General features: G+C 44.0%; 46 protein-coding genes and 1 pseudogene (1 of these 47 running past the window's edge). 23 read left to right on the top strand and 24 right to left on the bottom strand.

The window, feature by feature from the left end; all coding sequences use genetic code 11:
• Positions 1 to 793: 793 nt before the first annotated feature.
• Positions 794 to 2,305, top strand: coding sequence for a hydroxysqualene dehydroxylase (locus AACT52_RS30110; RefSeq protein ID WP_073634480.1), 1,512 nt, complete (start codon positions 794 to 796; stop codon positions 2,303 to 2,305).
• 296 nt (positions 2,306 to 2,601) lie between these two features.
• Here the strand turns inward: AACT52_RS30110 and AACT52_RS30115 are convergent, their stop codons facing one another.
• From AACT52_RS30115 to AACT52_RS30135, 5 genes are all read right to left on the bottom strand, one after another.
• Positions 2,602 to 2,862: a hypothetical protein gene (locus tag AACT52_RS30115; RefSeq protein WP_143172918.1), complete on the bottom strand. Its 261-nt coding sequence runs from the start codon at positions 2,860 to 2,862 to the stop codon at positions 2,602 to 2,604.
• Positions 2,863 to 2,871: 9 nt separating this feature from the next.
• Positions 2,872 to 3,933 (bottom strand): ribosome small subunit-dependent GTPase A, encoded by a 1,062-nt coding sequence (rsgA, locus tag AACT52_RS30120; RefSeq protein WP_073634481.1) that lies wholly within the window; start codon positions 3,931 to 3,933, stop codon positions 2,872 to 2,874.
• A 467-nt stretch (positions 3,934 to 4,400) separates the two neighbouring features.
• Positions 4,401 to 4,805 carry a DUF4112 domain-containing protein gene (locus tag AACT52_RS30125; protein WP_073634482.1) on the bottom strand — a complete coding sequence of 135 codons (405 nt, stop codon included), beginning with the start codon at positions 4,803 to 4,805 and terminating at the stop codon, positions 4,401 to 4,403.
• A gap of 488 nt (positions 4,806 to 5,293) precedes the next feature.
• A complete protein-coding gene (locus AACT52_RS30130) occupies positions 5,294 to 5,728 on the bottom strand; it encodes a hypothetical protein (RefSeq protein ID WP_073634519.1) in 435 nt (144 codons plus the stop codon).
• 42 nt (positions 5,729 to 5,770) lie between these two features.
• Positions 5,771 to 6,283 (bottom strand): hypothetical protein, encoded by a 513-nt coding sequence (locus tag AACT52_RS30135; protein ID WP_073634484.1) that lies wholly within the window; start codon positions 6,281 to 6,283, stop codon positions 5,771 to 5,773.
• Between the two features lie 264 nt (positions 6,284 to 6,547).
• Between AACT52_RS30135 and AACT52_RS30140 the strand changes: the two genes are divergently transcribed.
• Complete coding sequence (locus AACT52_RS30140) at positions 6,548 to 7,636, top strand: A/G-specific adenine glycosylase (RefSeq protein ID WP_233154116.1); 1,089 nt, start codon at positions 6,548 to 6,550, stop codon at positions 7,634 to 7,636.
• Between the two features lie 149 nt (positions 7,637 to 7,785).
• Here the strand turns inward: AACT52_RS30140 and AACT52_RS30145 are convergent, their stop codons facing one another.
• The gene (locus AACT52_RS30145; protein ID WP_445263934.1) at positions 7,786 to 8,043 is read right to left on the bottom strand and encodes a hypothetical protein; all 258 of its coding nucleotides are present in this window, start codon (positions 8,041 to 8,043) and stop codon (positions 7,786 to 7,788) included.
• Positions 8,044 to 8,501: 458 nt separating this feature from the next.
• Between AACT52_RS30145 and AACT52_RS30150 the strand changes: the two genes are divergently transcribed.
• Positions 8,502 to 9,812 (top strand): glycosyltransferase, encoded by a 1,311-nt coding sequence (locus AACT52_RS30150; RefSeq protein ID WP_073634485.1) that lies wholly within the window; start codon positions 8,502 to 8,504, stop codon positions 9,810 to 9,812.
• Between the two features lie 4 nt (positions 9,813 to 9,816).
• On the opposite strand, the gene AACT52_RS30155 is transcribed toward AACT52_RS30150, so the two are convergent.
• Positions 9,817 to 10,731: a CheR family methyltransferase gene (locus AACT52_RS30155; RefSeq protein WP_073634486.1), complete on the bottom strand. Its 915-nt coding sequence runs from the start codon at positions 10,729 to 10,731 to the stop codon at positions 9,817 to 9,819.
• Between the two features lie 725 nt (positions 10,732 to 11,456).
• Between AACT52_RS30155 and sipA the strand changes: the two genes are divergently transcribed.
• The 3 genes from sipA to AACT52_RS30170 all read left to right on the top strand — a co-directional run bounded on the left by sipA (position 11,457) and on the right by AACT52_RS30170 (position 13,144).
• Complete coding sequence (gene sipA / locus AACT52_RS30160) at positions 11,457 to 11,684, top strand: regulatory protein SipA (protein WP_073634487.1); 228 nt, start codon at positions 11,457 to 11,459, stop codon at positions 11,682 to 11,684.
• A gap of 70 nt (positions 11,685 to 11,754) precedes the next feature.
• Positions 11,755 to 12,312 (top strand): peroxiredoxin, encoded by a 558-nt coding sequence (locus AACT52_RS30165; protein ID WP_073634488.1) that lies wholly within the window; start codon positions 11,755 to 11,757, stop codon positions 12,310 to 12,312.
• Between the two features lie 373 nt (positions 12,313 to 12,685).
• Positions 12,686 to 13,144 carry a hypothetical protein gene (locus tag AACT52_RS30170; protein ID WP_073634489.1) on the top strand — a complete coding sequence of 153 codons (459 nt, stop codon included), beginning with the start codon at positions 12,686 to 12,688 and terminating at the stop codon, positions 13,142 to 13,144.
• Positions 13,145 to 13,168: 24 nt separating this feature from the next.
• Here the strand turns inward: AACT52_RS30170 and AACT52_RS30175 are convergent, their stop codons facing one another.
• Together AACT52_RS30175 and AACT52_RS30180 are read right to left on the bottom strand one after the other, a co-directional pair.
• Entirely contained in the window at positions 13,169 to 13,546 is a 378-nt protein-coding gene (locus tag AACT52_RS30175) for a response regulator (RefSeq protein ID WP_073634490.1), read from the bottom strand.
• On the bottom strand, positions 13,518 to 17,414 hold the full coding sequence (locus AACT52_RS30180; RefSeq protein WP_073634491.1) for a response regulator: 3,897 nt from the start codon (positions 17,412 to 17,414) through the stop codon (positions 13,518 to 13,520). Before AACT52_RS30180 ends, AACT52_RS30175 begins: the two co-directional genes overlap by 29 nt.
• Positions 17,415 to 18,307: 893 nt before the next feature.
• On the opposite strand from AACT52_RS30180, the gene ppsA reads away from it, so the two are divergent.
• Together ppsA and AACT52_RS30190 are read left to right on the top strand one after the other, a co-directional pair.
• Positions 18,308 to 20,821: a phosphoenolpyruvate synthase gene (gene ppsA / locus AACT52_RS30185; protein WP_073634493.1), complete on the top strand. Its 2,514-nt coding sequence runs from the start codon at positions 18,308 to 18,310 to the stop codon at positions 20,819 to 20,821.
• A gap of 116 nt (positions 20,822 to 20,937) precedes the next feature.
• The gene (locus AACT52_RS30190) at positions 20,938 to 21,465 is read left to right on the top strand and encodes a universal stress protein (protein ID WP_073634494.1); all 528 of its coding nucleotides are present in this window, start codon (positions 20,938 to 20,940) and stop codon (positions 21,463 to 21,465) included.
• A gap of 297 nt (positions 21,466 to 21,762) precedes the next feature.
• Here the strand turns inward: AACT52_RS30190 and AACT52_RS30195 are convergent, their stop codons facing one another.
• Entirely contained in the window at positions 21,763 to 23,580 is a 1,818-nt protein-coding gene (locus AACT52_RS30195) for a choice-of-anchor Q domain-containing protein (protein ID WP_083630626.1), read from the bottom strand.
• Between the two features lie 674 nt (positions 23,581 to 24,254).
• On the opposite strand from AACT52_RS30195, the gene AACT52_RS30200 reads away from it, so the two are divergent.
• Both AACT52_RS30200 and AACT52_RS30205 read left to right on the top strand, forming a co-directional pair.
• Positions 24,255 to 24,968, top strand: coding sequence for a response regulator transcription factor (locus tag AACT52_RS30200; RefSeq protein WP_073634495.1), 714 nt, complete (start codon positions 24,255 to 24,257; stop codon positions 24,966 to 24,968).
• Positions 24,965 to 26,080, top strand: a complete 1,116-nt coding sequence (locus AACT52_RS30205; protein ID WP_073634496.1) for a sensor histidine kinase — start codon at positions 24,965 to 24,967, stop codon at positions 26,078 to 26,080. The genes AACT52_RS30200 and AACT52_RS30205 overlap by 4 nt, the downstream gene beginning before the upstream one ends.
• A 1,806-nt stretch (positions 26,081 to 27,886) precedes the next feature.
• On the opposite strand, the gene AACT52_RS30210 is transcribed toward AACT52_RS30205, so the two are convergent.
• Positions 27,887 to 29,140, bottom strand: a complete 1,254-nt coding sequence (locus AACT52_RS30210) for an HhoA/HhoB/HtrA family serine endopeptidase (protein ID WP_073634498.1) — start codon at positions 29,138 to 29,140, stop codon at positions 27,887 to 27,889.
• 289 nt (positions 29,141 to 29,429) lie between these two features.
• Here AACT52_RS30210 and AACT52_RS30215 point away from each other — a divergent pair, with 289 nt between their 5' ends.
• A complete protein-coding gene (locus AACT52_RS30215; protein WP_233154117.1) occupies positions 29,430 to 29,606 on the top strand; it encodes a hypothetical protein in 177 nt (58 codons plus the stop codon).
• A gap of 117 nt (positions 29,607 to 29,723) precedes the next feature.
• Positions 29,724 to 31,844, top strand: coding sequence for a caspase, EACC1-associated type (locus tag AACT52_RS30220; RefSeq protein ID WP_073634499.1), 2,121 nt, complete (start codon positions 29,724 to 29,726; stop codon positions 31,842 to 31,844).
• A 163-nt stretch (positions 31,845 to 32,007) separates the two neighbouring features.
• On the opposite strand, the pseudogene AACT52_RS30225 reads toward AACT52_RS30220, so the two are convergent.
• Together AACT52_RS30225 and AACT52_RS30230 are read right to left on the bottom strand one after the other, a co-directional pair.
• A pseudogene (locus AACT52_RS30225) lies at positions 32,008 to 32,595 on the bottom strand (Uma2 family endonuclease).
• 410 nt (positions 32,596 to 33,005) lie between these two features.
• A complete protein-coding gene (locus tag AACT52_RS30230) occupies positions 33,006 to 33,845 on the bottom strand; it encodes a prephenate/arogenate dehydrogenase (protein ID WP_073634500.1) in 840 nt (279 codons plus the stop codon).
• A gap of 696 nt (positions 33,846 to 34,541) precedes the next feature.
• Here AACT52_RS30230 and AACT52_RS30235 point away from each other — a divergent pair.
• The gene (locus AACT52_RS30235) at positions 34,542 to 35,135 is read left to right on the top strand and encodes a DUF1517 domain-containing protein (protein WP_073634501.1); all 594 of its coding nucleotides are present in this window, start codon (positions 34,542 to 34,544) and stop codon (positions 35,133 to 35,135) included.
• 69 nt (positions 35,136 to 35,204) lie between these two features.
• Complete coding sequence (locus AACT52_RS30240) at positions 35,205 to 36,110, top strand: hypothetical protein (protein ID WP_073634502.1); 906 nt, start codon at positions 35,205 to 35,207, stop codon at positions 36,108 to 36,110.
• 85 nt (positions 36,111 to 36,195) lie between these two features.
• On the opposite strand, the gene aroF is transcribed toward AACT52_RS30240, so the two are convergent.
• From aroF to AACT52_RS30260, 4 genes are all read right to left on the bottom strand, one after another.
• Positions 36,196 to 37,254 (bottom strand): 3-deoxy-7-phosphoheptulonate synthase, encoded by a 1,059-nt coding sequence (aroF, locus tag AACT52_RS30245; RefSeq protein ID WP_073634503.1) that lies wholly within the window; start codon positions 37,252 to 37,254, stop codon positions 36,196 to 36,198.
• Positions 37,255 to 37,955: 701 nt separating this feature from the next.
• Entirely contained in the window at positions 37,956 to 38,423 is a 468-nt protein-coding gene (locus AACT52_RS30250) for a PAM68 family protein (protein ID WP_073634504.1), read from the bottom strand.
• Positions 38,424 to 38,435: 12 nt separating this feature from the next.
• Positions 38,436 to 38,705 (bottom strand): 30S ribosomal protein S15, encoded by a 270-nt coding sequence (gene rpsO / locus AACT52_RS30255; RefSeq protein ID WP_073634505.1) that lies wholly within the window; start codon positions 38,703 to 38,705, stop codon positions 38,436 to 38,438.
• Positions 38,706 to 38,895: 190 nt separating this feature from the next.
• Positions 38,896 to 39,084, bottom strand: coding sequence for a hypothetical protein (locus tag AACT52_RS30260; protein ID WP_143172920.1), 189 nt, complete (start codon positions 39,082 to 39,084; stop codon positions 38,896 to 38,898).
• Between the two features lie 297 nt (positions 39,085 to 39,381).
• On the opposite strand from AACT52_RS30260, the gene AACT52_RS30265 reads away from it, so the two are divergent.
• The 5 genes from AACT52_RS30265 to AACT52_RS30285 all read left to right on the top strand — a co-directional run bounded on the left by AACT52_RS30265 (position 39,382) and on the right by AACT52_RS30285 (position 46,762).
• Positions 39,382 to 41,886: a response regulator gene (locus tag AACT52_RS30265; protein ID WP_073634521.1), complete on the top strand. Its 2,505-nt coding sequence runs from the start codon at positions 39,382 to 39,384 to the stop codon at positions 41,884 to 41,886.
• A gap of 199 nt (positions 41,887 to 42,085) precedes the next feature.
• Complete coding sequence (locus AACT52_RS30270) at positions 42,086 to 45,385, top strand: response regulator (RefSeq protein WP_073634506.1); 3,300 nt, start codon at positions 42,086 to 42,088, stop codon at positions 45,383 to 45,385.
• Positions 45,375 to 45,752, top strand: coding sequence for a response regulator (locus AACT52_RS30275; protein WP_073634507.1), 378 nt, complete (start codon positions 45,375 to 45,377; stop codon positions 45,750 to 45,752). Before AACT52_RS30270 ends, AACT52_RS30275 begins: the two co-directional genes overlap by 11 nt.
• Positions 45,753 to 45,952: 200 nt before the next feature.
• A complete protein-coding gene (locus AACT52_RS30280; RefSeq protein ID WP_073634508.1) occupies positions 45,953 to 46,402 on the top strand; it encodes a hypothetical protein in 450 nt (149 codons plus the stop codon).
• Positions 46,403 to 46,474: 72 nt separating this feature from the next.
• On the top strand, positions 46,475 to 46,762 hold the full coding sequence (locus AACT52_RS30285; RefSeq protein ID WP_073634509.1) for a Mo-dependent nitrogenase C-terminal domain-containing protein: 288 nt from the start codon (positions 46,475 to 46,477) through the stop codon (positions 46,760 to 46,762).
• Between the two features lie 393 nt (positions 46,763 to 47,155).
• Here AACT52_RS30285 and AACT52_RS30290 read toward each other — a convergent pair whose 3' ends face one another.
• From AACT52_RS30290 to AACT52_RS30315, 6 genes are all read right to left on the bottom strand, one after another.
• A complete protein-coding gene (locus tag AACT52_RS30290; protein WP_073634510.1) occupies positions 47,156 to 48,850 on the bottom strand; it encodes an alpha-amylase family glycosyl hydrolase in 1,695 nt (564 codons plus the stop codon).
• Between the two features lie 418 nt (positions 48,851 to 49,268).
• Positions 49,269 to 50,111: a cyanophycinase gene (locus AACT52_RS30295; RefSeq protein WP_073634511.1), complete on the bottom strand. Its 843-nt coding sequence runs from the start codon at positions 50,109 to 50,111 to the stop codon at positions 49,269 to 49,271.
• Positions 50,112 to 50,473: 362 nt separating this feature from the next.
• Entirely contained in the window at positions 50,474 to 50,692 is a 219-nt protein-coding gene (locus AACT52_RS30300) for a hypothetical protein (RefSeq protein ID WP_233154118.1), read from the bottom strand.
• Positions 50,693 to 51,121: 429 nt separating this feature from the next.
• Positions 51,122 to 51,328 (bottom strand): hypothetical protein, encoded by a 207-nt coding sequence (locus AACT52_RS30305; protein WP_073634512.1) that lies wholly within the window; start codon positions 51,326 to 51,328, stop codon positions 51,122 to 51,124.
• A gap of 12 nt (positions 51,329 to 51,340) precedes the next feature.
• Complete coding sequence (gene def, locus AACT52_RS30310) at positions 51,341 to 51,904, bottom strand: peptide deformylase (RefSeq protein ID WP_073634523.1); 564 nt, start codon at positions 51,902 to 51,904, stop codon at positions 51,341 to 51,343.
• A 227-nt stretch (positions 51,905 to 52,131) separates the two neighbouring features.
• Entirely contained in the window at positions 52,132 to 53,088 is a 957-nt protein-coding gene (locus AACT52_RS30315; RefSeq protein WP_073634513.1) for a polyphosphate kinase 2 family protein, read from the bottom strand.
• A 53-nt stretch (positions 53,089 to 53,141) separates the two neighbouring features.
• Here AACT52_RS30315 and AACT52_RS30320 point away from each other — a divergent pair, with 53 nt between their 5' ends.
• From AACT52_RS30320 to AACT52_RS30335, 4 genes are all read left to right on the top strand, one after another.
• The gene (locus AACT52_RS30320) at positions 53,142 to 53,318 is read left to right on the top strand and encodes a hypothetical protein (protein WP_158054820.1); all 177 of its coding nucleotides are present in this window, start codon (positions 53,142 to 53,144) and stop codon (positions 53,316 to 53,318) included.
• A 54-nt stretch (positions 53,319 to 53,372) separates the two neighbouring features.
• Complete coding sequence (locus AACT52_RS30325; RefSeq protein WP_073634514.1) at positions 53,373 to 54,218, top strand: DUF3598 family protein; 846 nt, start codon at positions 53,373 to 53,375, stop codon at positions 54,216 to 54,218.
• Positions 54,219 to 54,376: 158 nt separating this feature from the next.
• Positions 54,377 to 55,417 carry a sigma-70 family RNA polymerase sigma factor gene (locus AACT52_RS30330; protein ID WP_073634515.1) on the top strand — a complete coding sequence of 347 codons (1,041 nt, stop codon included), beginning with the start codon at positions 54,377 to 54,379 and terminating at the stop codon, positions 55,415 to 55,417.
• 329 nt (positions 55,418 to 55,746) lie between these two features.
• Positions 55,747 to 56,592, top strand: coding sequence for an ankyrin repeat domain-containing protein (locus tag AACT52_RS30335; protein ID WP_073634516.1), 846 nt, complete (start codon positions 55,747 to 55,749; stop codon positions 56,590 to 56,592).
• A 758-nt stretch (positions 56,593 to 57,350) separates the two neighbouring features.
• Here the strand turns inward: AACT52_RS30335 and AACT52_RS30340 are convergent.
• Positions 57,351 to 57,671: the 3' end of a pentapeptide repeat-containing protein gene (locus AACT52_RS30340; protein ID WP_073634517.1), read on the bottom strand. The gene runs 1,047 nt beyond the window's last position; 321 of the gene's 1,368 nt are visible here — the last part of the coding sequence; the start codon falls outside the window, past its right edge — the gene reads right to left on this strand; its stop codon occupies positions 57,351 to 57,353.

Raw genomic sequence — 57,671 nt, forward strand, 5'->3', positions numbered from 1 at the left:
AGGTGGTGAATCTTCCGCTTTCAAGCCCCACGCCGCGATAGCTGGGGTTAGTGACACATAGTTAAATATGTTGTCGGTTCTACTCTGAAGTCCATGTTAACCGCAAGTAGTCTTAGTAAGCTCACCGGAATGCACCCCACCCCCCAACCCCCTCCCCCTTCGGGTATGCGCAAAGCGCACGCCAAAGGCGAACGCCAGTTGCCTGCGGAGGGAAACCCTCCTGCAGCACTGGTCTCACCGCAAGCGAGGAGGGGGCAGAAAATAAGGGTTTTAAAGCGGGCGCGCATTCCGGTGAATAAACTCACCTACCTTTGCACATCAACGCTAGATATAAGGGAATACGGTTCAGTTAAGGATAATTGTAGGTTGGGTAGAGCGATCGCTCTACCCAACAAAGCCGTGATAATGTTGGGTTTCGTTCCTCAAACGCCAGTCGCCTGCTGTCGGGAAAGCCGTCATTCGCGCTGGCTCCCCAATCTACGCATGCCTTGCTGTTTTTAGCTCTAACTGAACCGTATTGAGATATAAGGGTGTGGCTGAATTATTCTCCCCTACAGCCTTACCTGAGATCTTGCACCATTCTCAACAAGAGCCAGAGGCTCTAATATCTCGTTACCAGGTTGAACCTGGTAACGAGGGTTTGGAGGCTGAGCCTCCTCAGGCGTTGCAAAAGCATGCAAGATCTCAGTTACCCTCCTAGTAAAATTTTCATCTCTGGGTGCCTTTATGGTTAAATAGTATCTTTACACCAAATGTTTTAAATTTGATGGTGGAATAAACATTGGAGGCTGGTATGTCAGAAGTGTCACAAGGCAAGCGAGTGGTGGTTGTTGGTGCTGGTTGGGCTGGTTTAGGTGCAACCTACCACTTGGCAAAACAAGGGTACGACGTGACACTTCTAGAAGCTGGTTCCTATCCTGGTGGACTGGTGGCTGGTTGGAAAACAGCCGCAGGACGTTCAGTAGAAGCGGGTATTCATGGCTTCTGGTATCCTTACACCAATATCTTTTCGCTGATCAATGAACTGGGAATTAATCCGTTTACAACTTGGACTCGTTCATCGCAATATTCTCCCGCGGGGTTAGAAGTTGAATCACCGATTTTTCAGAACTTACCGCAACTCCCGACGCCTCTAGGAACTTTTCTGTATACGCAGTTTAAGCGTTTGCCATTAATTGATCGCCTCAGCGCCCTGCCTTTACTTTACGCCGTTATTGATTTTGATAATTCCGATGAAGCTTGGCGACGTTATGATTTTGTCACCGCCCGTGAATTGTTCAAAGATTTTGGCGTTTCTGCACGACTTTACCGCGAATCTTTTGAACCAATGCTGTTGGTGGGCTTGTTTGCCCCTGGGGAACAGTGTTCGGCTGCGGCAGCTTTAGGAATGCTTTACTATTTTATTCTGGCGCATCAACCTGATTTTGATGTGGTTTGGTGTCGCGGAACTGTAGGAGAAAAAATCTTTCGCCCTTGGGTGGAACATATTGAAAAAGCTGGGGCAAAGGTGCTAGCAAACCGCCGAGTCACTGACTTAATTGTTGATAGCGATAATCGGGCAACAGGGGTTGTTTGTGGTGATGAAGTGTTTGATGCTGATGCAGTAATTTTTGCTGTTGGTATCACTGGCATGAAAAAGATTTTATCAAGTAGCCCTAGCTTGCAAAGCCGTCAGGAATTTCGCAATCTGAGCAATTTGGGAGCGATTGATGTTTTAGCAACTCGGCTATGGTTTGACCGGAAGATTCATATTCCCCTTCCTTCTAATGCTTGCTTTGGGTTTGATACAACCACAGGCTGGACATTTTTTGATTTGAATACATTACATGATGAATACCGTAACGAAGCTGGGACAGTTGTTGAAGCTGATTTTTATCACGCTAATCAGTTTCTTTCCTTAGAAAATGAGGAAATTGTTCCGATAGTTCAGCGTTATTTAGCAACTTGCGTACCCGAATTTCGGCAAGCTAAGGTCATTGACAGCAGTGTCATTCGTCTACCCCAAGCTGTGTCTCACTTTGCTCCTGGTAGCTATCGTTCTATGTTACCAGCAAAAACAAGTTTTAAGAATGTATTTATGAGTGGTGATTGGATTGTAAACCGTCACGGTTCATGGTCACAAGAAAAGGCTTATGTTACTGGTTTGGAAGCAGCGAATTTAGTGATTTCTTCTTTTGGAGAGGGTACGCCAGTCAATATTCTACCTGTGCAAGCAGATGAGGCACACATTCAATTGGGAAGAGTTGTTAACAAAACTGCGCGTCAAATTGGCAAATCTATCTTGCCTCAATTTTGGTTACCATAGCATTTCACGTTCAAAACGTGTTAGCTTTCTTTGTAATGTATTAACCTTTTTTCAAAGAATTTTTGTCTCTTATAAATGGTGCTCATTAACTTTGTCCAACTCTAGCAATACCTTCTGTTCTGAATTTTGAAATCCTCAGAATTTCTTCATTTTTTGCAGCTAATTTAGTAGGTGTGTTTCCATTAGGGACGGCTAAAGTTGTTGCTGACGCTTAATAAGGCGTCAGCACTTTTCCATTGTGGACGGCTAAAGTTGTTGCTGACGCTAGATTAGGCGTCAGCAATATTTCTTGTTCACTATGCAACCAAACCTGTTGATAGAAATGATGGTGGCGATCGCATGAGCAGCACTGCGATCCGTGCGATTGGCAATGCCTGTGCCCCTCTGCGGCGATCGCATGAGCGGCACTGCGATCCGTGCGATTGGCAATGCCTGTGCCCGTCTGCGGCGATCGCCCAAAGAACACTGCCCTTTAAGCGATCGTCAGTCCAAAAAAGTGCAAGCGTGTAGCCTCTACGCAGACAAAACACTAAAAAGTTGAGACGGGTTTCTTGCAACGTTGTGTTTTAACGCTTGTTGTGATTTCGCATTGCTTTATGGATCTTCTTCCATCGTTCTTTCTCAGCTAGATTCGCACTCTGGTCTTGTTTGCGAGCAAGGTAGTTGAGTTCTTTTTGCAGTTTTTGGTAGCTCAAAAACCTTGAGTAGTCGAGTCTTCCCTCTTCCAACGCCTGCTGCACTGCACAATCCGGTTCATTGCTGTGCTGACAATTTCGGAAGCGACACTGCTGTGTCAGGATTTCGATGTCTGCAAACGTTTCCTGCAAACCTTCATCACCTGCCCAAATTTGGATCTCTCGCATTCCTGGAGTATCTATAATTAAGCCGCCAGTCGGAAGTAAAATTAACTCTCGATGAGTCGTCGTGTGTCTGCCTCGGTTATCGCCCTGTCGCACTGGTTGAACGGCTTGAACGGTTGCTCCCTTGATTTGGTTGGTGATGGTGGATTTACCAACGCCAGACGACCCCAACAAAGCAACCGTTTGCTTTGGTTGGAGGTAGGGCTTTAAGCCATCCAATCCTTGATGAGTGGTGGCACTTAAGACTACGATTGGTACACCAAGGGCAACTGCTTCCACTTCAGTTAAACGCTGTTCAACGCTGTCACACAAGTCTGCCTTGTTTAAGACGATAACTGGATTAGCACCGCTCTCCCAAGCTAGAATGAGATAGCGTTCAATTCTTCTGGCATTAAAGTCTCTATCCAGTCCTGAGACTAAGAAGACTGTATCAACGTTGGTTGCAACAATTTGTTCTTCTGTTTTAGCGCCTGCTGTCTGGCGGGAAAATTTAGTTTTCCTAGGCAAAATTTTGTGGATAGTTGCTCGTTCTTCAGAATCTCTAACACGGATGACAACCCAATCTCCTACTGCAGGAAAATCTTTAGTTTCAGCAGCCTGATACCGTAGTTTGCCTGTAACTTCTGCTGATAGTTCTCCCTGTTCGCTGTAAAGGATATATGTATTTCTGTGTTCAATGGCTACCCTACCGACAGTAAATCCTTGTTTACGATAGGGTTCAAAGCTGTGAGCAAAAAAGTCGCTCCAGCCTAAGCAATCTAAATTCACTTCTGTTTCCTCAATGTGTGCTACTTGTTTTGCACAAGGCTCACAGAGGAATTCTGGGTTTCATTCCTGTAAGACGGAGGACTGAAAGAGAATCTCTGCGCCTTGTGTCCGTTGAGTTGGGATACTCAAGGTGACCCGGACAGCTAGAAACTCAGTCATAATTCTTCCTCCTTTCGTGATTGATAGAGTGTGATAGAGTGATCAACACTTTCACGTTAGCCAATTCCGGAAAAATAGGTGCTGGCTGTTGAATGGTGGGTTTGGGTATGGCGGCGATGCTTCGCAAGAGCGGCTCGTTGGGCTCACGCACTTAACGGTATCGCGGAAGTCCCCACCCCGGCTTTGGCTTACCCCAAAACCGCCCCTCCCCGATTCATGGGGAGGGGTTAGGGGTGGGGTGCTACGGACGTTGGTAATGATGATTATTTAAACGGACTTAATATTACAGCCTCAAATTGGCTGCATCTTTAACGAACGCTAACCTCAGTGTTGTAAACTTCAGACGCAACTTCTTCGAGTTCTGGTTCAACTGCCATGAGATGTTTCTCTAAAATAGCCAAATTGCGGATGTTGGACTTATAGAAAGCATCAAATAAATCACCCACTAAAGGCACTGTGCCAACGACTGATTCTAAAGCAACGTTGAAAATCATTTCGGTTAAGTCTTGACGTGGTATGCCAAAGCGAGTTGCTAAGAAGATGATATAAGCCGAAAACGCTGTACTGATTAAATCACCAGCGCCTGGAATTAAACCAATAATTGGATCTAGTCCAATGCGAAACCCTGTCCCTGGAACACGTAAAGATGTATCCATGAGACGGCTGAGTTGACGAATCCGGTTGAGAGTAGCTAGGCGTTTAATAGTGTTCATAATTTATGATATTTGCACTCGTGTTTCATATTCGTCTTGTACCGTTAGAAAGAATATAACGGTTCTCAATTGAAAAGAACACAGTTCTTGTCTTGATTCTTGTGGAATGCGCCGGACAGCCCGGTCCTATATCCGGGCGGACACCAATCCATACGTGTTAACTTAAGGTGAAAGCGCCCTTTTTGGGACAATGCTTTGAGAGATTCCCTTGTTCCCAGTCAGAAACTGGGAATATAATTGGCAGGCTCTCTGTGCCTGCCGATTGAGCGGCAGAGCCGCCCCAATCGCATTTCCAGGTTCCACCTGGAAACGAGATTTTAGAAGGGTTTTGGCTTAAGTTGACACCAATGGTACCAATCCCACCCCACAAAATTTGTATTCCACTCAAGCAAGAACCGCTATAAATATGGAAAAAATCTCGTGATAAGCGCGTTTATTCTTTCTGGCAGCAAGCATGAGGGTTTCTTTGAAATAAGCAGAGGTTCAATTTATTTGTGTCGTATATGCAACCCATCCATCCCTTGTTTAATCCAACGCAAGCACTCGTATTCTGAATGGAATAACTTTGGGGCTGCAATATTGTTTAATGAATCCGGCGGATAATGGTCGTAAAAATATTTATCAGCCTCTAGGAAGATGATAATCAGATTATCGCGGTAAGTATAGCGAGACTTGAAATGATCTCCATGACTAATAAACTCTAAATGTTGGTCAATATGTTCTTTGGCAATATCAATAATATTATCTATAGTACTGCCATAGATTCCCCCTGGATTTTCTACTTTGTGAAATTTGCTTTTATGACCGATTTGTGATAATAATTTGTACGAATAAATTTCGTAATTATCAGCCTTACCGAAAACAAATGGAATGATGAGATATCCTTTGTATGAAACCGAGTGTTCATAAAGAAGACGGCTCATCACTTGAAAAGATGCCATGAAAAGTCAGGTAAATAACTGGATTTAATGTTTAATGTTCAAATTCAGGATGTAATTTCCCACTTGGAGTTCTCCCACCCACAATTCATATTCTACCCGCAAATGCTCTGGTAAAGGATGCCCGCTGAGTGTTAAGCTCCGAGTAAAATTACGCAAGCGAATAGGTTTGGTCTGTTGTTGTGAATCAGTTGGCAACCAGTAGCAAGTTGTACCAGAAACGCCCTGTTCCCACAAGTGACGGTAACTCAATTGAGCATTACCTTGCATAGTCATGATGACTCGGTAAGGAGAAATCTCTAACCATAATACTCGCGGACTGCTGGGAACATCAGCATGACCTTGCTCTTGGGAAGATATATTCTCTGGAGTGAAAAAGTTCCCTACTTCACAATTTTTTAAAGACGGTGTCGTCAATACTAAAAGGAAGCGATCGCGGTCTTTTTGATACAATACCACGGGGGTTTCGACAACAGACCAAACTGGTAGGTCTGTGGAAACAAGTGATAGATCAACCGACTTGCAATGATGAGTGATCATGGTAGAAGCGATAAGGGCTAGAAAGCAAAAAAAATTTACTTACCTCTGAAGGAAAACTAAGTGTGATTTATACAAGAATCGGTACTAATGCCTAAAGGGATCAATACCAAAACCTTAACCTGATAGCGATGGAAAACTATATAACGTAGATGACACCTACTTAAGTTATAGGTACTAAGGCTAAGAACTTATGCAGCCATCCCTAATGAGGATTTGTATTGAAGTATCTGTTATTTTGTCTGTTTAGGGAATCGTGTATAAAAAATGACTATAAATAAATGTGCAGAGAAACTCCTTGCATGGTACGACCATAATCACAGACCACTGCCTTGGCGTCAGAAAGTAAACATTTATCACACCTGGGTGTGTGAGGTGATGAGTCAACAAACGACTCTGGCTGTGGTTGTGCCTAAATTCTCAGAATTTGTCAAGCACCTTCCCACTGTGTACGACCTTGCAGCTTGTGATGAGGAAAAACTTCGCCAACTCTGGTCAGGTTTGGGCTATTACGCTCGTGCCCGTAACTTAAAGAATGGTGCTAAGTTCATTGTTGAACAGCTTAATGGTTCTTTTCCTCAATTATACCATGAGTGGCTGAAAATTCCCGGCTGCGGTCCTTACACAGCGTCTGTCATTGCAAGTATTTGCTTCAACGAAAAAGTCGCCTGCGTCGATGGCAATGTTGTGCGGGTTGTCAGTCGTTTGCTAGCCTTATCTGATGATGTCTGGAGTTCTTCCGGACAATCAGCTATTCAAACTCATGTTGCTCAAATGATTCCGGACGTTCGTCCTGGGGATTTCAACCAGGCTATGATGGAGTTGGGGGCTACTGTCTGTCGTAAATCAAAACCTCTATGCCTTTTGTGTCCATTACAGGAACAGTGCCAAGCTTTTGCACACAATTGCATTGAAATTTGTCCTCCCAAAAAACCACGGCACGATGCGGTGGATGTCGAGTTATTTGCTTTGCTGTTTTGGAGAAAGACAGCAGATACACTTGCTGTCGCCAACAGAACAAAAGGATTTCTGTCCAACACTTTCGGCTTCCCATTAATTCCGGCAATTGAAGCATCCCAAGTCAAAAAAGTTCTTCAATCTCTGCAACATCTTCAATTTGAACTACCAAGCAAATTTTCACATCGTATTACCCATCATCGTATTTCTGGAAAGGTTCTCGTCGCGCAAGAGGTTGAAAACCTAAGCATCACAACAGAGAGTGTTGCTTGGCAGAAACTTGGTTTGCCACAAGATTTTTACTGGGTTTCAAGAAGTGTTATTGCTTCAAAACTCTCCACTGCATTGGACAGCAAGGTTTTTAAGCTTTTTCAGAACTATCAGGACAAAGCAAGCTGAGATTGTTTAATAAGCATAAGAACGCAGAACACAGTTGTCAGAACTCAGAATTTCATGAGAATAAGACAACCAGAATTCCGTATGAGTTTTGTACAACTGGGTACGAAGGCGCGTGGGTTTAACAGTTACCAGTTACCAGTTATCAGTTATCAGTTATCAGTTTCATCGTTGGGGGAAACACCACACCAATTGGACCGAAAGCGTTGGTGGTGAGCCACTGCGGTCTTGGGGTTTCCCCAAGTAGAGCAAGTGGCGTTCGTCGAAGACGTGCCGAAGGCATACCCGGAGGGCGGGTTTAAATCCCCCACCAGCCCGCAGGCGTCACTGCGTAGGTAGCTGTTCACTGTTTTAAGTCCCCGAGAGGCAACCTGTGCTTTAACCAATTCAAAACTGCTGTAAGACTGCAAGCTGTTGTATTTTAAAATACTAAATATCTTAATACAAAAATATTCCTCAAGCGTAGGGTAAGCAAGCCTTTAGGATGAGACTATAATTTTTAAAATTTAAAATTATATAAATAAAGCAATAAATTAAATTGAATGATTGAATAATATTTGCTCAAGCTTATGTAAGAGCCATGCTCGTCATTAAAGAACGATATGCTACTGCAAGATTTACTATTTTTTTTCAAGTCACAGTTGATTTCTAGAAAGCCACAAAGCCTTATGTTTTTTAAATCCCCCCTGTGGATGTCCTAACGTAGGTAAAGAACTTTAGTGTGAACATTGCCAACATCTTGAGGCTTCTCTATCTCTTTTCCTACGTCCTCAACCCTAGAAAATTCGTATTTAATAACTCGTAATTTGTGATTCTCAACTGGATGAAGAATGACTAATTACTAATGACTAATTACTAATGACTAGTTATGACTCACTTTGGTGTCATTTGCCCGCCTTTTTCTGGTCACTTAAATCCCATGGCAGCTTTGGGAAGAGAGTTGCGATCGCCCTCGGGCGGGCGCTCCGCGCCATCGCGTGGACATCGCGTTACCTTCCTGCAAATCCCTGATCTAGAACAGAATGTCCTCTCAGAAGGGCTAAACTTTTACCCGATAGGGCAATCTACCTATCGACCAGGCGAACTTGCTGAAATTTTAGCGCAGTTAGGTCAATTAAGCGGTATAGAAGCGCTACGTTATTCAGTTAAGTTTTGCCAACGTATCACCGCTATGATCTGCCAATATGCACCCGCTGCTATTGAAGCGGCAGGAATTGAAGCATTGCTGGTAGATCAAATGGAACCAGCCGGTGAAGCGGTAGCCGAACTCCTCAATATGCCATTCATCTGTGTATGCAATGCGCAAGCTATCCACCGCAGCGCAGACGTTCCTCCCTTCTTCACTCCTTGGAGTTACCAGAATACCTGGTGGGCGCGTCTTCGCAATCAGGCTACCTATTACATATTAGACCGCAGTAGTCAACCAATTCTGCAAGTCCTCAATGAGTATCGCCAAAAGTGGAAGTTGCCAGTCAACCGCAGGTTGTATGCCTCCCGTTCTCGACTTGCCCAAATCAGCCAACAGTCTGCTGCGTTTGATTTCCCCTGCGCCAATCTGCCAAAGCACTTCCATTACACTGGACCATTACGCAATACATCACCGCGCCAGGTTGCCTTTCCCTTTGAACAATTAACTGGGCAACCCTTAATCTACGCTTCCCTTGGAAGTATGCAAAACACCAAGCTGGAAATTTTTGAGTGCATCGCCGCCGCTTGCCAAGGACTAGACGTGCAATTAGTCATTCCTCTTGGGAGTAAGATTAATCCAGAAGCAGTTCAAAGACTGCCTGGTTCTCCACTGGTGGTCGAGTATGCTCCTCAGGTGGAAGTGATTGCCAAAGCTAGCTTAACTATTACCCACGGGGGTCTCAACACTGTACTTGATTCTCTCAGTCATGGAGTCCCTCTAATTGCTATCCCCATCACTTATGAACAGCCAGGAAACGCAGCACGAATCAAATGGACGGGTACTGGGGAAGTTATTCCTTTATCTAGCCTAAGCATCCCAAGGCTGCGAGCAACGATTGAGCAGGTACTCACAGAAGATTTTTACTTAAATAATGCATTGAGGGTCAAGCGATCGCTTCACTCAGCAGGCGGAGTGAAACGAGCCGCGGACATTGTTGAGCAGTCCATCAAGCAGGAGTTAGCCGTCTCAAATCTTGCAGTTGCCCGATAAGGTGTCAAGCCAAAAAAGGCGACAGCTGTCCAGGCATTAGCCTGGACAGCTTATCCGAACCATATTGGGGTCGCTGAAATGCCTTAACTAATAGGTGTGGGTTGCGATGACCCCCAGGCACCTTGACAAAGATCCGATGATGCAGATTTATGCTACTGAATAGGTCTGGGTTAGCTACCATTTCACTCTTGCCCAGAAAGAGAAAACCCTTATCCTTAAGGCTAAAGTGAAAGCGGAGCAAGACTTTAGTTTGCGCTTCTAAGTTGAAATAAATCAGCGTGTTCCGACACAGCAGTAGGTCAATCCGAGGTAGGGGAGGATCTTCAATCATATTGTGACGGCGGAAGAAGATGGAGCTGCGTAAGTCACGACGAAAAACGTAGCGGTCATCAGCTCGTTCAAAATACTTGTTTAGTAAAGAGCCAGGAACATTACTGACCTGATCACTAAGGTAACTGCCTTGGCGAGCTTGATTCAACGCCTCTTGGTCTATATCTGTGCCGTAGATTTGTACCCGTTGGCGAAACTGTTCTAAGCCAAGGAGTTCAGCCAGCATCATCGCCAAAGTATAGGTTTCTTGTCCAGAGGAACATCCAGCACTCCACGTTCGGATCGGTTCCTCTGATCGCTTGCTGGCAATTATTTGCGGAATAATCTGATTGCTGAGATAATGCCAATCACCTATATCCCTGAAAAAGTAGGTGAAATTATTTTCAATGATGTTAAAAAGGTTAATAAATTCTTCGCAATCAACTTCTAAATAGTCGTTATACTTGCTAAAGTCGGTGATGGAAAGCTGTTGCATACGGTTACTAATTCGACGCATTAAGCTCTCACGCTTATAGTTAGTGAAATCAAAATGGTGTTTTTGCCTTAGGTAATTTAGTAATGTCTCAAAATTTAAGTCCTGTGAACACATCTGACTCCCTCCTTGAGTTATGCGTTACTGTTTACTGACTGGCTAATTCTTGGCTTGATCGCGACTAGATTCATATAACGAGAAGCTCAGCCTACTGGACACGAACAACGCTTATAGATTTTACAAATGTAACAAATTTACTTTTCCTGTTTTCATCGTTGCTTGAGCAACTCGAAAAACTTACAGGTGATCTTTCTCAGGGTAGTTGACCTTGCTGCCTATTTTATGAATCAGCTTGAGTGCGTATTCCTGGGCGATCGCACCACTATTATCAGTTTTAATAAAGACTATATAATTTACGTTTTCGGTTTGAATTAGCCCCTATTCATCTATCAAATTTATCGGTTTAACTGAACAAAAACAAGGGCAAATAAGCAAAATAATTTAATAGTTAATATTTAAAATTGCTTAAACTTTTTCTAAGAAAACATGTTATTTAGGTAATAATATTTAGAAATAACAGTATATTGTGTTGTGTGTAACAGATTTTTTTGGAACTTATGAATGAGTGGCAAAGTTTTTCCATTACCGGGATGCTCCTCTGGAGCCGCCCAAAGGGCACCGCACGACAATTCTTTTTGGCATCAAAGATAAATATGTTGAAGACGATTATGTATCCGCACTCAAACTGGTGTATAACCGCAACATAAAGATGAAGACCTGCATTGCGAACGTAGGAACCCGAGTTCCCTATTCCCCAATCTAAAATCTAAAATTCCACCGTTATGTCCAAAGAATTTGCTATTGGTAGTAAAGTCCGCGTCGTAGCGCTACCACCCTACGTGAAAACTGCTGAACCCATGCCTATGCTGCGCCCCCCTGATGTGATTTACCTTGGAGAAGAAGGTATAGTTCTTGACCGCCGTCCCGGTGGGTATTGGGGTATTCGCTTTTCAAAGGGAGCCTTTCTCCTTGACAGCCAATATATCGAAAGCGTAGAAACGGCTTCCTGAATCTCAAGAATCTGAGAATGGCAACGAGAAATTGTAAACTTATTTTAAGTAGTGTTTCTGTCTATACATAATGATTTCCCGTCGCACTTTTTTGAGCATGTTATTTGCCTGCTGTTTGGCTGTCATCAGTTGGCTAAACTTTGCCCCAACAGCTAATGCGCTTGGTGGCAAACTTCCTGCAATCAATCAACCCGCGCCAGATTTTACTTTGCCAACAAATACTGGTGACGGTAAACTTTCCCTCTCCAACTTACGCGGTAAGTGGGTCGTCCTCTACTTTTATCCCAAAGACTTTACCTCTGGTTGTACCATCGAAGCCCGTCGCTTTCAGCAGGACTTGCCCAAATACTTAGAAAAAAAAGCTCAAATTGTTGGCGTCAGCGTTGACGATGTGGATTCCCACGCGGAATTTTGCGATTCCGAGGGGCTAAAATTCCCCTTGTTAGCTGATACCACTGGGGCAGTGAGCAAGGCTTACGGTTCTTGGATGAGCTTTATATCTATGCGCCATACTTTTATCATTGACCCACAAGGTATGTTGCGTGAGACTTTTGTCAAAGTCAATCCAGCGATTCATAGTAAAGAAGTTCTAGCGCGACTCGACGAGTTGCAAAAAGCAGCGACTTGATAGCGTTTATCTGTCAGCTATTATCTGTCAGCTATCAACCACTCAGATTTGTGAAACTCCATCCGCTTGTGGGTGGAGTTCCAAGCTCAATTCAACATTAGTTAAACAAGAGTACACAAGTCCCTAGAACCCCACCCTAACCCTCCCCGTAAACGAGGAGGGAACTGGATTTTTATTGCTTCCCCCCGCTTGCGGGGGGACTGAGGGGGGTGCTTCTTTTTAATTTTGCAAGAGGTCTATTGTGGTTTCTGATTCTGGTAGCGCTCTGTAAAATAAAGTAAAAAGGCAAATTTTTTTCTATTTGCCTTAATGCCTGCTAGCTGCACAGAAACACCGTGTGATTTGACTTGAATAGATTTTAGGTTACAGTTCCATGCCCCAAACTTCCGCCCGAACTGCTTCACGAAAGGTAGAATTTGCTCAACCACCAGATCCTCGTAAGCCTCTGGAATTGCTGCGAGATACAGAAGCTTTGCTGCGCCGTCCCGCAGTAGCAGCCATTGTGCCGATTTTGTCCCCAAAGGTGGCTAGGCGCGTGAAAGCAGCTTCGTCTGTCGCAGAGGACTCTTTGAAGGATTTAGCAGAGATTGATCTACAGAAGATTAGCGACTGGGAACTGCAACCTGCACGCATTCGGGTTGGGTTGAGCTTTGTAGGGTTTGGGGCTTTGATGATAGTTGTGCTGTTGCTGTACGTGAATACGTTGCATCCAGAACTCAGTACAGTTCAGCAGATTGGGAAATATTGGTATCAATATGTTTGGTTTGTTTGTTTGGGTGTAGCAGGGATGTTTCTACTTGGTAGAGAAGCAATGCGTTCTGCTCAAAAGTAGCAATCAAACCAACGGTAATGCTTATCAACTCCAGCCTAATGCATTCTTCACTTGACCAGCAAGTTCCAAAGGATTAAACGGTTTGGCGATCGCCGCTTTTATTCCCATTTGAGCATAGCGGCGTCGGTCAGAAGCTTGTATCTTTGCTGTTAATAAAATCACTGGAATAGTTTGAGTTGCAGGATTAGCTTGTAGCTTTTGAAACGTTGTCAAACCATCCATATCCGGCATCATCACATCCAACAGAATCGCATCCGGCTGAAACTTTTCGGCTTTTGTCATGCCTTCTTTGCCAGAACCTGCTGTGAGTACTTCCCAATTTGCCACTGTCTCCAGGCAAATCTTGGTCACTTCTTGAATGTACTCCTCGTTATCAACTACCAAAATTCGCTTTGTTGTCATTGCTACCATCCTGTTGGGAATTGTGAGTCATCCGCTGAAGTAAATCCATCACCCGGTGTTCAAATTCTTGAGCCGTGACTTGCCCTTTCTTGAGAAATTCTGTATACCCTAAGTTGAGCCGCTGTCTTTCAGATTCATCCAATTCCTTTGCTGAGTAAACCATCAAAGGAATTTTACAAAGTCGATTATGCTGCTGCAACCATTCCACAACAGTAAACCCATCACATTCAGGTAAAACTAAGTCGAGGATGAGTAAATCAGGATTCACGTCTTGACTGAGGCGAATTGCCTCTTTTCCAGTTTTCGCAAGGAAGGTTTCAATGCCATGCTGCTCAAACAGCATCATAAGAACTTCTGCCAAATTGGTGTCGTCCTCAACAAGCAGAACGCGTCGTTTTGAGGTATTTGTCAGCGCTTGGCCCAGAGACTGAAACAGCAAGCTTTCCTCCAGTGGCTTGCTCACCCAATCAACAAAGTCCGTATTTTTTTGGCTGGCATAAGTGGGTGAGCAAATACTACAAATGATAATCGGAATGTGTTGAGTATCTGCCCGTTCCTTCAAAACTGCCATAGTTTCCCAACCATTCATACCGGGCATGAGGAGATCGAGGAAAATCACATCTGGTTGTTGATCAGCAGCAACGGCGATCGCTGCTTCTCCAGAAGCCACCGCGATCACACGATAGCCTCGTTTTTCTAATAAATTTTGAAGTTTGCTACGAATTTCATCATCGTCGTCACAAACTAGCACCGAAGGAAGATGCGGAGGTGCATAGATGGGGGAATGGGGAGATGAAAACTGTACCTGTCGGGGAGTAGGGAAGTAGGGAAGAGTAAAGTAAAAAGTACTGCCTTCTCCAAGCACACTTTCAACCCAAATGCATCCATTATGCTGTTGCACAATGCTCTTGCAAATTGCCAAGCCTAAACCAGTACCCTCATGATTACGGGAATCTGAGGAATCAACCTGTTGAAAGCGTTCAAAAATACTATCGAGCTTATCAGCTGGAATACCACGCCCGCGATCGCGAATTGTGAATAATATGGCAGAGAATGGGGAACATGAGGGACATACTTGCTCATGCTCCCGACTCGTTGCTTCGGCACTTAACCAAACTGTAGAACCAACAGGCGAAAATTTGATCGCATTACTCAGAAGATTAGTTAAGGTTTGGACAATACGATCCATATCTGCCCATAGCTCTTGGGATATGCTAGAAACTGATAGGGTAATTCCGGCTTTGTCGGCGAGAGGCTGCACTACATTCACTGCTTCTTCTATCACTTCAGCGACGTTGCAGCTTTGTTTTTCCATCTTCACTTTGCCGGACTCAATGCGCTCAATGTCAAGGATGTCGTTGATCAACCTGACTAAGCGTTCAGTACTGTCCACAGCTATCTGTAACAGACGTTTCCCCTGATCTGAGTCTGGCTTAAGTAAACCACTTGCCAGCATTCCCAGAGAACCATGAATCGAAGTTAAGGGCGTGCGTAGTTCGTGGCTAACGACAGAAACGAACTCGTCTTTCATCCGTTCCACTTGCCTGCGATCGCTAATGTCGTGTAAGTAAACTGTGTATACAATTTCTTCCCCTAACTTTAACTTAGAGATAGAAGCCTCTGCGGGAAATTCTGTACCGTCTTTGCGACGACCATAAATTTCGCGACGTTCTCCCATCCTGCGAGCAACGTTTGCGGATTGACCAAAATCAGCGACGTGCTGGCGATGTGCCTGGGTGGATCGCAATGGCAATAGTATGTCTAAAGGTTGTCCAAGAACTTCAGCAGCGAAGTAGCCAAAAATTTTCTCGGCTCCCTGATTAAACATGGTAATGCATTGGTTGCCATCAATGGAAATAATGGCGTCATCTGCAATTGATACAATACCAGAAAACCGAGCTTGAGAGTTTCGCAGTTCTTCCTGTGTCCGCTGGTACTCATCCAGTTCTGATTTCGCCTGGTGGGTTATACGCTGTCGCAGTTTAATCCTCTCAAGACGATTAATAATCCGCGTCACCAATTCCGGACCAATGATTGGCTTGCTGACAAAGTCATCTGCACCCGCTGCAAACACCTGATTCACTATGTTAGCATCGCTGTGAACTGTTAAAAATAGAATTGGCAACTCACTCCAGCGTGGATCATTACGTACCACTTGGCAAATTTCTATACCATTTATCTCATTAATTTCTACATCTAAGATTAGAAAATCTGGCTTTAAAGCTTCTAAAGTTTCCCAGAAGTGTTGCGGGTCTTGGAGGTTTGTCACTTTGATTCCCCAAGGACTTAGTAAGGTTTGCAACACTGCACCGATTTTAGGATCATCGTCAACAGCCAAAACGTGAGCCTCTGCATGCGGAGCATCTTGTAATACTTGTGTCACTGCCTCTAGTACCTGTGAAATAGGCATGGGTTTTTGTAAAAAGAAGTGCCTACCACTGCGAGCAACTTGCAATCGATTCGTAAAATCGCTTTGTTCAGTAAAAACAAGCACTGGTACGGGAGGTTTGCGTTGGTTTAATTCTGCCAATAAGCTCAAGCTGTCGTCATGATTGGGGAAAGCGCTGGGGTCAATCAGTACAACACTGGGATGTTCATGATAAAGTTGATGCCTTGCCTGTTCAATATCAGTAGCAATGGCAACTTTTAACCCCCTGTTTGCAGATTCTTTTTCGATTTGTTCAGCAAAGGTGCATAAATTCGGGGCATCTTGGTGATAGGCATTGCGGTCAACCACCAACAGTAAGGGATGCTCATCACCAGTTGGTGAAGGTAAAGTTTCGTTGTGGTTTTGCTCAATTTCTTGACGCAATTGCTTTACCAAACTAGAAAATTCTTTCGTTTCATCTAGAGTTAATGCTTTACTAGATTTGAGCAAATGCTCAATTTTTCTTGCTACTTTTGACCCAACAGAAAAGCCAAAAGTACCCAATGACCCAGCTAGTGTATGAGCTTCTTTTTGCGCTTGCTTGCGGAGTTTTTGAGTCAAACTTTTTCGGACTGAAGCACTTGCAGCATCCTCCAGCAAAGTCACCTGTTCATCAACCCGCCCTTTGAATTTGTTCCAAACTCCAGCGACTCCTGAAAGTATTTGCCGTTGAGTTTCATCAACAGAGGAAGAAGTGAGGGGATGAGGAGGCGAAGCTTCTCCCTTATCTCCCTTATCTTCTCTATCTCTTGGCTGTTTCGCTGGCGCTTGTTGGTTGAGCCGATAGCCAATACCATAGACTGTTTCAATGAGATCAGCGGACGCTCCTTGTGATTTTAGTTTCTGTCGTAACCCTTTAATATGAGTGCGAACGGCTTCTTCACCAGGAGTGTCCTCATAAGACCAGAGATGTTCTAAAATCATGCCACAGCTAAATACGCGGCGACTGTTTCTCAAAAAAAGTTCTAGCAGCCCATATTCCTTTGGCGTCAATGACAGAAGCTTTCCTGCATAAGTTGCTTCACAGCTTTTAGGATCAAGCTGCAAATCACCCCAAGTGAGCACTGGTTGTGATGCTACACTACCGCGACGCAATAGCGCTCGTATACGAGCAACTAATTCCTCTTCATCAAAAGGTTTAACCAGATAATCATCTGCGCCTGCATCTAATCCAGTGGCTTTCTCGTGACTACTATCGCACCCAGTCAATAGCATGATTGGCATCCCCAAACCTTTAGACCGGATTTGACGGCAAAGGCTGATACCATCTATCTTTGGTAGGATGACATCAAGAAGTATTAAATCGTAGTCAAAGGTGTCAATTAAATCCCATGCTGCCTGACCATCGCAGGCAACTTCGACGGCATAGTTTTGGTTGGTGAGGACAGCAGCGAGAGCATGGGCAACAAGCTGATCATCTTCTACAACTAATATCTTCATTGTAAAAATTTAATTTATAAAGATGGAACCTAATAGTTATCAACCTTAGGAATGTTAATACAAGTATAAACAACTATAAAAAAACCGTATCAATGTTCATTTTAGAAGAGCTATCGTAGATGTTAACCTTTCTTCACAAATATCACAGATAAATTTACAAAACTTAAAATAAAAAACCCTCGAATCAAATCGAGGGTGTCATGCAAGGAACAATTAGAAACTTATTTTTTAGAGAGAGAAACTGGCAAATTAGCAAAAATGCGTCGTTTTTACAACTTTATACCAAGCGATTTATAGGCACTTCACTCGTGAAGTGCTTGGTATCAGGTAAGTTTTGTTTACACTCCTATCCACCCAGTTCTAGCTCCGCGCTCATTCAAACAAAGGACATTGCTCTTTTCTCTTTTCTCAAGCTTGGTAGGAAATTCTCTGACATAAACCTCTGGTAACGAAGTACACTTTTCCTGACTAAATACTGGCATTGCTTGCCAGCAGCTACGGCAAAACCAGTAAACTTCCTGATGACGTATATGGCGTAAAAGTGGGCTGGAGCAGCAAGGACAGTTATTCATGGTGTATTAAAATTTTTCTACTAAATGTGTTTTTCGCCAAAGGGACAGTCAGCTGAGAACTAAACCTTTTCATGCTTTAAGAGTAATTTGCAATTGTGAGGAACTTGTGAGCTATACCGAAAAATTTCTGATTCTCGTAACACAAGTACACAATTTATGAGTTATACCTCCGCAGAAATATCAGATTAAAGAAGTTTTCGTTGACCAGTATCCTCACAAGATTCTCAACTTTTCTTCTTATAAACATTAAATGTGGGACAAGCGAAGCATTTGCTTACTGCATGATCCTTTCAGGTTGATGTGTCATAAGGAAGCAAAACAATGGTAGAAGTAGAAACAGCAGTTGATCAAAAAAGCGATCGCGAAGTCTCTAAAGAAAAAGCTTTTGTATTGCCTTTAGGTAAAGTTGGCATCGCAGACATTCCCTTAGTAGGTGGAAAGAATGCTTCTTTGGGAGAAATGATTCAGCAACTGCGGCGCAGAAGCGTAAAAGTCCCCAATGGATTTGCGACGACAGCATATGCATTTCGCTACTTTATGCAAGCAGCAGGGTTAGAACCAAAATTACGCCAGATTTTTGCTTCTTTAGATGTGGAGGATGTCCAAAATCTCCAGCAACGAGGTAAGCTTGCTAGGTCTTTATTGCTCCAAACTCCTTTTCCTATGGAATTACAGGAGGCGATCGCCTCTGCTTACCAAGCACTAGAACCGCAGTACGGAGTCGCCCCCGATGTAGCCGTTCGCTCCAGTGCGACTGCTGAAGATTTACCCGATGCTAGTTTTGCCGGACAGCAAGAAACTTACTTAAACATTCACGGGTTACAAGCAGTACTGGAAGCCTGTCACAAATGCTTTGCCTCAATTTTCACAGATCGTGCGATTTCTTACCGACAAATCAAAGGTTTCGACCACTTCAACATTGCCCTCTCAGTAGGCGTGCAAAAAATGGTACGTTCTGACTTAGCAGCGTCTGGTGTTATGTTCTCCATCGACACTGAGACTGGTTTCAAAGATGCGGTATTACTGACTGCGGCTTATGGTTTGGGTGAGAACGTAGTGCAGGGAGCAGTTAACCCAGATGAATATTTAGTATTTAAACCTACTCTAAAACAAGGTTACCGCCCAGTTCTAGACAAGCGGCTAGGTACAAAAGAAATCAAGATGGTCTATGATGTGGGCGGCTTGAAACAGATAAAGAACATCCCGGTTCCACCTGCTGATCGCTCCTCATTTGCTCTCAATAATGAGGAAATTTTGCAACTTGCTTACTGGGCGTGCCTTATTGAAGAACACTATTCCCAAGTTCATGGTGTGTATACACCAATGGATATTGAATGGGCAAAAGATGGCATCACGAATGAATTGTTTATTGTTCAAGCACGCCCAGAAACAGTGCAATCTCAGAAAGCACGCAATGTCTTGCGCAGTTATCGCCTGGTATTGGGGGCTGGGGAGTTGGGAGTTGGGACTGGGGAACAGTCTGCCCAATCCCCAATCCCTAATCCCCAATCCCTAGTTTCCTTAGTTACGGGACGCGCTGTTGGTAATGCAATCGGGCAGGGCAAAGCCAGAGTCATTTTGGACACGCATCATATTCACTTGTTTCAACCAGGAGAAGTGCTGGTCACTAACCGTACAGATCCAGACTGGGAACCTATTATGAAAAAAGCCAGTGCGATTGTTACCAACTCTGGCGGACGTACCTGTCACGCGGCGATTATTGCCAGAGAAATGGGAATTCCAGCAATCGTTGGTTGCGGCAATGCTACTACTGTGTTAAAAACTGGGCAAGAAATCACTGTTTCTTGTGCAGAAGGCGAAACCGGAAAGGTTTACCAGGGTCTATTGCCTTACGAAGTCCAAGAAGTACCACTCGAGAAATTGCCCCGCCCCCGTACTAAAATTATGATGAATGTGGGCAATCCTGAAGAAGCTTTCGGCTTAAGTGCCATCCCAAATGATGGAGTCGGGTTAGCGCGGATGGAATTCATCATTGCCAACTACATCAAGGCTCACCCATTGGCATTAATTCATTTTGACGAATTAGAAGATGAGCTTGCTAGGTATAAAATTGCAGAGTTAACTGTTCAGTATGAAGACAAAGCGCAATTCTTTGTCGATAAGCTGGCGCAGGGGATTGGTACAATTGCCGCCGCTTTTTACCCCAAACCTGTCATCGTCCGCCTGTCAGACTTTAAGAGCAATGAATACGCTAATTTGTTGGGTGGCAGACAGTTTGAACCAATAGAAGAAAACCCGATGATGGGCTTTAGGGGTGCTTGTCGCTACTATGATCAGCGCTACCGCGAAGGTTTTGCTTTGGAATGTCAGGCGATGAAGCGAGTTCGTGACGCGATGGGCTTAACCAACGTGATTTTGATGGTTCCATTCTGCCGTACCCCAGAAGAAGGTCAGCGAGTGCTGACGGAGATGGCAAAGCATGGTCTTGTGCGTGGCAAAAACGGCTTGGAAGTCTACGTGATGTGCGAGTTACCCAGCAACGTGCTATTGGCTGATGAGTTTAGCCAAGTCTTTGATGGATTTTCCATTGGGTCGAATGATCTGACACAATTGACTTTAGGACTCGATAGAGATTCTGAGTTGGTAGCGCATTTATTTGATGAACGCAACAAGGCTGTGCAGCAGATGATAGCTAATGCGATCGCAACTGTTAAACAGTACGGACGCAAAATTGGTATCTGCGGTCAAGCCCCCAGCGACTATCCCGAATTCGTCCACTTTTTAGTGGAACAGGGAATAGACACCATTAGTCTCAACCCAGACTCTGTGTTAAAGACGTTGTTGGAAGTCGCTGCTGCGGAACAACAGAGTTAGGAGTAGGGGCACAATATTGCGCCCGTAGAGTGATAAGTTATTCATTCAAAATTTATAACTGATAACTGAAAACTTCTGACTCATAACTAAAAACTAATGAATAAGGACTAATAATTATGTTTCAAAAAATTCTCGTTGCAATAGACAATTCTGAAATTGGTGAGCACGTTTTCAATGAAGCTATATCTTTGGCAAAAGCAGTTCATGCAAATGTCATGTTGCTGCACGTTCTCTCTCCTTTTGATGGGGGATACTTAAACCCTGTTTTACTACAACCGAATGGTGTTTACCCAACTTTACATACAGAAGCTGTCAATAAATATATGCAGCAATGGGAACAACTCAAGCAAGAGAAACTAGATATGCTGCTCTCTTTTGCCGAGAAAGCAAAGCAAGCAGGTATCATAAGTGAATTTTCTCAAAATCTTGGCGATCCAGGTCGAGCAATTTGTGAAGTAGCTCGTAGTTGGCAAGCTGACTTGATTGTAGTCGGTCGTCGTGGTCGCAAGGGGTTAAGTGAGTTTTTCCTAGGTAGTGTCAGCAATTACGTATTGCATAATGCTTCTTGCTCAGTTTTAACGGTACAAGGACCAATTCAAGATCATACGGAAGTTCCTGAAGCTACCAACGCAGCATCAGCTTAGCTCTACTTGCAGTTTGAGAAATAGGGGAAGGCAAGCCTTCCCCTTATTTGCAAGGAGGGCAAGGAGCGATCGCTCTTAACATGAGAAACTTTGGTGGAAGAGGGCAATTCCACTAAAACTGAATCAGCTTTGCGGAATTACTCCTCCTATGAACAACGTTTCATCGATGAGTGCAAGTCTATATATGCATCAGAAACACACTAAATACTCAGCACCTAGCCTACGTTCATACAAGACTTGCCTGATCCCTTAACGTTGCTTCAATCATCAACAACAGCGGTATTCTCAACCACAACTTCAAGACTCATAAGCACCTATATCAACGCCAGCACCTTGAGGTCGTTGTGCACCGTCCTTATCGCGCTGTGCATACTGACCAATTTGTGAGGAACCAGTATCAATTGCTGGCGAACCAGATGTGAGATGGTAGTCATTGCCACCTGAGTTGACAAATCCAACTGACTTAACCTTAGTGTTGTTGTTAGCGTTCAGGTTGTCAATTCCAGTCCCACCTTCGTAGAGCTTCTCAAACTTGTCGGTGAACAAGTTGTTATCCAAAGTCACCTTGCCCGCATCTTCAATCAACCCATTCCGGTAGGTGCTATCAGCAAAGATATTGTTGCGAACCTGAATGTCAGTTGGTTTATAACCGCCAGCGAAATAACCACTACCATCGATGCCAAGGGCTTGGACATTATTAGCAACGGTATTGTTGGCAATTTCAACGTTACGAACATTACTGGTAACGGCAATTCCTTGACCAGGGTTGATTCCTTGCTGTCCATTCCCATAAACAAGGTTGTTGTAGACTCGGACATTAGAGACATCGCCTTTATCTTTCACTTCATCTCCAACGACAATTCCATCAGCAACGTTGCCAGTGACAACATTGTTGTAAACATCAATGTTAAACGAATTAGCACGGTTACCCTCTATGTAGAGAGCAGGACCACCTTGATAGCCTTGATATGTACCAGAGATCGAGGCTTGACCAGTTATATAGTTGTCATGGACGGAGCCATTGCGAGAACCAGTTTTAATGTCGATGCCTTCGCGTGTGCCATCTTTAACGATATTATTAGCCACCTCAAAACCATCGACACCCCAGATGCTTAGCGACTCTTGCGTATTCACACCTGGATCAGAGATAGAATTGTCGCCTGTGCCACCTTTCCATCTCGCATTGGCTTTTTCGACGGTGTTGTTGAGCACCTTGATATTTTTACTGGTGACCTCGGCTTCTCCACCCTCAAAATAGCTGTCAGGCATAGCAATGATACCTGAGGAACCAGTATTGTAGGTATGGTTGTTTTGAACAGTTATATCGTTGGCATCACGCAGAGAGATTCCAGCCCAGGAGCTGTTCTCTATGCGGAAGCCATCAATGACCCAATGGCCCTTGCCAACTGACTGGATAACCCCTTCCCGGAAGCCTCCATTGATAGCGTCAGGGTCGCGCACTGTGACATTACCATTGGCTTTGAGTGTGATATTACCTGACTCACTATTACCAGATTTCCCAAGGGTGACTAGCTCTGTGTAAGTACCTGGTTGAACTAGAATAGTGTCACCTGCTTTGATAGCGGAGTTCTCACCGACCGCGTAGTTAATGCTTTTCCAAGGTTTATCACTTGTACCTGGATTGCTATCACTACCATTTGGTGAAACATAGTACACAGTACCAGAGTTATTGCCTGTTGCAGTTGGTGCAGCTCTGAGTGCTGGTGAACCGCTACCAGGATTGCGGTCGTCCTGAGTGAACTGGTCTACATCAGAGTCACCAACGAGGGTGTCTTTGCCTTGGTCTCCAATCAGAAGGTCTGCATTGCTGCCACCCTCAAGCTTGTCGTTGGCATTGTTGGCGAGGATCTGATCGTTACCACAGCGACCAAACAGAGTGCCGCTTCCATTGTTGCCATCAATCTGGATGTCTTTCCCGCTAAAGCCGTCGTTGGTCCAAGTATTGATGATATCTTGTACACCTGTGGAAACCGTTGTACCTTGTCCATTCACACTCTGAGTGGAATTTTGAAGGTTGCTGCGATTAGTGATGACATCGGGAATTTGAGTCAAGGGATTGGTTTGAAACGCTTGAGGTTCTGCTGTAAAAGTCATTATTTTGCCTCCATCAAGTTCTTCGTTAACGTCGTAACTGCAGATGACCCGAACAAAGGCAGGACCCTGAACGTTAGAGCAGTTAAGTAAAGCCTTAAAAGCTCGTACGTAGAGATTCCGTGATTATTGGAGCAGAGCACGTGAAACTTTAAGCTTTAACATCAGAAGCATTTCTTCTGGTGCTAAAGTTTCTTATAGTCAGATGACTATGCGGCAAGAATTAGGTAAATGCTTTTTGGAGTTCTGGGTTATAGCCGTTGTTTGTGAATCGATAAAAATAACTTGGCTCAAGCACCCCAAAACTTTAAAGGAATTTTTCCTCTTTGAGATAGTATATCACGACTAAGGAATTTTTCCTCCTTGAATACTATATCACGACTAAGGAATTTTTCCTCCTTGAATACTATATCACGACTTACGCAAAGGTCAGAGCCACTGAAAAATTTTTTATTTTGCACTGGCTGAATCAGGCTATCCGACCGCAGACCATCGATTTTGCACAGTTAGTTCGCACTCATGGGGCAATAGAGAAAAAGATAACGCGCCGCAGAATTTTGCACTCTAGCACCTGAGCGTGAATCTTTTTGTAGACCCAAAGTATTCTAATCACAAAATTTCAGTTAAAATGGCAAGCCAGGGAATGACTCTGTGGATTTTGCTTGCCTCCTATCAGTATGGACATTCTAATCGTTGAAGATGAACCTGAAATTGCCCAGTTAATCCAAATGTCTCTGGAAAAAGAAGGTTTTTCCTGTCGCAGTAGCAGCGACGGTTTGAATGCCTTGCGAATGTTTCAGGAGCAATCAGCAGATTTAATCATTCTAGATTTAATGATTTCTGGCTTAGATGGTTTGGAAGTCTGTGCAAGAATTCGGCAGAAACCAGGTGCCAAAGATCCATATATTTTGATGCTTACGGCTAAGGGTGAAGAAATTGATCGCGTTATTGGCTTGTCTACAGGCGCTGACGATTACATGGTCAAGCCGTTTAGCCCCAGAGAGTTGATTGCTAGGGTGCGGGCGCTATTGCGGCGTAGTCTCCGCCACGGAGGACAAAATCAAGTATTTCGTACCAAACACTTTATCGTGGATGTAGAGCAGCGGACGATAAGTCGCCAAATGAATTCTCAGGAGCCAGAAATGCTAGATTTAACTACCCTGGAATTCAACTTGTTAAGCACCTTTATTAGCAATCCTGGTCGAGTTTGGAACCGCGCTCAACTCATCGACAAACTTTGGGGCGATAACTTTTTTGGTGATGAGCGCGTGGTGGATACTCATGTAGCTCGGTTGCGAAAAAAAATTGAGCCAGATCCTACTAATCCCGCTTTTGTGAAAACTGTTGTTGGGGTCGGCTATAAATTTGAAGACACTCCTGTTGTGTTATGAAGAAGATGCGCTGGCTTTGGGCAAAGTCATTACCTTTGGCATCACGCCTATTTTTCTCCCACTTGGTGGTGATGATCGTCGGGGTACTGAGTCTGGTGATTATCAGCAAAGTCTCTTCCCCCCGCTTTTTTGTTCTGCATTTGGAACGCTTGGAACAACGAGGATACAACTTATTCGATGTTCGTGCTGAGTTAGTTGACGGATTTGAAATTGCCTGGAGACGAAGCACTGTATGGTCGGTATTGGTAGGTGCAACGGCTGCTGGAGGATTGAGTTATTGGGTGTCCAAACTGCTCATGCAGCGGTTGATAGAGATGGAACAAATTACGCAAAAGTTTGCTGCTGGTCAATTTGATGCAAGAGTGCCTTTATCAGATATTCCAGAACTGAATCGATTAGGTGTGAGTTTCAACCGCATGGCAACAAGTATAGAGGGGGTGGAAGCGCGACGTCGGGAACTGATTGGAGACATGACCCATGAGCTGCGGACCCCACTAACAGTTGTGCGCGGTTACTTGGAAGAACTGGCTGATGGAAGCATTGAACCTTCTCCAGAAATTTATCTACGCCTGACAAAAGAAACTAAGCGTTTAGAGCGGTTGGTCAACGATTTGCAAGAACTCTCTAAGGCAGAAGCTGGTTATTTACCAATAAATATACAGTCAGTCAATCTGCGTCCTTTATTAGAGTCTTTAGTGGAGAAATTTGCCGATCAACTGCTTGATGATGGACCAGTTCTGCGCTTAGAGTGTCCATCCAAACTCCCCTCGGTATTGGCAGACATTGACCGTATAGAACAGGTGCTGGTCAATCTACTTGGTAATGCAGTCCATCATACCACTAAAGGCTCAATTACTATCTGTACTTGGACTGAAGCTTCTCATCTATGGATTGCAGTCATTGATACAGGTGTGGGTATTGCCAAGGAAGATTTACCTTATATATTTGAGCGCTTCTGGCGATCTGACAAATCTCGCGATCGCCATTCCGGAGGAACAGGCATTGGTTTAACTATCTCGCGCCGTTTAGTGGAACTGCAAGGCGGTCAGATTCAAGTGGAAAGCGAGCTAGGATTGGGCAGCACTTTCCGTTTTTTCCTGCCTTTAGCTTAAGTTTAGCTGTGAGAATTCACCTGCACTAAATATACAAGCTATTGACACAACGGGGTCACACTTGTGTCATATCCACTTGGTAGTTTAAAAGTAGCTAAAATTAAGGTTTTCTGAAGGATATTGAATTTTCATTTAAGAATTTTAATTTTTCTCACAAGCTTTAGTGAATAACACTGAGATTTGGTTACATAATTATGTTTACTTTTTTCTTTGCTGCCTTTTTGGTGAGTTTACTAACTTTATTTGGTGGAGCTGCAATTGCCTACCTGTTCCCACAGAATCATTCCCAAGATTAAGGAACACTCCCAATGCGGTTCGGATAAGATTCCCCCGCTTGCGGCAACCCCCGATCCTCGGGGGTAAATGGGTAAAATAGCCCCCCTTTTTTAAGGGGGGTTTGGGGGATCTCCCTTGAGATAAACAAGCTAACCGAACCGTATTGGGAACACTGCATAATCAATTCAAAATTCAAAAATGGAAAACCTTAAACTAGCAAGCACCTACCTGTTAGTATCTAGCAATTAAATGCCTAACTCCCGATTTCTCTATAAGTTTAACTTCAGCACAATTGACTCATAGTCCAACTCCTTGTGTAGCATAGATACCAGTTTTCCTGCGTTATTCACATAGCGCAGGGTTTCTTTTTTCTTGTAAATGTAGCATTAGTATCAAAGAGTATTTGACTTTTGAATAATTAAATTTTGGTATAAAAATAAATGCAAAACCACTAATTATGGTAAATAAAGCTAAAAAATATATACTTTCGTTTATTCTGTACCTATGTAATTGCCTTTATACTTATAACGATTGGTTTAGTTCAACAGTAGTAGGAGTTTGGCTCAATTTAACTTATGATACATAAATTTTATCTTTAAAATGTTGAAACTTCAGGCTATACAAAGGGTAGGATAGTTATGATTAGTCAGTAAAATTCCTATTTTCTTAAGTGTACAAAGATAGAATAATTATGATGAGTCAGTAAAATTCCTGTTTCCTTCAAAAATAGCTGAAATTAAGTGTATGTACTGATTTGGAGATTTTTCGGGTTAGATTAACATTTAGCTAACTAATAGATGAATCGTTTGTACCAGCTTCAATATATAGCAGTTGTTTTGCAAACCTCTAGCTCATACTGATAAATTTCTGAATCTTAGATAACTCAAGGAGTCGCTACAGTGAACAAGATGCTATTGGCTTTGGTTATTAATTACCTACTGATGACCAGTTATTTTTTTATTAATTGGTTAAGATTTAGCCTTCGTCACCCTAATTCTTCTCCAGAAGACAAATTTTTGTCTTTTGTCATGCTTATCATGACTACTGTGTTATGGCCTATCGTTGTTCCTCTGTCTTTTGTAAAAATCTTGAGGACACGAAAAGTTGAGTTTAGTGCTGTGATCCCTGTTCTTGTTGTGATCTGTGCGTTCAGTCTTGCATTTTACATAGGTTAGCTACTTGAACGCGTGCTTTTTGCTATTAGTACTGGGTGTGCCTTACGCGCCATATATAATAGTTGTATGATCAAACCGACTGCCGCATCTACCACTACACCTCAATCTACACAAGCAAAATTCTTGCGTTTTACTTGTTAATATGTGTCAAAGTTTGCTTTCTTCTTGCTATATTGTGTGTTAAATATTCTTTTCTACTCATGCGGGGTTGCTGGCATTCTCAAGACTTATGAACCCCTGTCACAGGTAAAAATAATTTGTAGCTGTAATGAGCCTAAATTGGTAAAACAGATGAAAAATAAGGATGAGCCGGACAGCTCATCCCAGAAATCAGGTCTACATTGAGGCAAAAGGCTTATTGCAATTGACTTGGTTGAGTTGGAAAAGCACCTGGGCGCACAGCTAAGTTGAGATTTTGCCCATTGCGACGCAACTCCATGCGTACGTCTCCCCCAACTTGGCTATTTTCCACTGCCTTTTGGACAGAACCAGCGTCAGCCACTGCTTCACCGTTGAGTTTTTGGATAACATCACCAGCACGTATCCCTGCTTTGGCTGCTGGTGAATTGGGCATAACTTTGACAACCAAGACGCCACGATCTTCATCAACACTCAAACCGCTGTTGGGATCGGAGTTGATGTTTTGTTTCAACTCAGGCGTTAATCCTACCATCTGAATTCCTAGATAAGGATGTTGTACTTTACCTGTCGCTATCAGTTGACTGGAAATTCGTTGCGCTGTGTTGATAGGAATAGCAAAGCCCAATCCTTGTGCTCCTTGGATTATAGCTGTATTCATCCCAATGACCTCTCCTTGAGCATTAAGCAGAGGTCCGCCGGAGTTACCAGGATTGATCGCTGCGTCTGTTTGAAGATACTCCACTCGCTTATCGGGAGCACCAATCAGATTGCTGGCGCGTCCGGTAGCACTGATAATCCCAGTAGTGACAGTGTTATCTAAACCAAGGGGGTTGCCGATCGCGATCGCCGCTTCTCCAGGTTGTAGCTTTTCTGAGTTACCCAACTTTACTGTAGGCAGCTTATCTGCTTGAATTTTGACAACAGCCACATCTGTCAATTCATCTTTCCCCAGCACTTTACCTACAAAAGTGCGCCCGTCCTTGAGTGTCACTTTCACCGTATCCGCACCAGCGACGACGTGGGCGTTGGTGAGAATGCGACCATCAGCACTCATGATGAAGCCCGAACCAGTACCGCGTTCCACCCGGTTTTCTGGAATTGGCATTTGAGATCCAAAGAATTGGCGGAAAAATGGATCCTTAAATTGCTCTGGTAACTGAGTTTTGACTGTTCGGGAAGCATCAATCCGCACTACAGCAGGTCCAACTTGTTGCACAACCCCAATGACAAAGTTAGGATTAGTCCCAGCTGCTATTGGCAAAGCAGCATTTACCGGGCTCACCGCCAGGTTAGACGCGCTTTTAGACACCTGTTGATAATGAGAAGCTAGATAGCCGCCTGCGAAGGTCATTCCAGATCCTAGCAATACCAGCGATAAATGAAATGCTGGTTTTTTCCAAGAAGAACTGTTTAAGATTTTGTTGTATGTTCCTGACTGGTTATCACCATCACGCGGTATTTTATACATAGTGTTTCTATAAGTGTCGATACATTTCCAATCTAAAGAGGCTTTGTGTCAATGCTGTGACACAGAGATGACGGACTTGTGAAAACCCTGACTGCGTAAGTCCTATATCTATATCTATATATATCTATTAAAGTTGTGTTTGTGTTGCAAAGGCGAGATACTTTCTGGAAAAACCCTTGAATAAAAAGTAGAAGCAATAGTAAGACATTCAAAGGAAAAGTCACCAAACAGGAACAATAGAATTGGTGCCAACAGTCTAGACAACACTGAAATTATATCTATTGAAGTTGTGTTTGTGTTGCTGGGCGATCGCCTTTGTGGAAAAACTGCTAAGGAACGCGGATTTAATAAAGTACAAAACCTCACCCCGCCTTTAACTGTCGTTAAAGTCTCCCCTCTCCGCGAGTTCGGAGAGGGGGTTGGGGGTGAGGTCAAAGGAGTGATTTGTATGTTATTTAATCCATGATCATAAATAAAAAGTCGAAGCAATAGTAAGGCACTCATATTAAAACTCAGCAAACAGGCACAATAGAATTGGTAGCACAGAAAACATAGAAATCTGTAGAGGCGTAGGCAGGCAAAGATGGGGAAGCTAGCATTGCTGATAGGGGTGAGCGAGTATCAACCCGGATTAAACCCGCTACCGTGTGCGGTGAAAGATGTTGAAGCAATGCGACGAGTACTGACACACCCAGAAATCGGAAATTTTGCTGAGGTAGATATCACAGTACTCAAAAATCCCCAACGTCAGGAAATGGAAGACGCTATTTACAATCTGTTTGCCCATCGCCAGAAAGAAGACTTGTTATTATTTTACTTTTCTGGTCATGGCATTAAAGATGATAACGGCAGGCTTTACCTCTCAACTTCTACCACTCGTAAACAGAACGACAGGTTGTTCAAGCCTTCAGCAGTAGCAGCCAGTGTTCTGCACGAAAATATGAATGAGAGCCGTTCCCAAAGACAGGTTATTATTTTAGACTGTTGCTTTAGCGGGGCGATCGCTCAAGGGCTAACGGTCAAAGATGATGGTACTGTAAATTTACAGGAACAGCTAGGCGGTAAAGGACGGGCAATTCTCACCTCTTCCACATCTACCCAGTACTCATTTGAACAAGCAGGTTCAGATCTTTCCATATACACCCGCTACTTAGTTGAAGGTATGGAAAAAGGTGCAGCGGATCGCGATGGGGATGGTTGGATTTCTATTGATGAACTGCACGAGTATGCTAGCAGCAAAGTAAAAGAAGCTGCACCAGCCATGACTCCCAAATTTTACCCAATTGAGGAAGGTCATAAGATTTTGCTGGCAAAATCGCCCAAGGATGATCCTAAGGTGAAATATCGTAAGGAAGTAGAAACTCGTGCTAAGGAAGGTCACGAGTTTTCTGTCTTTGCTCGGAGAATTTTAGACGGAAAGCGGAATGAATGGGGATTAACTCCGGAAGAAGCTGCTGCAATTGAAGAAGAAGTTCTACAACCCTACCGGGAGTATGAACGTAAGCGCAATGAGTATGAGCAAGCACTGATTCAGGCAATTGCTCAAGAATATCCGTTCAGCAAGACAACCCAAAAAGATTTAAAAGAATATCAGCAGTATCTGGGACTGCGGGATGAAGATATTGCCTCAATTGAACAACGGGTAGTTACTCCAAAACAAGCAGAATATGAGCGCAACCGACAACAACCACAGAAGTTACAGCAAGAGCAAGAAACAACTCAGCAACAAAAGCAGCAAGCAGAATTACGAGAACTACCTGAAACTCAATCATCACCAGTTTCTCAGCCAAAATCTCCCTCTGTTATTCAAACTAATATTCAAACTAATATTCAAACTCAGCAGTTTGAGTTCGAGTATGCCACAATAACCGTAAAATCAGGATTTTTAGGTATAGGAAAAACCTGCGAAATCAACCGTCATTGGGGTCAAGCAGAATTTTTCACAGAAAACTTGGGCAATTATGCCTTGCTGGAGATGGTGGCGATTCCTGGTGGTCAGTTTTTAATGGGTTCTCCAGATAATGAGCCACAACGTTCAAGTGATGAAAGTCCACAGCATACCGTTACTATTCAACCTTTTTATATGGGTAAGTTTCCAGTGACGCAAGCTCAATGGAAAGCCGTTGCCGCTCTTCCTAAGGTCAAAATAGATTTAAATCCAGATCCATCCTTTTTTAAAGGAGCTAATCGACCTGTAGAGCAGGTGTCATGGGATGATGCCGTTGAATTTTGCGATCGCTTGGCTAACAAAACTAAAAAGCCATATCGTTTGCCGAGTGAGGCAGAATGGGAATATGCTTGTCGAGCGGGAACGACTACCCCGTTTCACTTTGGCGAAACGATTACGACAGATTTAGCAAACTACAACGGTAACAGCACTTACGGTTCTGGATCAAAGGGTGAATATTGTGAGCAAACAACAGAGGTAGGAAAATTTCCACCAAATGTTTTTGGTTTGTATGATATGCATGGTAATACATGGGAGTGGTGCCAAGATGGCTGGCATGATAGCTACAAAGAAGCGCCTGCTGATGGTACCCCTTGGATGAGTGAAAATAATAAGGATGCTCGCTTGCTACGTGGGGGTTCGTGGAACAACACTCAGAGGTCTTGCCGCTCAGCCCACCGCTTCAGGCATACACATTCATACGGCTTCAAGCTTGTGGGTTTTCGGGTTGTGGTTGCGCGGCTCACGACTTCTTAGCTGTTTGCACTTTGCGCTTTATTCTTTTCTCTTCACTTTCCGCGCGAAGCGCAAACAAATTTTTTTAAGATTTTTTGGAGTCATATATAACTGAGTCGGATAGCTTGCTAGATTGCAAAGTCGAACAGTTGTCCGGCTTATCATGTTGAAACAAGAGTCTTTCCTATTCTTCAGTCAACTCAAAATTAACGCGCTCATAAATATCACGAAAGCTAATTTTAAAATTTATAGAATTTAGGGCTAAAACGGCATCTTCCCCTTCATGTTCTTTAAAAATCCATTCTCATTCTGCTTTTTTGACATATTGTTCCACAGAGAAACTGTACTGGTCAATCATAATATATTCCTGAAATTCAGGAATTGAACGGTAATATTTAAACTTGTCAGTTTTGTCATAATTTTTGGTTGAATTTGATAAAACTTCAACAATTAACATTGGATTAGTAATAGTTGTCGTATTCGTTCCTTCGTATATAGGTTCACCTTTGACGACCATCACATCAGGATAAGTGTAGAGACGGTAACGAGGTATCCATACCTTTACATCCATAATATATATTTCATAAGCTTGTCCTTGTACTATTAAAGGAAATTTTCTACAAAAGTTTCCAGCAATTTTATTATGGTTAGTTGTTCCCCCTGGCATTGGGAGAATTTCTCCATCTCTATATTCACTTCTGTATTCGACTCGTTCTTCTAATTCCAGATATTCTTGTGGTGTGTAATGGCGCTTTTCTGTTTGTAATACCATATCCAGTTCCTCAATGCATAATAGCTATAGTGTTTTAGATATAATTTTTTTGTAATGCCTTTGAGCTAATTGTAAGAGATTTCCAACAAATAAATAATCCCCTAACAGTGGGGTGGGCATCCCGGTTCCCCCAGTTTATAGGAAGGGCGCTTAGTGCCACTACCCACAAGAAAAAGTTAGATATTTTTTAATTTGGAAGTCCCTGAGTGATATCAAGTCCGGTTCAATACTTATCATTACCCGAATAACCCCACCCCGGTAAAGCTGCGCTTCACCTCCCCTCCCCGCTTGCGGGGAGGGGATTAAGGGGTGGGGTGCAATTAACGTGGAAATCATAATTAATTAGCCGGACAAGATATGACTTAATAAGTCTCAAAAACCTGGTTTCTCCCAGAAACTATCATTAAAGATTACTCAACAAACTCAGGTCTTACCTTGTGGTTAGACTGTAACTGTTGTTCTAAAGCTGTCCAATTTTCCTGCTCAATCAAGCTAATCAATTCGTCGAGATTATGGCGATACTGCTGGAGTGAATTGAGCAATGCTTGCCGATTGTACTGCGCCATCATCACTCCTAACTCTGGATTCCCGCCACCAACACGACTTGTATCTCGAAAGCCAGAACTAGCAAACTTTTGGGCTAATTCCAGCACATTTGAGTCAGTTTCACTCATACAAGCAGCAATTAATGAAGCACTAACCATCACGGGCAAATGGGAAATCCAACTGACTGCTCGATCATGCTCTTCTGGGGAACAATGGTAGAGAGTCGCCCCAAGTTCGCGCACTATTTTCTCTACAACTGTAATAGCAGCAGCTGGTGTTGTTGCTGTTGGTGTCAGCACGTAAGGTTTTTTTTCAAATAAATTAGGGATAGCTGCTTCTATACCACTATCGGTTCTTCCCGCCATTGGGTGTCCACCGATAAAATTGTCCCAGAGGGGAGCGATCGCCTTAACTATCGGAGTTTTTACCGAACCGACATCAGTTATGACTGTGTTGGAAGGCAGATGAGCGATGAGCTGCTCAAATGTGGGAATAATCAACCCTATAGGTGTACAAATAAATACCACTTCTGCCGCTGTAAGCAGGCTGATGTCAACTGACGCCTGATCTACGCTACCTAAGGCGACTGCTTTGTCACAAGTTGATTCTCGACGGCTGACGCCCAAAACATGATGTCCTTGCGATCGCAAATCCAAACCCAAAGAGCCGCCTATCAGTCCAAGTCCTAAAATACCAATATTCATGTATCTGTGATTTTGAGATTCTATGTCATATCTTCCACCTCGCCGTCCCCAGACTGGAAGTTTATGGTTCTAAAGCGAATTTTGCTACCTTCGGGTGCTTATTCCCAAATTGCCAAGCAAGCAATGCCCGCAACTGAAATAACCTCATAATATAGAAATTCGGCGTCGCTGTAGGGTTTGTACGTTCCTTTCTCAATAGCGACTAAAGTTTATTTCCCAAAACTTATATAGCTATTCTTTCATTTAAAGATGCAGGAACTACCCAGAGAAATCTTTCTGTTGTAGTGAACTTCCAGCCAAAGACATTTCTAACCTCGGTTTCAAAGTTCCTCAATAGGTAGAGTTATTAAATAATTTTTAAGAAAAAGCAATAAGTAACGCTACTATGATAAAAGAAACGAAAATTTGTTTGCAAATAGCAGATACCGACTTTTCCCCAGCCCATATACAAACAATTTTAACTAATTATAGTACTCCAAATTTAATTTTGGATGACCACCCTAACGAAAGGAAAACGATTTAAGAGAGAGGATACGACTAATATCTATAATGATAATTTGACTGAAATAGTAAAATCAATGACTTCATCGTTGAGTAGGATTGTTGATTTTGTGAAAGGATTCCATTATATAAGTCATTAGTTAGTAGTTAGTAAGCTACAACTAATAACCAACAACCTTCAAAAGGAGGAAAAAGATGCGTGATACCTTTAATAAAATGATGGGTCGGACTCGGTATGTGGTCTGTCGCATTATGCTGCATTTAAGTGGATCTGAGGTAGCACCAATTCTGGGAGTTTTAAATCGTGCTGCAAGGGAAGCCATAGATACCGAAGGTGATATAGAAGTTTTGGGAGAAGGATTGGTAGAAATTTGCCAAACCTTATTGCAGTACGATGAATATTGGCTTTCTGCTGCTAATGAAGGCGACGTATTTTGGACCGAGGGGGAAGCAGGAGACTACGTGAATGAATTATTTACAGACTCTGCCCAACGTTACCTCAGTGAACCAGATTTTGGTTCTGATTCTGGATACGATGAACCTTTATCTATTCCTGTCACGCGTAATGTCGTTGTGATGATTACAGTGGCTTTTGAGGGAGAAGTCCCAGATTTGGAAGCTGACCTAGCTAATATTACTGCACTCAAAGAAGGCTTGAAAGCTCTAATAAACTTACATTACAAGCATAAACTACGGGCAATTCAAGTGCATTTTTCACCAGCTCGGTTGGGCGACGAGCTCACTAACGACCAGCTATTACAATATTACCCAGAATTAATTCCCTTGTAGTTGGTTGGGTCGTCCACACTTACCACCCAATTGAGAAATTGTTAAGCTCGGAGATAGGATGATAGTCAAATGTTCATGACAATCGTGCGTAAATTCACAGCCGTTTTTTTAGCTTTGAGTTTGTCCTTGACAACTGTCGCCTGTGGTGGCGGCGGCTCAAACCAAACGACACCTCAAGCTAGCAACAGGAATCAAACTACTGCTACCACTAATGCTACCACTAGGCTAAGTGATGGTCAGTATCCGGTGCAGCAAGCAACTTTTAACGATGCTGACGGGGAGTACACGGTGTTTCTACTCAACGCTAACCCCCCAACTTTGAGAACCCAAAATTTACAAATGGCGCGGCTGACCGATGAAGAAATCAAGCAAGGTAAGAAAACTTATCTAAAGGTAGAGAATGGACAGCCAGCCTTATACCTAACAGAAGATTTCAAAATTGAGTACGTCCACAACGTTACCGAGAATAGAACCAACCCGCAAACGGGACAACAGGAAACAGTTGTAGTCCGTCAACAAAATAGCTTTTGGGCACCTTTTGCCGGCTCTGTTGCCGGATCTTTGGCAGGTCAGGCGATTGGTAGTATGTTGTTTAGACCGCAATATTATGTGCCGCCTGCATATCAGCCTGGTGGAGTGCTAACTGGCTACGGTGGCTATGGTCGCAGCTATGGAGATGCGGTTCAAAGTTATCGGACACGTTACAATGCACCCCCTGCAGTAGAGAGAAACCGGACTGCTTTCCGCAGTACAGGAACGATTAGAAGGTCATATCCTGGTGGTTCTTCCACTGTACGGCGCACTGTCCCAAATACCAATACGGGTAGCCGCGCTACTGGTTCCGGTTTTGGCGGTAGTACCCTAAGACCCTCTGGTAGCAGCACCACCAGACGCAGTCCTAGCGGTAGCAGTTTTGGTAGTGGCGGTCGTTCTCGAACCCCGCGCTCAACTGGTTTTGGTGGTAGACGCAGATAATTGTAGAGACGCGCCATGGCGCGTCTTTACCCAAAACCGCCTTACATCCCCATCCCTCTACAGGGTGGGGAGAATGTCAAACAGTTTATGCTACGGCAACAGCTGGGTTCTGCCAACGCCCAACTGCTTTGCCAACCACTGCAAGTTCTTGCATCAAGCGGTCGAAACGTTCTGGAGTTAGAGATTGTGGACCATCAGATAAGGCTTTTGCCGGGTTGGGATGAACCTCAATCATCAAAGAGTCACATCCAGCGGCGATCGCCCCTAGAGACATGGAAGGTACATGTGTAGCCCAGCCTGTGCCGTGGCTAGGATCAACCATAATTGGTAGGTGAGTCAGGCTTCGCAACACTGGCACTGCTGATAAATCGAGGGTATTCCGGGTGTACTGGTGGTCAAAGGTGCGAATTCCCCGTTCACACAAAATCACATTTGGATTTCCTGCTGCCAGAATATACTCAGCAGCCATCAACCAATCTTCAATGGTTGCAGCCATTCCTCTCTTTAAAAGAACTGGTTTTGGCTGCGCTCCCACTTTCTTCAATAGGGAGAAATTCTGCATATTCCTTGCGCCTACCTGGACGACATCCGCTACTTGGGCAATTTTCTCCAGTTCTGCACTATCCATGACTTCTGTGATAATGCCCAGCCCGCTTTCTTCCCGCGCCTTTACCAACAATTCCAAAGCACTCTCGCCGTGTCCTTGGAAGGCGTAAGGCGAAGTCCGGGGTTTGTATGCGCCACCTCGTAAAAACTGTGCCCCAGATGCTTTGACTCGCCGCGCTGTCTCTACTATCATTTCTTCATTTTCTACTGAGCACGGACCAGCAACGACAACTACAGGGTGATGTTCACCAAAAAAAACTGGTCCATTGGGAGTGTTCACCACCACCTCAGAAGCTTCCCCGTGACGAAACTGGCGGCTAGCCCGTTTGAAAGGCTTTTCTACCCGTAACACCTGTTCGATCCAGGGGCTAATTTCCTGGATTCGCAAAGGGTCTAAGTCAACGGTGTCGCCAACCAGACCAATTACTACCTTGTGCTGACCAACAATTTTTTCTGGTGTCAGCCCCCAAGTGCCGAGTTCCTTGCTCAGACGGTCTATTTCCGCCTCAGGGGAACCAATTTTCATCACTACAATCATGCTAAAGTTCCTGTTTAATTGAGTTGTATCTTAGAATATATTGCTAGTTATATTCTGTAATTAAATTTTTAACCAAGTCTTTCTTAAAGAAATAAAACTAAATAAAACCACAGATAAAGTTTGGTGTTCATCTGTGGTTCAAGATCATTAAGACAAGATGATTGGAAAAAGTCCACCAGCAAAGAAAAATCAATTATTCAATAATAGCGCTCAGCAGTTTCGTGACTGAATATTGCAGCTAAACAAAGCATAAATTTTGAATTAGTCATGTTGAAGTTACAAAATTTAAACTTCAACATTATTTTTTTCAAATCTACCCAATACCGCAGTTATTTAGTCTCTCAACGCTGCTCACGCCCTTAGGTGAACTCAAAATTATTAATTCAAAATTCAAAATTCTTTTTAAACTTTGAATTTTGAGAGAAGTCTGATCCGAGGAAACCTCGGAGCCTCCTGTCTCCTCCGGAGACGCTTCGCGAACGGAGGAGCTGAGTGCCTTTGGCACACGCTACGCGTTCGCACAGCGTCTGTGCAGGAGATACGCTAACAGAACTTCGGTGCTTTTGAATGTTTGAGCAGCGAGTGGGGGCTTGTATTCTTTTTTTGAATTTTCATAGCACCTAGCACCTAGGGCGTTAGCGCGTGCCGCAGGGAAGGTGCCATACTTTGAATGCCCTTTCTTTGAGCGCAAATGTGGCTTACTATACATTTTTTTGGCGAGTTTCACGCCAAACTGCCACCATTCGCCCGAAATTAGTAGTGAACTCATTCCAGCCCAGCAGACTTCCGACTCTGTCTTCATCCCAGGAGGCAGAGAGAACACCATAAGTTATCCCCAGCACCCCCAAACCAAAAAATCCCATGTTCACCAGTAACACCGCGATGGGAGGTAGTTTGATGCCAGCGTAGATTAACAGCAGATAGCTGACAATGAGGCTACTGATACCCAAAGCTGTTGGTATACCGGAGAACCCAGCCACTCGGCGAATCATCCGCTGGCTGACCACCTGGGGGATTGCTATTTCTTGTTTGGTGAAAGGTGGCTTCTTGTGATCCTGTTTCCCAGATTCCTGCTTGGTTTCTGGTTGTGCGCTTTTTGCTTTTGCTGGTTTTTGGCGCTTTTTATTTGGTTCAAAAGGCAAGCGACTGCGTTCAGATTCGGCAGACATAAGCAGTATTCTCTATCCACGAATACCGAGACGAGCAATCAAAGCTTGATAACGTTCTCGGCTACCCTCCTGAATATAAGATAAAAGACGCTTGCGTTGACCAATCAGCTTCAACAATCCCCGCCGCGAAGAATGGTCTTTCTTGTTTGCCTGGAGATGTTGGCTAAGACGGTTAATGCGCTCCGTCAGCATAGCCACTTGGACTTCAGCGGAGCCAGTATCGGTTTCGTGAACTTGGTACTGTGTGATTAACTCTTGTTTGCGCTGTTGCGTTAAAGTCATGACCCAATGAATTATTTTCTAAATATATGCAGCAGTTTCCCATAATATCATAGCCATCATCTTTAGGGTGTGGGGTCTTAGGAGGATGAGGCAGCCTCTGGAGCCAGCGCCGCTTCGGGGTATCTCCTCCTCCAGAGGCTGCGCCAACGCCTGTCGCCTGCGGCGGGAAACCCTCCTCCATAGCGCTGGCTCACCGTGGGCGGGTTTCCCGACTTGTAGACGCGCAGCGGCTTCCCGCTAGGGTGGCGACTGGCGTGGAGATGAGGGGACGCAAAGAAAATTTTCTTTGCGTCCCCGCATCCACGTATCGCGCTTCTCCTATCGGAGACAGGAGAGGGAAAGCCGTCATTGGCGGTGTCTCAGCATGTCTCCTTGTCACCGTGTTCTCCTCTGTATTCCCCTAGACATTTGGCAAAATATAGTGTAAAGCTTTACAAAGCACATTGAATCCCAATACTGCTCGGATAAGCAAATTGCAAACCCGAAAACCCTTGTAGAGACCTTGCATCCGAAAGTTCTACAGGTCAAAATTTTCCAAAACCTACGTAGTATTGCATTGAATCCTAGCATCTACCTTAAGCTTGAGTTATGGTAGTGGGTGCGGCTAATTGTTGTTCAGTTGGTTCTAATTTTTACAGTCAATTCTTTAGAGGAGCGCTTCGGTCCGCACGCTGCTATGAGAATTTTAGTCATTGAAGACGATGAGCTAATAGCAAACCCCCTTGCTCAATTGCTTACAGACCAACACTACGCTGTCGATATTGCTTGTGATGGTGAAGCTGGTTGGGAGCTAGCAGAAGCTTTGAGCTATGACCTAATTGTACTAGACCTGATGCTACCCAAGTTAGATGGCATCAGCCTTTGTCGGCAGATGCGATCGCACGGGATACAATCACCGATTATCCTGTTGACAGCTCAGGATAGCAGTACAAACAAAGTTGTTGGTTTAGATGCTGGAGCCGACGACTATCTCACCAAACCTTTTGATTTCCAAGAGTTACTGGCTCGTATCCGCGCTTTACTGCGACGGGGAAGTTCTGCCTTACCTCCACTGCTAGAGTGGGAAAACTTGCGGCTAGACCCGAGTATTTGTGAAGTGACCTACGATAGTAAACCGCTACATTTGACTCCAAAAGAGTATGGTTTGCTAGAGCTTTTCCTTCGCAATCCTCACCGCATATTTAGCTGTAGCGCGATCATAGACCAGCTGTGGTCTTTTGAAGAACCTCCTGGAGAAGATACCGTCAGAACGCACCTGAAGGGGTTACGGATGAAACTCAGAAAAGCCGGAGTTGTCAACGAACCCATTGAAACGGTGTATGGTATCGGCTACCGCCTCAGAGTAGCAGAGGAGCAGAGGAGCAGAGGAGCAGGGGGAGCAGGGGGAGCAGGGGGAGCAGGGGGAGCAGGGGGAGCAGGGGAGGACGCGGTGAAAGGAGAAAAAGTCTCCTCATCTCCCTTATCTCCCTCATCTCCCTTATCTCCCTCATCTCCCTCATCTCCCCCATCTCCCCCATCTCCCTCATCTCCCTCTTCCCCCACGCCCGAAGAGATAAAACAGCACACTCAAAGAATAACTGCTAGCGTTTGGGAGCGTACCAAAGACAAGCACAGCGAGCGAGTTACGGTGATTGAACAGGCTACGACAGCATTGCTTCAAGATGCGCTTGAGGATGAACTGCTCTCAAAAGCACACGCAGAAGCTCACAAGCTGGCGGGTTCCTTAGGTCTTTTTGGCTTTGGCTATGGTTCGCATCTGGCTCGACAAATAGAAGAGTTGCTCGAAGCTGAGAAGCCGTTGATTCAACAGCAAAAACTGCACTTGTCAGAACTGGTTGTGGCGCTGCGCCGAGAGTTGCAGGTTACAACTACAAACCCTACCCCCGAACAATCATCAGCAGTTGATGAACGTCCCTTTCTATTAGTGGTTAGCCAGGATAAGTCACTGGCTGCGGAATTGGAAAGATCAGCCGCCAATGGGGGAATGCGCTCCCAGATAGCCACCAACCCAGCACTAGCCAGGGAGCAGCTTGTTAACAATCGCCCTGATGTGGTGGTACTTGAGCTTTGTGGTAACACCGCTGACGAGGGTTTGAGGTTGTTAGCAGAACTCAACTGTTGTACACCTCCAGTACCAGTGTTGGTGATCACAAACCAAGATAGTTTGCTTGACCGAGTACAAATAGCTCGTTTGGGCGGACGGGGTTGTTTACAAAAACCAGTGGCTTCAGATCTGCTGTTGGAGACACTCACAAATCTGCTACAGCGATCGCGTAAGGCTGCGGCTAAAGTGATGGTTGTAGACGACGACCCGGTTATCCTATCGGCTGTGTGTTCTTTATTACAGCCTTGGGGTTTAAAAGTTTCTACTCTGGAAAATCCTTTGAAGTTTTGGGAGACCTTGGAAACCACAGCCCCAGATTTGCTGGTTTTAGATGTGGAAATGCCTCAAATGAGGGGGATTGAACTGTGCCAAGTTGTGCGTAATGACCCCCGCCATTGCGGCTTGCCAGTGCTATTTCTTACTGCACGCACTGATGCGGATACGATGCGACGCGTGTTTGCTGCTGGTGCGGATGATTATGTCAACAAGCCTATTGTTGGTCCAGAACTGCTGACTCGCATCCTTAACCGTTTAGACAGAACGCGTATGCTGCGGACTATATCTGAAATAGATGCTTTGACTGGAGTGGCTAATCGTCGCCAGTCAACTCAAGAGATCAACCAGTTACTGAGCCTAGCCCAACGCCACAATCAGCCTTTGTGCTTTGCTGTCCTCAAAATTGACTACCTTCAGCAAATTAACCAACAGTACGGTCATGCTGTGGGAGATGAAGTGTTGTCCAGATTTGGAAGACTGTTGCGACGAAACTTTCAAAGTGAAATTCTTTGCCGCTGGGGTGGTGCTGAGTTTGTTGTAGCAATGTATGGAATGACACAAAAAGACGGGAAGCGCTGGATAGAGGAAATCTTGGAAATTTTAAGTAAAGAGGAGTTTTTAGCTCCTGAAGGCAACCAATTTCAAGTTTTATTTAGTGCTGGTTATTCACAGTATTTACACGATGGTAATAGCTTGCAAGATCTGTATCAAGCAGCATTGGCAAAATGCAATCGTGTGTTATCACAGAGAAATCTGAGCAGTGGAACTTCCCGTTACCACCCGCAACTTCGTACAAAATAACCCCTCTCAAGACGAAGTTGCGGAGCCATTCGAGAGGGCAGGGTGGAGAAAAATTCAAAATTCAAAATTTTTTCTTGATTTTGAATTTTGAATTGTCAAAGCCCCCACACTCAATTTCAAAACTTATTAATGGGGCTTTCATTTAGCCATGAAACCACGCAGGAGTACAACTAAAACAAAGTTTTCGCAAAGGCTATTCATGCCTGTAATAGTAGGCATCAGCGTTTTCATTCTCACTCTGTTATTGTGGCAGAAATTACTTTTTCAACAAGACCTTTACATCAGGAGAAACGTTGAATTAGCAGCAGCAAATGTGAGTCATGAAATCACGGCTCAGATTCAAACTCGTACAAAGGCATTGGATCGCATGGCTAAGCGCTGGGAGATACGAGGTGGGACTCCGAAAACAGAGTGGGAAGCAGATGCTTCAAACTATTATCAAGATTTTCTCGGTTTTCAAGGGATTGAATGGGTAGACAAATCATATTATGTGCGTTGGATTGTTCCTTTAGCAGGAAATGAAGCGGCACAAAACCTCAACTTGGCTTTTGAGGAACGGCGTCGGAGTGCTTTGGAAAAAGCGAAGCAAAGCCGCGAGGTCACAATGACACGCACAGTGACTCTGACTCAAGGAAGTCAGGGATTTTTGGTGGTCATACCCTTGTTTTTAAACAACGATTTTGATGGATTCGTAGTCAGCGTTTTTCGCACGCAGCTGTTGCTCGACACTATATTAGACAAGAATCTGACGCGGAAATATGATGTCGCTATTTTTGATGGCAGCGAACAAATCTACGCCACTCAACAAAAACCTATTAACACCCAGAGGCAAACGAAATGGTTACACAAAGCAGAAATCAAAATTGATGGTGTCACTTGGGACGTCAGCGTTTCACCAACGGCAGCATTGCTAGCTCAGGAAAGCTCCCTTCTCCCCAAAGTCGTATTGGGTGGGGGTTTGGTCACTGCTGTGCTTCTAGCATGGGGAGTATATCTGAATCAGAAGTCCAGACGCTATGCTCAGCAAGTGAGGGCAATCAACGAGGAGTTAGCCAGTGAAATTACTGAACGCCAGCAGGCGGATGTGACATTACAAAAATATGCGGCGGAGTTGGAAGATTTGTATAATAACGCACCTTGTGGCTATCACTCTGTAGACTCAGACGGTACCTTCATTCGTATCAACGATACCGAACTCAAGTGGTTGGGTTATACACGAGATGAAGTGATTGGAAAGAAAAAGTTTTTTGACCTGTTAACCGACTCTAGCATAGCCACTTTCCAAAAATGTTTCCCCATTTTTCAGGAGCGCGGTTGGGTGAATGATTTGGAATTCCAACTCATTTGCAAGGATGGCACAATTCTACCAGTACTTTTGAGTGCAACTGCCATTAAGGATGCGGCAGGTCAGTATGTCATGAGTCGGAGTACGGTTTTTGATATCAGCGAACGGCAAGCCGCGCTGCGCGAACGCAAGCAAGCAGAAGCAGAACTCAGTAATCTGAGAGCCGCTTTGGAAAGTGCGGTAGAAGGTGTCTCCCGGTTGGACAAGCAAGGACATTACATATCTGTTAACCAGGCTTATGCCAGCATGACAGGCTACCAGCCAGAAGAGATGGTGGGTCTGGAGTGGCAACTGACTGTCCATCCAGAAGACCGGGAAAAAGTGATGGCAGCATATCAAAAAATGCTCAATGACGGTAGGGCGGAGGTTGAAGCCAGGGGTGTACGTCAAGACGGTTCGGAGTTTGATACGCAAGTGGTTATGGTCAAAGCCTACGACATACAGCAGAATTATATTGGTCATTACCGCTTCATGAAGGACATTAGCGATCGCCGCGAAATAGAACGACTCAAGGATGAATTTGTCTCCATCGTCAGCCATGAATTGCGGACTCCCCTAACTTCCATTCGCGGTTCCTTGGGTTTGGTGGCTAGTGGTGTACTGCACACCCAACCCGAAAAGGCTCAACGGATGCTAGAAATTGCAGTCAATAACAGTGACCGTTTAATCCGACTCATTAACGACATCCTGGATATCGAACGCATCGAGTCAGGCAAAGTCACAATGACAAAACAAACTTGTGATGCCGCTAGCTTGATGCTCCAATCAGCAGATGAAATGCGTTCTCTGGCAGATAAGGCAGGAGTGACTTTGTCTGTTTCTCCCGTATCAGCTAAGCTGTGGGCAGATCCTGACCGAATTGTCCAGACTTTCACTAACTTGCTCAGCAACGCTGTTAAATTTTCACCTCCAGATAGCGCTATCTGGTTAAGTGCCGAAATTATCGAAGAAAAGGGGACAACAGGAGAAGGGGGAGAAATCAATTCAAAATTCAAAATTCAAAATTCAAAATCAGGAGTCTCTTCCTCATCTCCCTCATCTCCCTCATCTCCCTCATCTCCCTCATCCTCCTCATCTCCCTCCACTTCCCCATCTCCCCAATCCCACATCCTTTTTCAAATCCGTGACCAAGGAAGGGGTATTCCAGCGGATAAAATCGAAACTATTTTTGGACGCTTTCAGCAGGTTGATGCCTCGGACGCACGTAAAAAAGGCGGTACCGGCTTAGGGCTTGCCATCTGTCGCAGTATTGTGCAACATCATGGCGGGCGCATTTGGGCAGAAAGCACTTTAGGGGAAGGTAGTACTTTTTACATTCTGCTGCCTATACAGCAAGAGGAAGAGCCTATCGCCCCGCTAACTGAGCCTAACTCCACTTATCCATTGGTGTTAGTGTGTGATGATGACTCTTCAGTTCGGACTGTCATGCAGACAACGCTAGAACAACGGGGCTACCGAGTGACCAGCGTGGCTTCGGGGGAAGAGGCAGTACAATTGGCAGAACAACTACAGCCTGATGTGATTTTACTTAACCTGATGATGCCTGGTATGCATGGCTGGGAAACTTTAGCCGTTTTGAAGCAACAGTCACAAACTAAAGATATTCCAGTTATTATTCTCAGTGGTCTAATGCCGGATGCTAGGATAGCTCCCCATCTAGGGGTAAACGACTGGATTGTTAAACCACCGGACGAGAGGTTGTTGTTTGAAGCTTTGGAGCGGGCACTGGCAGGAGAACATAGCCAGAGTATTAAAGTTCTGATTGTAGAAGATGATTTAGACCTGGCACAGGTGTTGATTGCCATATTCGAGCGCTACGGCATTGAAACACACCATGCCCGGACAGGACGAGAAGCCCTGCACTTGAGTCAGCGTCTTATCCCTGACTTGTTGGTCTTAGACTTAGAACTGCCAGAAGTTGATGGCTATGGCGTAGTGGACTGGTTGCGGCACCATAAGCGTTTATGCTTAGTACCTATGGTTGTGTATTGCGCTAAGGACTTAAACAACTTTGACCGGGAACGGCTTAAACTCGGGCAGACTCTATTCCTGACAAAAGGTCGCGTGACACCAGAGGAATTTGAACAGCGCGTGATGACTCTGCTTCACCCAATTATTCCAGTTAAGAAGGGAGGCAACGGTAGTGATAGCTAAACGCATTCTTATAATTGATGATGAAGAAGATATCCGAGAAGTCGCCCAACTGACCTTAGAAGCCGTAGGCGGTTGGCTGGTGTTTACTGCTGAATCTGGCTTTGAGGGGTTGCAGGTAGCTGAAGCTGAAAAACCCGACGCTATCCTCCTAGATGTGATGATGCCAGAAATGGATGGTATTGCTACTTTTGGGAAATTACAAGCAAATCCTGCTACCCAGAACATTCCCGTAATTTTGCTAACAGCCAAGGTGCAATCTACTGACCAGCGCCGATTTGCTGAACTTGGCGTGACCGGCATGATTGCCAAACCTTTCAACCCCATGACTTTGAGTGACCAGCTTACAGAAGCTTTGGGCTGGTATTAGGCATTTGAAAAAATTTTCCCTTCTCCACGAATTCTTCATTTTTAGACTTTAACTTTAAAAATATCAGGTGACCTCAGTTTGGAAAATCACCAACTGCAATAAATTAACGACTACAGTGAGTTTACTGAAATGAGCTTTGGTAGTTAATTCTTGCAGATTTTTTAAGACCACAAGGAATTTTGAGAGAAGGGAGAATATTCATGTACGAACAAGATTTTGAAAAAGAATTTCATGAATTTAATTCTGCTGTCGCTTTGTTCGCATATATTTTAAAGCTTAGAGATAAAGCCTTAGTAGAAACTTGTGAACAGACATTAATAAGCATACTGGGTTCAACATGTACAGCAAATGTAATGAATGCGGCAATGTTTGACCTAGCTGAATCTGCTCCTGAAACTTGCAAATGGCTTTGGCAAAATTTCCCTTACCTTGACGCAAGCATTTCATTAAAAGAGCATTTTGTTATGCTTGCTATACAAAAATTAATTAGCCAGGGTTGCATTTTAGGTAAAGATTTTAGCGCTACTACTGACAGGACAATACTGATTAATACAACTGCAAAAATTGTGTTATTTCAAAATATTTCTGATGCTGATAGTATTTTGATGGCAGAAATTATCCAAGTCAATGATCAGGTGATCTTTTACTAATTTAGTGCAATGCTTAAAACACTAAAATATTGCACTAAAATATACATCATTCTTCAGCATTGGATCTCACTTATGAAAATCATAACTTTGATAAATTTCAATATAAACCCTTTGCAAACACTACGCCAATGGCTTGAGTCTTTGGAAATTCGTAACTACAAAGTCGCTCAATTATTATGTAAACTTATTCCATCTCGTTGTCCTTTTGAACGGAAGGTTAGTCTATTTAATCATACCATTTTGTACATTCCTCCGTTGTGTAAGCTGAATCCTTTCTACGAACAATTAGTTATGCTTCGCTTTAAGTCTTTAGTCTATCTTGCAGATGAATGTGGTGAGGATGTCACAGTTTATTGTTGACTTACATTCAATTATTTTCTGGCACAAATCCGGGCGACTATAAGTCGCCGTGCATCTTACACACAAAACCTGCCTGGGCAGGTTTCAAAAACTTGAAGTCCGCCTATGCGGACTTTGTTTGTTTAGCCGAGGCAGTGCGTTGCGGTGAACCAGCGCTCTTTGGAGGGTTTCCCGACAGCAGGCGACTGGTGTTCGCGTAGCGTGCCGAAGGCATACCCGGAGGGGGGTTCCCCCCGTTGTAAGCCCTATGCCTGCGGCACGCCAAACGGCGAACGGGCACACTTGGTGTTGGCGCAGCCTGTCCGCAGGACTTACGCGCAGCGTCTCCGCAGGAGATAGCAACTGCCGTCCAGACTTCTTGTCTGAGGGCTTTGTTGATGACGTGAAGTTTTCCTACCGCCAGACAAATACTTTGGCTTGGTATGGTTCTATATCAATCATGATGCCATCTTCCCCAGCTTCAACATCATAATTACCTGTCCACTCGTGCCATGTACCAGCACTGGGAAACTCAGGAACGTGATATCCACTAAGGTTTTGGTTTGAGAAATTTGCCACGACAACAACACGAGAACCTTCTTCATTCCAGCGAACATATGCCAGCACTTTGGCGTCTACATTCTCATGGAAAAACTCAATGTTATCACTTTGCAAAGCAGGATTGTGTTTGCGTAGGACAATAAGTTTTTTATAGTACTCAAATAAATCGCGATTCTGGTCTCTCTCCAATAATGGCCATGCAATTTTCTTTGGCTGAGTGACAGTTTCACTTTTGCGTTTGTGTTCCCCAAATTCTTCCCCCATCCACAGCATGGGTATACCCATCGCCGTCATCAACAGCACTGCTCCTAACTTAGCTCGTCTGAATGTATCTTCGTCAAATATACCGCGTTCGGCGGAGGCGCGCCGTAGGCGATCGCCCAATTCTCTCAACAGATGTTCGCGATCGTGAGTTGCCAAGTAATTTACTACATTTATACTAGCCGCATAACCCTGTCGCCTTGGATCTAAAACCTCCTTAAGCTTTTCAGGCTCAAACTTTTCACCGCAAATGTGTGGTATCACAAAATAGCGAAAACTTTCATGCCAACAAGCATCTAGCGGTCCTTCTGGAGTAGTAATGGTACTAGTATCGGGAATGTGTTCAGCAATGTTGTAAAACGGTTTAGGTGCAGTATTCTTTTTCGCTTGAGTGGCAAGCCAGTTTAGGAATTCATTGTTAGCCAATTGACGCACTGCATCAAAGCGAATTCCGTCAATGTGATATTCCTGAACCCAAAACCGCACGACATCACCAACGTATTTCCATGCAGGCTTAACGTCTAACTTTTCGTCATAGTTATCATAGTTAAATTCGGGACCCCAGTAATTATTAGGGTCTTCCGGATAATGCATATGTTCGTAATACCAGTAATTCCTGTCAATTTGCAATAATGGGCATTCTTCATCGGTGTGGTTATAAATTCCATCTACAAAAACGCGAATACCCCTAGCATGACACTCGTCTATAAATCGCTTTAAATCCTCTGTTGAGCCATAGCTGGATTCTGTAGCGAAGTAATGACGTACTTTGTAGCCCCAACTATAATCACCAGGATACTCATTGACTGGCATCAATTCAATTGCATTGATTCCCAATTCTTTGAGATAATCTAACTTTTCAATTGCATCTACATATTTTCCACGTTTGTAAGAGTCAACTTCGCCACCAGTAAAATCAGCAACGTGCATTTCGTAGATGACTAATTCATGATTTTCTGGTAACGGCGTATCGTCGTGCTGCCAAACATAAGTATCAACAATCTTTTTGCCGTCTTTAATTCTTACTATACCGACTTTTCGCTGTTCATCAACGTCTGTTGCATAGGGGTCGATAACATCTACCGATTGATCCGGTTCAAAATTTGGACTTTTAGTTTGAACACGGAACTTATATTGATAGGCACCATCTTCTAATTCTACTTGAGTGCGAAAATAACCATCCTCTGCTTTTTCCATTGGTATCTCTTTCCACTCCGAAAAAGACCCAATTAAAGCAGCTCCTTGATTACGAGGAGCAAACAAATTAAATTCAATTAAACTTGCCATTTCAACTGCTTAATAAATTGAATCAAGTCAATGACAGGAAATGTAAATATTTTGTAATATACATATCAATAAATCTTCTTTCTTGAGTTATATTTATTTTTTGTTGAAAACTGAATTATTTTTGTAAATTCTGTTATGGCGCAACTCAATTGAATGAAGTACAGATAAATCTCGTGTCCATCTGTGTCCATCTGTGGTTCATTATTTCTTTGGTGTACCTTACCCAATTGCAAATCGGTATATGAGGTCAGTTTGTAGTGTACCGCCAGAAAACGTGTGCCTTATACTACCGCTAATACACCCTACATTTTTCGATAATTGGATGGCGGGAAAGAAGTAAAAAATAAGAAAAAAGTGGGAAATAGCATTTTCTAATTCCCACTTTATTTCAATGCATTTATGAAAAGATAAGTATTTTTTAAGCAGCTGGTGTAGGGGCAGTTGTCAGAGTGCGATTATCTAGGATAGGCTTGCGAGTTTTCAAGTCAAATTTATATCCATGTGGCAAAATATGAAGCCTTGCTCCGCAAACTGCCAAAGCCTCATCCTTGAGGATTTCGTCAACGTTGCTGTGTATAACCTCTGAATCATCGACAACTGTAACAGAGCCTTCCCCAATCACTTCAAACTGGCTATCAGTCACGACGATCGCTGTGTTCTCGTCAATGCCAAATCCTAAAACAGCAGGCTGCTGTGCCAAAGCTGCAATTAAGCGTCCCAACCGTCCGCGTTGCGAGAAATGCTGATCAATGACAACCCCTGGTAGGAAACCCAAACCGGGACCCATGTCCACAATTTCCATCCGAGGGTTTGTCTCTGAGTCGCCTTCCACAATCATGACATCTGGCATCACAGCGGCTCCCGCGCTTGTCCCTCCGACAACTATGCCTTCAGAGCAGCGTTTGTGAATAGCTTTATCAATTTCAGTGTCCTTGAGGACGCTGGTGATGCGGGCTTGGTCTCCTCCAGTAAAAAATACACCAGTGGCTTTATTAATCGCTTCTAACGCTGTAGACGAAGACCCATCTTCTCGGCTTTCGGTGTCAAGTATACGGACATCCTCGGCTCCTAGTCGCTCAAATACTCTAATATAATTCTCTCCGACTTCTCTTGGCAGTTCTGTCGCCGCTGTCATAATGGCAATCCTGGCTTTCGTACCCCCAGCACGGCGAACGAATTCCCGAAGAATCTGGCAATCCCCCTCTTTATCTTCCGCTCCCCCAATAATGACCAATTGTCGTTTAATTTCACTGTCTACCATAGAGCCTCTTCATACGAGTTATTTATTTCTATAAAACATGATAATTCAAGCTATAAAAACTCCCATTTGGTAGAGTAAAATACAGAAATGAAATATGTAATATGTAGTATAGTAGCGCTCAAGCGCTAAATAGTACTATATAAAAAAGAATAGAAATAACTACTCTGTGCTTGTCTCAGGTCAAAACAAATAAAAACTCAAAAGTCACAACGGCTAACAGTCTTTGACTTTGAAATTGCAGAAAGCTTGTATCCAATTCTTTATTGGTCTTAAGCGCAGCTTTTGCAATTGACAAGCCTCTAGAAAACTTCTCTAGAGGCTTTGTTGTCTTAACTAATTTTTGAAACTAAACAAAAAGAGTGTTAGTTATCCACTCTTTGTCCATCGTCATCACTCTTGAGCCACTCCGAATACAAATCTTCTTTTATCGAACTGGTTTGATTCGTTTCATTCTGGTTGGAAACTAGTACTTTGAGGGTCGTTTGGTAAGCGTTATTAACTAGTTCATGACCGTAACCAATCACTACTCCAGATTCGCCTGTTTTTTGGTGAATTGCACAATCGCCAACAGTAAGCATCATGACTGCCTTGTTGTTGAATTAATTTGTCCTTTGTATTGTTCTGCGACTGTTCAATGAGTTACCTCAACCTTTTGACGGATTTTACCTAACATTTCTTAACAAAATAAATAAGTCTAAAGGTAGGTAAGCTATTTACTTTAAGGGGTTAAAAAAAATAATTCCGGCGTCTGGTAAGGACTATAAAAAATATCCACAAACCATCTACCCAAATTGGATAGCTTATCCCCATCCAGATCTGATAAACCTTGAATAACGAAGTCGATCTGTGGGAGATGTCAAAGTTGTACTTTATTCAATTTCTCGGAATTTTTCTCAGGAATTGCAACAAAACAATGAAGCTTAAGTAAAAGGCAAAAGGTAAAAGGTAAAAAGTCAAATGATTTAGTTTTCCTTTTTCCTTTTTCCTTTTCCTTATTCTACACCTGATGCTTATTTAATATTAGCTCTAGCATCCCTGACTGCAGCAACGAAAAATAATCCTGTCAGTGGAATGCTTAATGCCAGAATAATTGCAGTTGTTTGAGTACCCAAGTCCGGTTGTCCAGAAGCAAGTTCAAAAATTGAACCTACCGCCGCTATAGCTGTGATACAAGAACCAGCCAGAAATAAACCGCTTTTTGGAGTAACTGTATTCACTACCTGACCACCCTATGCTACTGGTTTTACAGTTTGATGTGAAAAGCCATGCTTAGATAGCTCTTGCGCCAAAGCCAAAGAATTCTCTACACGATCTACAAATACCACACCATTGAGGTGATCCATCTCGTGCTGAATACAGCGTCCGAGCAAATCTCCAGCTTTTAATGTCCGGGGACGTCCATACTCGTCTTTGTAAGAAATTTCTACAACTTGCGGGCGCTTCACATCCAGATATACTCCTGGAATGCTCAAACATCCTTCCTGCGCCACACAAATTTCGCGACTAGCCTGCTTGATAGTCGGGTTAATCAACACCAGTGGTGGGTTAGCTGGGTTATCTGGTTCGCAGTCAATGACAATGAGTTGTTTGTGAATTCCCACTTGGGGTGCAGCCAAACCAATGCCATCCTTACTGTACATGGTTTGCAACATTTCACGTACCACTTGACGAAGTTCCTCATCGACTTTAGACACGCGCTTAGCTGGTTGACGGAGGACGCGATCGCCTAGGTAATGAAGTTCTAATGGTGGATTTTTTAACTTTTTCTTTTCAACGGCGATATCTATAGGCATGATGCTGTAACTCGCTCTTTTAGGCTTGGTCTTATATAGTGTAAGTTCTTTAATCTTAACAATTTCAGCCCCCCAGTTCGATTGGGTAAAACCCACCATCAAGGAATGCAACACCTACACCTACCGATGTTATGTTATCCCAGTTCATCGAGAGTGCAAACTTTATCACCTTGACTGTTTCACCTCGCCCTTAAGGGGCTTTGCAGTGTTCATAGAGAGGTTCAAGCTCAATCTGGAACCACAATATTTTCTAAGCCCGCCTCCGCTGGCGGGTATTGTGGGTTCATTGACTCAAGCGTATCGGCAATTGTACGAGCAACAACGAGATTACGATACCACTTTTTATTAGCTGGCACTACATACCACGGAGCATAAGCAGTCGAGCAATTATTAATTGCATCTTCAAAAGCTGCTTGGTAATCATCCCAAAACTGACGCTCTTTGATGTCATTGCTAGAAAACTTCCAGTGCTTATTTGGGTCTTTTAGCCGACTTTCCAAGCGTCGTTTTTGTTCATCTTTAGAAATGTGGAGAAAAAACTTAATCACTCTGATATTGTTTAGAGTCAGCATATGCTCGAACTCATTAATTAGCTGATAGCGCTCCTGCCAAACCTCCTGGGGTACTAACTGCTTCACCCTAACAATCAACACATCTTCATAGTGGGAGCGGTTGAAGATAGAAATCATCCCGCGTTGCGGTGTCCGCTGATGGTAACGCCAGAGAAAGTCATGACTTGACTCCTCATCACTTGGCTTTTTGAAAGACCACACTTGGCAACCTTGGGGGTTCAATCCGCCAAAAACGTGTTTGATTGTGCCATCTTTACCACCTGTGTCCATTGCTTGTAGCACAATCAATAGGCTGCGTTGATGTTCAGCATAGAACCGTTCTTGCAAATTCTGAAGGCGCTGGCGCTGGTGTTCCAGTTCATCTTCAGCGTCTTTTTTGTTTTTGTAGCCTTCAGAGGTGTTCGGATCAATAGCAGCTAAAACAATTGGCTGTTCTGGTCGAACTCGATAGCGGGCATAATTTGGTTTTGGTGGCGGAGAGTCTACTACAATTTTCTCTGGAGCCATTTCTGATGCCACCTCGGTTGTCGCTTTTGCTGCCGCGTGGAAAGCTTCAGATCCACGCTGTTTTGCAGTCAAAATGTTGTCTGGTAGATTGCTTGGTGTGTTCATGGCAATTTTCTTATGGAAAGAATTTTGTAGCATTGTTTCTTAACTTAAGGAAATTGAGTCAACACTACCTCTATCAATGGTCAACTAAATTAATTGTTGTAGGAGACATCATGTCAGAAGTGCTGAGCGGTGGTTATGCGATCGCTGGAAAGGTAGTTAAAATTGGTGACAGCGTTTACGGTGCAGCGATTTGCCGAAACCTAGAAATCACAAATTATAAAAAAACATAAAAAATTTCGATTTAAGAATTTATAATTTATGATTTACGACCCAAATTTCTAACTATGCGATCGCAGTGGGATGCTTTGCTGAAAAATCTCGGTGAATGGCAAGGTTCATTCACCCGCCTCTCGCCTCAAGGTGAAATTCTGGAAGATATTCCCAGCATAGTTTCTTTAGAAGGGTTGAACAACAACCAAACAATCCGCCAGACTATAAGTCTGGGGGGAAGTGAAAAGGTTTTAGAATACTCTTCTTTAGGACGAGGTGTACTGTTTTTTGAAAATGGGGCGTTTTCTCAAGGTTCGATCCAGCTAGGTCCATTTTCGGAATTTGGGGCAGAACTTGGGTTAATTCACGAAAATCGCCGCTTACGCCTCGTTCAGTTGTTTGACAAAAACCTCCAGCTAGACAAACTCACCCTGATTCGAGAACATCTTGCCGGAACTCAACCAGAACAACGTCCACCTTTGAGAGTAGATGATCTTCTGGGAGAATGGCAGGGTGAAGCAGTCACAATATATCCAGATTGGCGTTCTTCCCAGAGTTACCCTACCAAAATGCAATTAGAACTTAATGAGTCTGGGCGACTAAGGCAAAGCTTAACCTTTGGCGATGTCTCACGACACGACGCTACGCATCTACGCACAATTACCTCAACAGCTACCGTCAAAGACTCTATCATCGACTTCGACGAAGATCCGCACAAGCAAATACAAGTATTACTCCTACCCGATGGCGCTTCTGCCACTTCTCCACTAAAACTACAATTACGTCAACCACTTTTTCTTGAGGTAGGTTGGCTTATCCAACCCGACTTGCGCCAACGGATGATTCGCAGCTACAGCGACAAAGGCGAGTGGGTGAGCGTGACGTTGGTAACAGAACGCCGAGTTCCTTGTTCCAGCTGAAGTTTGTAGAAATCATAAGGAATACACGAACATGACATCGTTTGTAGTCATCTCGCCGCTACAAGTGGGATATTAGATCAGCAGAAAGTACCGCTTCGTAACTACTAAACCAAACTTAGACAAGTTGGGACTTATGAATAGGGAACCATAAGTCCAAGATGAATAACAAGCTGACCATAGAAGAGCTAACAACACTGGTCGTTCAATCTCAAGCAGGAAACCTCAACGCCTACAGCAAGATTGTTCGCAATTTTCAGGATATGGCAGTCGGATACGCCTACTCAATCGTGGGCAGTTTTCAGTTAGCAGAAGATGCGGCACAGGAAGCATTTATTGATGCGTATCTAAACCTAGAAAAACTCCGCTCAGCCGCTGCCTTTCCTGGCTGGTTAAAAAAAATTATCTTCAAGCATTGCGATCGCTTGACACGGGGCAAGCGCGTCTCAATCGTGCCATTGGAAGATACAACTCAATTGCCCTCAAGTCATCCCGAACCAGCCCAAATCGCTCAACAGCGAGAGGTGAAAGACAAAGTGCATCAGGCTATCCAGGCACTGCCAGAAAGCGAACGCATCGTGACCACACTGTTCTATATCAGTGGTTATTCACAAAAAGAAATCAGCACATTCCTAGATATCCCAGTATCCACAATCAAAAACCGCCTGCATTCTGCACGTAGCCGACTAAAACAAAGGATGATTGATATGGTGTCAGATAATTTGCATGAAAAGCGCCCCTCCAAAAACGAAACATTTACTGCTCAGGTGATAGAGATACTCGACGCATCTGTTAGCGGCGACAGCACAAAAGTGGAGTTTCTGCTGCAACAAGAGCCAAGATTGGCGAACATCAAGAGTAGAGAAATCAAGAGTACGCCTTTGCATTTCGCCGCCCATCGCGGGCATTTAGAGGTTGTCCGGTTCTTAATCGCCGCTTTTGCAGATGTCAATGCAAAAGAAGACAACGGCAGCAACAGCACGCCCCTACACTGGGCGGCAACAGGTGGATATCTGGACGTATCGCAACTGCTAGTTGAAAACGGCGCTGACTTAAATGCAATTGATGGCTGGTACAACCTCAGCCCACTAGGTTGGGCAACAGTCGTCAAGTGCTTTAGCGAAAATTTGGGTTTAAAGCCCCGCCCTAGAAGGGCGGCTTTATATTTGTCAATTGTCTTTTTAGGTTGCAATTGTGTGTAGGTTGCAATTGTGTGTAGGTTGCTGCTAAACTGCTTTTTAGCGGTAATGCGCACATATAAAAAGCTTAGTAGGTCGAGTGGACAACTCCTGATCCAGAACCCTGGGGGCAATAATCCCAAAATCTTGTACAAATGTGGGAGTGTTAGAAAAGCTTAATAAATAGCCTCAGTGCCGTCGGGCAGTCGGTGCAAGCTTGCTGAGGGTAAAGTAATCTGAACCTGTCGATTCGTCCGCTTGTTTGGAACTGCCAATGAAGCAGGAATCCCCATGCCTTTAGGCTGGGGAGTGTCAAAAAAGACCAGTCGGTTCCTGGTGAGCAGTACTCTCAGGTGTCAGAGTATCTTCTGGCACAAGGAGCTTCTCTGGATATATTTTCGGCGATCGCGCTTTGCGCGGCTCCCAAAGGGAGCATCGCCCTGCAAAAAGTCGATGAAGTCCGGTCTATGGTGAAAGCAAACCCAAATTTACTTTCCCAAAGGCTTGGTTTTGCTCACAACGAATGGCAGCCACTGCACTTCGCAGTGGTCGAAAACCTGCTTGATATGGTGCAACTGCTCTTGGACTACGGGGCTGATATTCATGCCCGAACTGCCTGGGGTATGACTGCTTTATGCCTTGCTATTCATGCCAAGAACGAAAAAGTTGCAAAGCTGCTAACGGAACGAGGAGCCAAAGTCGATTTGTCTGCGGCAATTGTATCAGCACAATGGCAGCAAGCCAGAGCCATTCTTGATGCCGACCCCACGCAAGTGCAGCCAGGAGGGCAAAATCAGTTGCTGCTACATTACACAGTTCAACAAGGTCTTGTCGAAAGTACAAAAATGATTCTAGAGTACACAGATGCCAACATCAGAACCAGGCATTTGTTTGGCGATTTTGTCACCAATCTCACACCTTTGCATATGGCGGCTCTTTACGGTCATGCTCAAGTGGCTGTTGCTCTGCTGGAGCATGGTGCCGAAGTTAATGCTAAGGACACTGAAAGTTTGGAGATAACGCCGTTACACCTTGCCGCAATGAAAGGTTATGTGGATATGATTCGACTTTTAGTGGAGCATGGCGCTGACCTAACGCTTTTAGACAGCGTTCATGGCGGCACGCCCCTAGGGTGGGCAAATCATTTCTGCCAGGATGCGGCTATGACCTTGTTGAAACAATTCGGGGCAAAAGAGTAATACCTACCTTGTGACGTTCTCCCACCACCTTTCGAGTGTACCGTTATGGTGGGGGCTTCTACAAGTCGCCTCATAGAAATTTCCTGCTTCATTGGTCGTTACTCCAGATGCCCCAAGGACAAGCCACACAGCAACATCCACGTTTCGATACCTCCACAGGCAGTTTAGACTCTCCTGACGCCCCACGGAGAGTTGTACAAGAAGCACTCATGTTTGTACTACCAAACCAAACTGGTTTTACGCATTCATGGTTTCATGCACGAAGCAATCCTTCTCAATGCAACCCCATACCAATTGTCATGGTTCAGACCGTTCCCAACGTATGCCCTTCGGGCACGCACTCGCGTTCGCACTGTACACAAACGCAAGCTAGTCCGTTTGTGTCGAGTGGTCAGTGGTTAGCTGATCTGACTATGATAACATATGTTTAGATATTGTGTAGACATATTTATCATGAAAACTTGCATGATTGCACATTAGGATTAGCGAGCGTAGGTTGAATAAAATTCGGTTATATGCTGCAAACAAAGAAAAAAAATTACTCAAATTATTGAAGATTATATCGACCGACTACCGACGACGGAGATTGACAGTTCCTCAACCATCCCACTTCTTAAATAACCTGTGGTTATTGTCAGTCGGGGATGTTTTCGTCACTGTCCGGCGCAAGACCGGCCACGCTCACGGAGTACCGTTATAGTGGGGGACTTACGCCGAATTAGTTAACCGACCAGCGGGAGGTTAAAGAAGGGGGAATATCAAATTTTTGATACATTTGACGATGGGTTAATAAATTGAGTAAATTCACCGTCTTTAAATGTCTCTTCCCAATTCGCTGGTACGCGATAGGGATTAGGATTGTCTTTTGTGGGTACATACATGAAGATGTACTCACACTGAACTCCATCTAGTTTAGTTTCCGGAGTTATACCCCAATCTCCAATATATGCGCCTGTAAGAATTGCACCTCTAAAATCAGTTCTGTCTAATTGCGCTTTTGTCAGGTTAGCTCTGGAAATATCAGCATTTTGCAAGTTAGATTCATTAAGCCTAGCAGCCACTAAGCTAGCATCTCTGAT

It is taken from the genome of Scytonema sp. HK-05 (assembly GCF_963872035.1).
Classification (GTDB): Bacteria; Cyanobacteriota; Cyanobacteriia; order Cyanobacteriales; family Nostocaceae; genus Kalymmatonema.

What these genes read in the sequence shown, in the direction of transcription:
- AACT52_RS30110 (WP_073634480.1), top strand. Translation starts at nt 794, where the DNA reads ATGTCAGAAGTGTCACAAGGCAAGCGAGTGGTGGTTGTTGGTGCTGGT.
- AACT52_RS30125 (WP_073634482.1), bottom strand. Translation starts at nt 4,805, where the DNA reads ATGAACACTATTAAACGCCTAGCTACTCTCAACCGGATTCGTCAACTC.
- AACT52_RS30130 (WP_073634519.1), bottom strand. Translation starts at nt 5,728, where the DNA reads ATGAGCCGTCTTCTTTATGAACACTCGGTTTCATACAAAGGATATCTC.
- AACT52_RS30135 (WP_073634484.1), bottom strand. Translation starts at nt 6,283, where the DNA reads ATGATCACTCATCATTGCAAGTCGGTTGATCTATCACTTGTTTCCACA.
- AACT52_RS30140 (WP_233154116.1), top strand. Translation starts at nt 6,548, where the DNA reads ATGACTATAAATAAATGTGCAGAGAAACTCCTTGCATGGTACGACCAT.
- AACT52_RS30150 (WP_073634485.1), top strand. Translation starts at nt 8,502, where the DNA reads ATGACTCACTTTGGTGTCATTTGCCCGCCTTTTTCTGGTCACTTAAAT.
- AACT52_RS30155 (WP_073634486.1), bottom strand. Translation starts at nt 10,731, where the DNA reads ATGTGTTCACAGGACTTAAATTTTGAGACATTACTAAATTACCTAAGG.
- sipA (WP_073634487.1), top strand. Translation starts at nt 11,457, where the DNA reads ATGTCCAAAGAATTTGCTATTGGTAGTAAAGTCCGCGTCGTAGCGCTA.
- AACT52_RS30165 (WP_073634488.1), top strand. Translation starts at nt 11,755, where the DNA reads ATGATTTCCCGTCGCACTTTTTTGAGCATGTTATTTGCCTGCTGTTTG.
- AACT52_RS30170 (WP_073634489.1), top strand. Translation starts at nt 12,686, where the DNA reads ATGCCCCAAACTTCCGCCCGAACTGCTTCACGAAAGGTAGAATTTGCT.
- AACT52_RS30175 (WP_073634490.1), bottom strand. Translation starts at nt 13,546, where the DNA reads ATGACAACAAAGCGAATTTTGGTAGTTGATAACGAGGAGTACATTCAA.
- AACT52_RS30180 (WP_073634491.1), bottom strand. Translation starts at nt 17,414, where the DNA reads ATGAAGATATTAGTTGTAGAAGATGATCAGCTTGTTGCCCATGCTCTC.
- ppsA (WP_073634493.1), top strand. Translation starts at nt 18,308, where the DNA reads ATGGTAGAAGTAGAAACAGCAGTTGATCAAAAAAGCGATCGCGAAGTC.
- AACT52_RS30190 (WP_073634494.1), top strand. Translation starts at nt 20,938, where the DNA reads ATGTTTCAAAAAATTCTCGTTGCAATAGACAATTCTGAAATTGGTGAG.
- AACT52_RS30195 (WP_083630626.1), bottom strand. Translation starts at nt 23,580, where the DNA reads ATGACTTTTACAGCAGAACCTCAAGCGTTTCAAACCAATCCCTTGACT.
- AACT52_RS30200 (WP_073634495.1), top strand. Translation starts at nt 24,255, where the DNA reads ATGGACATTCTAATCGTTGAAGATGAACCTGAAATTGCCCAGTTAATC.
- AACT52_RS30205 (WP_073634496.1), top strand. Translation starts at nt 24,965, where the DNA reads ATGAAGAAGATGCGCTGGCTTTGGGCAAAGTCATTACCTTTGGCATCA.
- AACT52_RS30210 (WP_073634498.1), bottom strand. Translation starts at nt 29,140, where the DNA reads ATGTATAAAATACCGCGTGATGGTGATAACCAGTCAGGAACATACAAC.
- AACT52_RS30220 (WP_073634499.1), top strand. Translation starts at nt 29,724, where the DNA reads ATGGGGAAGCTAGCATTGCTGATAGGGGTGAGCGAGTATCAACCCGGA.
- AACT52_RS30230 (WP_073634500.1), bottom strand. Translation starts at nt 33,845, where the DNA reads ATGAATATTGGTATTTTAGGACTTGGACTGATAGGCGGCTCTTTGGGT.
- AACT52_RS30235 (WP_073634501.1), top strand. Translation starts at nt 34,542, where the DNA reads ATGCGTGATACCTTTAATAAAATGATGGGTCGGACTCGGTATGTGGTC.
- AACT52_RS30240 (WP_073634502.1), top strand. Translation starts at nt 35,205, where the DNA reads ATGTTCATGACAATCGTGCGTAAATTCACAGCCGTTTTTTTAGCTTTG.
- aroF (WP_073634503.1), bottom strand. Translation starts at nt 37,254, where the DNA reads ATGATTGTAGTGATGAAAATTGGTTCCCCTGAGGCGGAAATAGACCGT.
- AACT52_RS30250 (WP_073634504.1), bottom strand. Translation starts at nt 38,423, where the DNA reads ATGTCTGCCGAATCTGAACGCAGTCGCTTGCCTTTTGAACCAAATAAA.
- rpsO (WP_073634505.1), bottom strand. Translation starts at nt 38,705, where the DNA reads ATGACTTTAACGCAACAGCGCAAACAAGAGTTAATCACACAGTACCAA.
- AACT52_RS30265 (WP_073634521.1), top strand. Translation starts at nt 39,382, where the DNA reads ATGAGAATTTTAGTCATTGAAGACGATGAGCTAATAGCAAACCCCCTT.
- AACT52_RS30270 (WP_073634506.1), top strand. Translation starts at nt 42,086, where the DNA reads ATGCCTGTAATAGTAGGCATCAGCGTTTTCATTCTCACTCTGTTATTG.
- AACT52_RS30280 (WP_073634508.1), top strand. Translation starts at nt 45,953, where the DNA reads ATGTACGAACAAGATTTTGAAAAAGAATTTCATGAATTTAATTCTGCT.
- AACT52_RS30285 (WP_073634509.1), top strand. Translation starts at nt 46,475, where the DNA reads ATGAAAATCATAACTTTGATAAATTTCAATATAAACCCTTTGCAAACA.
- AACT52_RS30290 (WP_073634510.1), bottom strand. Translation starts at nt 48,850, where the DNA reads ATGGCAAGTTTAATTGAATTTAATTTGTTTGCTCCTCGTAATCAAGGA.
- AACT52_RS30295 (WP_073634511.1), bottom strand. Translation starts at nt 50,111, where the DNA reads ATGGTAGACAGTGAAATTAAACGACAATTGGTCATTATTGGGGGAGCG.
- AACT52_RS30300 (WP_233154118.1), bottom strand. Translation starts at nt 50,692, where the DNA reads ATGATGCTTACTGTTGGCGATTGTGCAATTCACCAAAAAACAGGCGAA.
- def (WP_073634523.1), bottom strand. Translation starts at nt 51,904, where the DNA reads ATGCCTATAGATATCGCCGTTGAAAAGAAAAAGTTAAAAAATCCACCA.
- AACT52_RS30315 (WP_073634513.1), bottom strand. Translation starts at nt 53,088, where the DNA reads ATGAACACACCAAGCAATCTACCAGACAACATTTTGACTGCAAAACAG.
- AACT52_RS30325 (WP_073634514.1), top strand. Translation starts at nt 53,373, where the DNA reads ATGCGATCGCAGTGGGATGCTTTGCTGAAAAATCTCGGTGAATGGCAA.
- AACT52_RS30330 (WP_073634515.1), top strand. Translation starts at nt 54,377, where the DNA reads ATGAATAACAAGCTGACCATAGAAGAGCTAACAACACTGGTCGTTCAA.